The organism is Moorena producens 3L (assembly GCF_000211815.1).
Classification (GTDB): Bacteria; Cyanobacteriota; Cyanobacteriia; order Cyanobacteriales; family Coleofasciculaceae; genus Moorena; species Moorena producens.
In genome coordinates, this window is the sequence record NZ_GL890970.1 from 384,937 (window position 1) to 442,607 (window position 57,671).

The following is a 57,671-nucleotide window of genomic DNA, read 5'->3' on the forward strand; positions in this document are numbered from 1 at the left end:
CGTACAGAAACCACCCTAGACGATGAGTTCATTAGGATTCTTAGGGCACCATTAGGCTGGCTAATTTGGATCGCTGGACTATGGCTAGCCTATCTAGTTGTGGGAAGTCATCTTAGCCCTGAACAGAATCAGAAAATCCCCGAGATTCTGTTTGTGAGCGCTCTGTTCATTGCCACGTATATTATTTACCGTGCTGCTCCACTACTGGGAGAGCTTCTAGCCGGATTGGCGACAAAAACTGAAACTGAACTCGACGATTTGTTAGTCCCCTACTTTCCAAGGCTTTTTCAGATCGCAGCAATCTTGATTGCTGCCAGTAAAGCCAGTGAGATTTTGTTGGGGGCATCTGCTGGTGCACTGATCGGTCTACTCGGTGGCGCAGGTGTAGCCTTAGGTTTGTTATTAAAAGACATTATCTATGACTGGTTTTGTACAGTGGTTATCTATGCTGATGGTCTCTATAGACCCGGTGACTGGGTAGAATTGGACGGAATAAATGGTTTTGTTGAGATACTCAGTATTGGTCTGAGAAGCACAAAGGTTCGTATTATTACTGTGGGTGGTACCAAAAAAATTCCCAATTCTAAAATGATTGGTGGAGTTGTGGTCAATTATTGGTCACAAAATCCTGGCGATACGTTGGAGTTGGGAGCGATAAATTTAACTCTTAAAATAGATGGTATTTCGGCGGATAAAACTACCAGAATTTGTCAGGCTATTAAAGGAAAAATTCCGACTATCGATGGATTGCATAAGCAGAAAATGTTCGTTTTATTATCCAGCATTGAAGAGAATGCTCGGGTGATTATAGTTAGGGTATTTGTGATTGATAAAACCATCTATTTGGCAGCCATAAATGACTTGAACATAGCCATATTAGAAATCCTCCAGAAAGAGGAGATTGATCACCTGCATGTTTATCTGAGAAAGGAACTCCAAGACTACAAACAGCTAAAGGAAAATTTAGTTAGTGAGGTGGCATATAAATTCTAGCAATCCTTTGAACAAGTGATGCAGCGCTGGCTCCCCTGTTCCGAAGCTGCATCACTATTCGAGATCTAGGCATCAGCTCCTGGCAGGACCCTGGAAACTATAGGGACAAGACCTTTGATTCTATAGCAGAAGTCAGAAGTCAGAAGTCCTTTGTCAGAAGTCAAACTCTTGCGCTTCTTGATGCAATAGCGAGTGGGGGAAACCCCCAAGACCGCTTAGGTGCGCTTTCCGTTGGCGAATTAAATTCGCCACGGGTCGCACCTCTGCATCGCTTACAAAGGGTGTGAGACTTTTGTCATGTCCTAACTGCCCTGGCGACTGCTATACAAGCCCATGGCTGTAATCAACGGAACTGGGAAGTTGATTCGTGATTGCAAAACCAATAGCTAGTAATGGGTAAGCATTCAGCCCTCAGCTGTCAGCCGTTGGCCGTTGGCCAAAGCTAACAGCTGAATGCTTACAGTAATGCATCGCTATTTCTGCCGTCTTGTACTAGCTAATACTTTTCGGTAAATTGCCGAGTTGATTGACCGAATACGTCTCCTCCAAACAGATAGTAAACCTTTCAAACTGGCTCCTAGGGTGCTGCCCAAACGGGCAATCGCTCTAAATCATGTTGATTGCATACCTAGCACTATTCGGTAAATTCGCAACTTATAGTAAAATCATTCCACCAAGAGACTTGCCATCGACTTGCCATTTAACTAAGCACAGGTCGATCTCTGTTAGTGTATTTTGGTCGAAACGATGGAAAACCTTAAGAGTACAATCAACAGTACAATCAACCTAATCAAAGAAAGGATCTTTGAATCCGACTTCCAGCTCCCCAACATTCCTGTTGCCACGATAGTGATTGTGGTGCTCATCCTCCTCTTCACCCATATATTGCGAGGGTTGTTTACTTCAATAATCATTCACAGACTCGAGCGTCTGACTAGCGGTACAGAAACCACCCATGACGATGAGTTCATTAGGATTCTTAAGCAACCATTAGGCTGGCTAATTTGGATCGGTGGACTATGGCTAGTACATCTAGTTGTGGCAACCCATCTTAGTGATACACAGAATCAGAAAATCCCGGAGTTTCTGTTTGTGAGCGTTCTGTTCATTGCTACCTATATTCTTTACCGTGCTGCTCCACTACTGGGGGAGCTTCTAGCCGGATTGGCGGCAAACACTGAAACTGAACTCGACGATTTGTTCGTGCCGTACTTCCCAAAGCTTTTTCAGATCGCAGCAATCCTGATTGCTGCCATTAAAGCCAGTGAGATTGTGTTGGGGGCATCTGCCGGTGCACTGATCGGTCTACTCGGTGGCGCAGGTGTCGCCTTAGGTTTGTTATTCAAAGACATTGTCTATGACTGGTGTTGTACGGTGATTATCTACGCTGATGGTCTCTATAAACCCGGTGACGTGATAGTATTGGACGGAGTAAGTGGTAGGGTTAAGATACTCAATATTGGTCTGAGAAGTACAAGGCTTCTTATTACTGAGTGGGGTTATATCAAAAAACTTCCCAATTCTAAAATGATTTCTGGAATTTTTGCAAATTGGTCAGATAAGACTGGCGATACGGTTCAGTGGGGCATAAATTTAAATCTGAAAATTGATGGGATTTCGGCTGAGCAAACTAGGCGAATTTGTCAGGCTATTAAAGAAAACGTTTCCTCTATCGATGGCTTGAACAAGGAGAAAATTTTAGTTGTATTTTCTCGCCTTGAACAGAATGCTCGTGTGATTAAAATTAGGGTATTTGTGATTGAGCCCAAGCTCTACTATGATGTCCAGAGCAACTTGAATCTAGCCGTATTAGAAATCCTGGAAAACGAGGAGATTAATCAGCTCCATGTTTATCTGAGAAAGGAACTTAACTGGTTGCCTGACACCAGTATGAATTAGGAACAATCGTAAGCTATCAGCTATCAGCTATCAGCTATCAGCTATCAGCTATCAGCTATCAGCTATCAGCTATAGCTGAAGGCTATGAGGTACACATTATTTTTTCCCTCTTCCCTCTTCCCTCTTCCCTCTTCCGAAGTCCCTGCTCCCTGCTCCCTGCTCCCTNAAACCCACATATTTGTATCTCATGGGTATAAGAATTGCTATATCANCTATCATCTTACAACTATCAGCTATCAGCTATCTACTTTTGAATAAAAATAAGCTGACGGCTGACGGCTGACCACTGACCACTGACCACTGACGGCTGACCACTGACGGCACCTCAAGCAGCGTGGGCGTAGCGCATATGCTTACGGGAATTCGGAGCACGGAAGACCACAGCTTCATCCTCTAATTCCATTGACATAGGCAGCTGTCAAAGCTTGTTGAGGTGATTCAAAAATCTGCTCCACACAGCCGTATTCAATCAATCGCCCCACTGCTTCTTTAACCCAGAAGACGGCAGTATAGTCAGCAATTCGTCTAGCTTGAGCTAGGTTGTGGGTAACAATCACCAGGGTGTAGCGTCCCCTGAGCCTAGCTATCAAATCTTCGACTACACCGCTGGATATGGGATCGAGGGCACTACAGGGTTCATCTAACAGGAGTACTTCCGGTTGCAACACCAAGGCACGGGCAATGCACAGGCGCTGCTTTTGACCACCAGACAGAGCAAGAGCCGAGGTGTGGAGTCGGTCTTTGACTTCATCCCACAAACCCACATCCCGGAGTGCAGTTTCGATGAGCTGAGCAATGTTAGCCCGGTTTTTAACACCATGTTCCCGCAACGGAAAGGCCAGATTCTTCCAGATTGAGAAGGGGAAGGGACTTGGCTTTTGGAAAATCATTCCAACACGACGGCGAAGTGCAATTAGCTCCATAGCACCACCCTTTGCGATCGCATCCATCCGAGGACTCAGCACATCCAGGGAACCAAAGCGAATTCTACCTGTAACTTTAGCATTAGGAATCAAATCTGTCAAGCGGTTGAGGCAACTTAAAAAACTAGTCTTGCCACAACCAGACGGTCCCACTAGTGCGGTAATCGAACCTGTATAAATTGGCAACGATACATCAGCAAAGGCCGGTTTTGTTCCATAATGTAAACATAGCCGCTCGGTCTGAATCAATGGGTCGTTTATAGACTGGCTTACCGGTAATTTTTCAATTGTGTTTAAAGGGTTAACCATTGTTTTTGGGAATTGTTAATGTTCTAGCAATTCTAAGACTTGTGAGGTACAAATATCTGGGTTTTAGGGAGCAGGGACTGAGGCCTTAGGCCACGCTACGCGAACGGAGCAGGTAAGAGGGAAGTCGGAAGTGGGAAGAGGGCAAAAATAATGTGTACCTCATAGCTACGAGAAACGCTATAATTGTTAATTAGTAATTAGGTAAGCCGTCAGCAATCAGCTTATTTTATTCAAAAAGCTGATTGCTGATTGCTGATTGCTGATTGCTTACAAACAGACTCCACCCTCCGATGCAACCAATACTCAGCCATCCATGCTGCTGTACCATTAATCAGCAACAACAACACTAGCAACACTAAAGCTGAGGCGTAAGCATTAGCATTTCCCCCTGTTACATTCATCGACAAATCAAAAATATGAATCGAGAGCGATCGCCCAGAATCGAGCAAAGACTCTGGCATCCGATCCACATAACCACTAGTAAATATCAGTGCTGCTGTTTCAGCGATCGCTCGCCCTATCCCTAACACTAATCCCACCACTAGTCCCGGTGCTGCGGCTGGTAACAGCAAATTCCAGAGAGTGGTAGTGCGGGATAAACCAAGGGCAGTGGCAGAAAGCCGATAATCATCACTAACGGCGCGAAACCCTTCCTCTGTTGATCGAATTAGGATTGGCAACACCATACAGGCTAATGTCAACCCCCCAGATAAAATCGAAAAGCCTAGCCCTAGGGTTTTGCAGAAAAAGGCATTGCCAAATAGTCCAAACACAATCGACGGTACCCCTGCTAGCACATCTAAGCTACGACGAACCAGACGCCCGAAAATACTCTTAGTATCTGTGAACTCAGCTAGCAGTATTGCTGTGCCTACTCCAATCGGAATAGAAACGGTCATACATACACCCAAAATTAGGACAGTGGAAACCAGAATTGGACCAATCCCTCCTTCCCGTCCAGCATTCTTTGGTGCAGTAGTCAGGAATTCCCAGTTAATTTGTCCGACACCGTGCCAGACGATATCACTCAAAATCCAGAGGAATACAGCAGTTACGAACAGTGCGATCGCCCAAATCATCACTGTTGAAACTTGGAAGTTGTCGGTTGTCGGTTGTCGGTTGTCGGTTGCAGGTTGCAGGTTGTCGGTTGTGGCTTGTGGCTTGGTTTTGGTAGGATTCTTACTCATAGATTCCTTCCTTGCTGATCATTTCTGCAATTGCTACCAGTACCAAAATTATTGCCATCAGCAGCAAGCCACTGACAAAAAGTGCTGAGCGGTGATTGCCCATAGCGTAAGCCATTTCCAAGGCGATATTGGCAGTAAGAGTTCGCATCGGCTCAAATAAGCTTTTGGGAATTTGCACCACATTGCCACACACCATCAGCACCGCCATAGTTTCTCCAATCGCCCGTCCTGTTCCTAAAATCAAGCCAGTAAACAGCCCCGACTTAGCAGCCGGAAACACAACACCTCTGACTGTTGCCCAGCGGGATAGTCCCAGAGCCGCTGCTCCCTTTAGGTATTCTGGAGCGACTTTGGCAAAGCTAGCGTCTGCGGTCAGAGCAATAGTTGGCAAAATCATCAGGGTCAGAATCGCAATTCCAGCTAGAAGACTGGCTCCTGGTGGTTGGAAGCGTCCAATTAGGGGAACTAGCTCCACCAAACCCCAGAATCCGTAAACAACTGAGGGCATCCCTGCCAACAATTCAATTAGCCGTCGATAAAGTCCAGCAATGGATGAAGGCGCGTAATACTGACAAAAGACTGCAGATAGAATGCCCAGGGGTGTGGCTACTACCATCGCCCCAGCCGTGACGAATAGGGTACCCCAAAGCATGGGGGTGAAGTTGTAAAGACTCTCCGCAGGATGCCAGGATGGATCGGTAAAAAAGGGGAGTAATCCCACTTGTCCCAATACTGGCAGGGCTTCCGTGATTAGGAACACAAGAATCAGCACCACGATAGCACCAGCCACCACAGCACAGCCTTGTAGGATCGAGATCAGGAGAGTATCACTCCGAAAAAAATTGAGCATTTAGAATTGGGAATTTAGAATTTAGAATTTAGAATTGGGAATTTAGAATTTAGAATTTAGAATTTAGAATTTAGAATTGGGAATTTAGAATTGGGAATTTAGAATTGGGAATTTAGAATTTAGAATTTAGAATTTAGAATTTAGAATTGGGAATTTAGAATTGGGAATTTAGAATTGGGAATTTAGAATTGGGAATTTAGAATTGGGAATTGGTAAGGAGCAAAGGTATAATTCTTCATTCTTCATTCTTCATTCTTCATTCTTCATTCTTCATTCTTCATTCTTCATTCTTCATTCTTCATTCTTCATTCTTCGAGGGGGACAAAGTTTTGCTCTTTAACAATGTCTTGTACCTTTTGCGATCGCGAAAACTCAATAAATGCTTTATCTAACCCAACCGGAATAGTTTTGCTCACTAACGTCAGGGAACGAGATAGCGGGAATGTGCCGTTTTGAACATTTTCTGTGGTTGCCGCTATTCCAGCAACGGGCAGTAATTTAATCGGAACATCCTGTTTGCTGCTATATTCTGCTGTGCCAATGGAGACATAACCAATCCCATTAGGATTACCCGCTACTGTTTTAATCCCCTGCTCATTATCCCCAATCACCACATCTGCCTTAATCTCACTATTTTTAAGCTGGAAGTACTTGAGAAATAACTCCAAGGTAGAGCGACCCTCAGCTTTGTTAACTACTGTAATTGGTGCCCTTTTGCCTCCCACATCTTGCCAGTTATCTATTTTGCCCTGATAGATATCCACAATCTGTTCATTACTTAGGGATTGCACCGGATTAGTTTTATGGACGATAATGCCAATCCCATCACGAGCGATCGCAAACCCTTGCAGATCTTTCTCGCTCTGCTTGAGGTCACGAGACACCATCCCAATATCAGCGACTCCTTGGCGAGTATCTGCAATACCCCGAGACGACCCTCCTGTCTGCACATCCACCCGTACACCAGGATTTTCTGATTCAAAACGCTTGCCAATTTCCGACGCCAGGGGGGCTACTGTACTAGAACCGGTTAAAACTAACTTACCCTGCAACTGATCCCTTGATTGGGTTGCTACTTCTGGGGATTGGGCACAGGATTGTAGCCAAAAGCAAGCTACTAAACCCATAGACATTGATGCGAGAGTTGTTAAATTTTTCATCAATCATCAGTCAGTCATCTTATCTAGAAACTAGTGAGAGTGCTCAGCTAAGCATTCAGCTGAATGCTTAGCTCAAAACTCAGCACTTACTCAGCACTTTGTTAATCAAAACAGAGGCAACAACATCCCAAATCAATTGCTCTATTACCATTGGCTTGCCGAATGGTTAGCGAACACTGATAAAGCACCGCCTTACCATCTCGCGTCGCCCTAACAAATCCCTCATCCCGCAAAACTCTGAGATGATGGGATAGCAGACTTTGCTCTATTCCCAAAACAGCCTTGAGCTCTCCAACATGTTTTGGTCCTTCCATCAGGATTTCCAGAACAGTGAGACGAGTGTTGTCCGCTAAAACTTTCAGCTTACGGACACAGAAGGCTTGAGATGATGGACTTTTTGAGTTCATGATTCAGCACTGGTCAGCAGTTGAATTATTATTGATATGAAAATCCATTCATATTATAATCAAAAAAAACTCTGATTGGATCAAATCAAAGCACCACCACAACTGGAACCAGACCCTGCTGTACAGCCATAACAATAGGAAGCAGTGCGAATTTCCTCAATGATGTCTAAACTTCCTGCTTCGATAAGTTTACTAACTGTCAACCTTTCTCCAGTGCCAGAGGTTGCTGCTACATTTTCCATCTGATTAAAATCGCAATCGTAGACATTACCCAAATAGTCAATAGACAGTTCATTGCGACACATCAAATGCTCCACCGTAGTGGCATTGAAACTGTTTTCTAGAAACACCATATAGGGAGCATATAGCTTGGTGCGTTTTAAATGAAACTTTGTTCTACCAACAGGAATATTGGTAATTGTAAATAGCTGGTTGAAGTCAAGATCAAACTGTTCTTTTAGGAACACTTGATAATCCTTCTCCAACTTAACCTGATTAGGAGTGAGAGAAAACTTTTCACTCAGTGGCAACGAAGGATTGTAGACCAAATCAAGAATTAATTTGGGGTTTCTCCCATAGCCCAACCGATTCAGCCATTGAATCGCCCGAATCGAACCATCGTAAACCCCCTGGCCGCGCATTTTATCTACATTATCTTCCAGATAACAAGGCAAAGAAGCCACTACTCGTAATTGGTGCTTAGCGAAATAGTCAGGTATATCCTCATATCCCGGTTCAAAATAAATGGTCAAATTTGACCGAACAATCACCTCCTTTCCGGTTTGGTATGCTGCTTCAACTAAGGGCTTAAAGCCATAGTTCATCTCTGGTGCGCCACCAGTCAAGTCAACGGTCTTAATTTGAGGAAACTGATAAATCAGCTTAATAAGCTGGTCACAAATTTCTGGAGAAAGTTCTTCAGTTCGCTTAGGACCAGCTTCCACATGGCAGTGACTACAAGCTAGATTACAACGCTTCCCCAGATTAATTTGTAAAACCGTGATTGGCTGTTTACTTAAGGGAGCTTGCAGTTTTTTGCGGAACGGTGTAACAGCTAAAACGTCTGTTTTAATCATATTTTTATCGCCTTGGGATTGTGAGACTTATTAAGTCTAAAGTCTGTTCGCGTAGCGTCGGCGAACAGACTTTATCCTTGATCTCTAACAACAACCACCACCAATATAGTGCCAAGTTGAATCGGTGATTAAGATTTCTTCTGGATTGACCTTTCCTAATTTCGCGGCTGTTTTATCACAAACAGCGGCTGGCACACCACGGGAGAGGATGTGTCCCGCATTGTCATCAAAAAACTCTTCCGCGCCCATGTAAATTGCTGTTTTGCCAGTAAAAATACATGGTCCATCCTCTGGGATCACAACTTTGAAAGAAACAGAATCCAGACTTTCCAGCAGCAGGGGTTCTTCGAGGTTGTAGTTTTGGCAATCCAGAAGCCGATAGGGACGCTTTGCTCGAATTTCTACTTGACCAAAACCTGACCTGACCAAGTGCTGGACATAGGATTGATAAGTGAGGGCACCAGACAGACACATAGCTCGTAGCCGCTCATCTTCCTGTAGATGGGGTGGAATCGGACGAGTTGCAATGGGGTCACTCATTAACAGTCGTCCACCTGGTTTTAAGACTCGATAGGCTTCTTTGAGTGCCTTCATCAGGTCAGCCGGTTCAAAGATGTTGAATAGGCAATTCTGAGCAACCACATCTACAGAATCATCTGGCATAGGTAGGGCAAAGGCATCCCCTTCCCGAATTTCCACAAAACTCTGGTCAAACCAGGAATTGTCTTGAGCAGCAATCTTCAGGTTACGGGTAGCCGCCTCCCGCATGGCCTGAACTGGCTCAACAGCAATCACACCCCCTGGACGTTGGGAAAAATAAGCAAACTGTAACGCCTCTAAACCACCACCAACACCGACATAGAGGACCGTTGGCTGATTGCTGAGTTCCGTGGGATGTACCGTCGTACCGCAGCCATAATTCATATCCGCCATCATTGGAGGAATTTTCAGTCCTGGCAGTTGTAAGGGGCTACTTTGGACACAACACAAACCAACTTGGGGTGTTTGGGCGACTTCAGAATAAAATTCAGCAGTTGTTTCGAGATAGGTCATCAGAATCCTTTACTTGGCAAAGATGGTAATGCTATTGATAGTAGGGTGGAAATTGAAAACTAATTCTGAACCAGTATAGTTCCTCAGTTGAGCGTTAATGCTACAAAATTCATGTATCCTCTGATACCAAATCCCGGTTCAAAACCCCGTTGATTATTTTGATCATCTAGTCAGCGAAGTGCGGACTTTGTCATCTTCAAGAAGGCTTCGCCTATGTCTAGCCGCGATTTATAGCAGAAGTCAGAAGTCCTTTGTCAGAAGTCAAACTCTTGCGCTTACTTAGGTTTGAGACTTTTGTCATGTCCTAACTGCCCTGTCTTGATGCAAAGCGCGAGTGGGGGAAACCCCCAAGACCGCGCTGCATCGCTGGCGACTGCTATATTATTCGTTTAGGCTATAGGGAAGCTACAATAGGGAATTTGGAATTAACGCGCTGTTGCAGGCTTTTGCTCCAATTTGTCTTCAGGTAAGCAACGGTACAATCCCTTGCCTCACCCTTAGATGCTATTAAACTCATGCCAGATGAATTTTTCGAGTAGTACACCATGAATTTTTACTGAGATTACCACGCGATCGCTCATGCTTAGGGTATAGGATGCTGGGGTAATCAGGTGATCAGGTCATGGGGTGACTCGGGTGACTTAAGCATTCAGCCGTCAGCTATCAGCTATCAGCTAGCAGTTATAGCGCTACGCGCAAGCTTAAAGGAACTTGCGTCAGAAGTCAAAAGTAAGCTATGACTAAGTTTCGGAGTTTAGGAATGTCAAACGTCTGAATGCGTAGTGCTATATCAGCTAATGCGCTACAGATGGTGCTACTGATCGGTGCTTTTGAATAAAACAGGTAAGCATTCGAATAATGCTGAGTTACGGAAAGCACCGATCAGTAGCGTGAGCCAAAGGCTGACGGCTGACGGCTGAATGCTTACACAGAAACTAAGACAGAAACAATTGTGTCCACTCAACACCCCCAATCACCTCTGAGCATAAGAGTATGGTAGAAAGAGCTACCATTACAATCAGGGAGTTGATGAATGTCGAAAAACCAGTATGCAGAACGCCTCAGACAACAAGAGAGAGTTTACCTCAAGCGTGTTGCTGATTACTCTTCACTAAAGTCGATACCAGAAATATGGCCCCTTGCTGCCCAACGGTTTGGGTCAATCATTGCTCTGCAAGACCCTCACGCTGTGGGAGCTCATGGTGCTCCAGCCTCGACCCTAACCTATACCCAGTTGCACGAGCAAATCGAGCAATTTGCGGCTGGATTACAATCCCTAGGTTTCCAGCCAAAACTCGATGAGAAGGGTATTCCTACCCGAATTGCTTTATTTGCTGATAACTCTCCTCGATGGCTAGTTGCCGATCAGGGGATCATGACTGCAGGAGCAGTAAATGTGGTGCGCTCAGGTCAAGCAGAACGGCAGGAATTGCTTTATATTCTCCAAGATAGCGGTAGCACGGCTCTGGTAGTAGAACACCTCAAAACTTTGGAAAAATTAGGCGATCGCTTGGATGGGCTACCGATTGAATTAGTGATTCTCCTTTCTGAAGAACAACCACTATCGACCGGATCATCCCGACAGATTGTTAACTATACTCAACTCATGGAAGCCGGGGCATCTCGGTCTGTTACCAAAGCTAACCACAACCGGGAAACCTTGGCAACTCTGCTGTATACGTCTGGTACCACAGGCAAACCCAAAGGGGTGATGCTGAGCCATGGTAATCTCCTGCATCAGGTCAACACCCTTGGTACAGTAATAGAAATCCAAAAAAGCGATCGCGTTCTTTCTATCCTGCCTACCTGGCACGCCTACGAACGCTCAGCGGAGTATTTTCTATTATCTCAGGGTTCCACCCAGATTTACACCAACCTGCGCCATGTCAAAAAAGACCTTAAAACCTTCAAACCTAACTTTATGGTCGGAGTACCCCGACTGTGGGAATCGATTTATGAGGGGGTGCAAAAGCAGTTTCGTGAGCAACCGGAAGGTAAGCAGAAATTAGTCCAAAACCTGCTAGGGTTCAGTCAACGCTACATTGAGGCACGGCGGCTTGCTCAGGGGTTGACCTTAGATAATTTAAATCCTTCACCCATCCAAAAACTATTGGCCACAGTGCAAGCTTCCTATTTATGGCCGGTTCATCAATTGGCTAATAAACTAGTTTATCAAAAAGTCCGGGAAGCCACTGGGGGAGAAATCAAGCAAGTCATTAGTGGTGGGGGTTCCTTAGCGAGGCACCTGGATAACTTCTTTGAGATTATTGGTGTCGAAGTCCTAGTCGGCTATGGCTTAACCGAAACATCTCCCGTTACTAATGCCCGGCGTTCCTATCGTAACCTGCGTTTTAGTGCTGGACCACCTTTACCGGAAACTCAAATCCGGATTGTTGACCCTGAGACTCATCAGCCTTTACCCCAAGGTCAAACCGGCTTGGTGATGGTAAAAGGACCACAGGTGATGCAGGAATATTATCACAAACCAGAAGCTACCGCTAAGGCAATTGATCGAGACCGGTGGTTTGATACAGGGGATTTAGGTTGGGTGACCCCCCAGAATGATTTAGTCCTCACTGGCAGAGCAAAAGATACTATAGTTCTGACCAATGGAGAAAATATCGAGCCACAACCAATAGAAGATGCTTGTTTGCGCAGTGCTTACATTGACCAGATTATGCTAGTGGGTCAAGACCAAAAGGCATTGGGTGCCTTAATAGTACCAAATCTAGATGCCTTGCAAGGGTGGGCAGCGGCTCAAAATCTTACCCTTGATGTATTCGCTCAAGATGTTGATTTAAATACTAAAGAGGTTCAGACGTTATACCGGACTGAATTAAACCGAGAAGTCCAAAATCGACCAGGTTATCGCCAAGATGACCGCATCAGCACCTTTAGGCTGATTCTAGAGCCGTTTTCCCAGGAAAATGGCATGATGACTCAAACCTTTAAAATCCGACGACCTGTAGTCACAGAACGCTATCGCGCTATCATTGACGGGATGTTTGCGTGAAGTACCCCAACCGGCTTGACCAAAGGTCATGGGATTGCTCGCATTCTCAGGTCAATTCAGGGACGGTCTTATTCGTCTTATCGGCAAAGCCGACGCGGGGCGCGTTCGGGTTTCCCGCGCGCGTCCCCGACGCCTAAACCAGAGGCGCTTTCCTAGGCCGGGGAACCCGGCCTAGGAAAGCGCGCCTGCTGGAATTGGTCGTTGACGAGGCGTCCACAGGCAGACATCCGCCTTCTATCGACGTATAACTTTTACGACAGACTTACCATGGAATTACAGCTCTATGGCTAACCAGCCGGGGCAAGTCTCTTCCGGGAGACTAAACCTTAGAATAAGGCAGCCTTAATCATAAAGTTTTAACCCTTTTACCCATAGCCGACAAACCATAAAGGCTGCCTTATTCTTGCGGTAACTTCTGACCCTGAGCTCTGAAGCGTACTTTGTACACCTTTGATAAGGTAGCCTTTTAGTCAGTCAGGCGGGTCAACGACCAAGTTGATTATATCACGAATCGTCGTAAGTTGAGGCGCGACCCCGTAATTTAATTCTTCAAGCGGAAAGCGCGCCTCCGTAGTCTCGCTATCCATCCCCACCTTCAAAGAAGGTGGGGAATTCCGCGAGTTTCTGTTAAAACGTTAGAAGGTTTAGAGGTGCGGGCCTCAAACCTTGAGACTGAACCTCAATCTTCTTTTGAAGAATTATTGAGCAATATCACCAGTCAAACTCTCAATCCCTCAAAGTTACATAGTGGAACGCATATGGACGACTCTAATAAGAACTTACTCTTGAAACGGCCAATTAATATCAAAGCCATCGTTACCCCTCGATGGAAGGAAGAGGTTCAGCAACAACTACAAAATCAAATCAACCAACTCGACGGCCAACTGCAACAGATTGATCTGCAGGGACAAAAAGCGATCGCTGAGATTAAAAACCAGAGCGTGAATCCTCCTGGTCCTCAGGTATCGCAACAAATTGAAAGCATTCAAACCCAGGTCAATCAAAAGAAAAGTGAACTGCTAGAGCAGAAAAACCAGCAACTTCAGCAACTACAACAAGTCCAAACCCTCGAACTCGACCAGGAAGTTAGTCAAGGTCAGCTAGAAAGCTTCTTCAGGGTGGAAGAAGGAGATAACCTAGTCAAAAAGATGAACGTGGAAATTCTGCTGCGGGATGGGGTTATCGAAGAGATTCGCGGTGATATTTAACGGAAACACAGGACATGAATAAACAGGGATACACGGATATCTGATTATCCGTGTATCCCTGTTTAAAAATCTCTGTATTGTCTTTCACGCCTTTGCCATTGACCCAGCCATTACTGGCAAAATTCCGTTGACCAATCCTGATGACCCCGTCCCTCTCGACAGGTAAACTGTTGACCAACCCACATGATCTGCCACTTTTTGCCAGTTTGGGCTGATTCCTTGGGTGATAACTCAATACGATACCGGATGCCACGTACAGAGTCATCCGGTAAACCCGTTTGAGTGATGGTGACTACCGCTTGATCAGGTTGAGGATAATCTACCTTGACCTGTTGATCAAAGTTTCCTTCAATCAACGATTGGTTTTGACCAAAGGTAGATAATGCGATCGCTTTTGGATCGGCACCAATCAGTTGATCCGGTTTTGCCTTATTGGCTAGGTCAATGGCTTTATAGTCTTCTCGCTTAGTCTGGACATTAGCAGGAGACTGAATTGGTTTGGGTTCAGGGGGTTTGCTAATCAGATTGCAAGCACTCAGGATTAGGATAATACCTGTAAGCGCGGTCAGGGAAAGTTTTTTGTTAAGCATCTCATATCAAGTTGCATTCGATAGAAATCAAGCTAACTTGTCGGCTGTTGACAGTCAACTCTCAACGATCAACATTTAACAGTCAACAGTCAACACTTAACACTTAACACTTAACAAAACACATTATCCCCGGGGGCCCAAGTCCATCTAATTACTGATGGCATTATTTATAGCGCTTGAACACTGACCCAGCACCGATAGCACCCAACATCAACAGACCCAATGTCGAAGTTGGTTCGGGAACTTTCTTAGAAGGCTTAGGGGGATCTGGGAAATCGGTAAACTTGATGCCAGAAACCGCACCACTTCCTGGTAGTTTAATATCCAGCTTGGTCACTGAATACTCAGGAAGATAGCTGAAATCGTAAGTGGATAGGGAGTTGTCTGTGCCAAATTTTAGTGATTGTTTCTCTGTTGTGCCATCCTCCAGAAACGCTTTAACATATCCGTTTTTATTCTTCGGATTCTCATCAATGTCTAGAAGCGTGACGTAATCAACAGAAACGGCTTGATCAAAAACAAAGGAAATGATACCACCGCCAGCCCAGTCATCGGGTGTTTTACTTTTGTCCTCGTTGATAATTAGAACGTTACCCTGTGGCTTCGTACCAAATGAAGGTCCCGTGGCTAAGTCATCGTCTCCACCGGTGCATGTAATCCCAAAATCAGGTCCGCAATTGCTGTTGAATAACCTTAAGGGATGATTAGACCCTTTGTTACTGGTTATATGCACACCGAATTTTGCCCATTGCTCACCAATATTTTTCTTAGTCCCCGCCTTGAGAATGTTACCAGCATCATCCTTTTCAAAATCCAGTAAGTATTCATCAGCTAGAGCGGGATTACCACCTACTGTTCCCAAAGTAACTAAGGCAGCTGTGAGCGTAACTGTTGATAACTTTTTCATGGTTTTTCAACCCCTCAATACTGACTTAATTTTAGCGCTAAAATCTTTTTTTATATCTTTTTTTGAGGATTTTTATTAACCTTTACTATCTACTATTCAGGTAATATAGCAGAATTCAGAATTCAGAATTCAGAATTCAGAATTCTGAATTTAAACTCTTGCCATACTGTAGTTTGAGACTTTTGTCATGTCCTAATTACCCTGGCGACTGCTATAAATAGATTATTATATAGCAATCCTCAATCATTTTTAAAATCACTGGACTTATTAAAAAATAGCTCCAACTCCGGTCCCTTCTGCCTTCTGCCAGCCCCCCTTATTAAGGAGGGGGGATTACTCCTGCATTAAAGCAGCCCATTTATTTCACGAATCAGATCGGATTGCTATAGTTATTTTATGGTTAATTAACCTATAGATTAGGTATAAGTTTCCTCTCTTGGGATAAATTATTCATTTCTTTAACGTTTGAGTCGGTTAATTAAAGATTCAGTGAAATGACCTTCATCCGGCCACCAAAATCGATAGGATTTAAGGTTATACTAAACTAGCTCTTAGACTGACCCTCTCAGCAGTCAACCGATAAGAGCTATTAGCATGTATAGAGTGATTGGTAGCTACCCACTCCCCTAATCCCTAATCCTGAGCAAAAAGAGGATATCCGTATTGTATAAAACCATCGAAGCCCTCTGCCTCATGGTTTCTTTACACAGTACGATGGCTTTGTGGGGCTTATTCAAGCTACAATGCAAGCTGGCATAATGTTTTTGCTAGCTCACTAGAATTGATTTAGAAGACCACCCCATGATTCACGAAGTTTTCATGCCCGCCCTCAGTTCAACCATGACCGAAGGCAAAATAGTTTCCTGGGAAAAATCTCCCGGAGACAAAGTCGAAAAAGGTGAAACCGTGGTGGTGGTTGAGTCGGATAAGGCTGATATGGACGTTGAGTCCTTCTATGAAGGATATCTGGCCACAATCACGGTATCAGCTGGTGACTCTGCTCCGGTGGGAGCCCCGATTGCTCTGATTGCGGAAACGGAAGCGGAAATTGAAGCAGCTAAACAACAAGCTGCCCAATCTACACCAGCTACTGACACAGCAACGCCTCAGCAAGCAACGGCCTCAACCCCAGAACCGGTACAGACCGCTCCCGCTGCCATTGCTGATACTCCCAGCCGCCGTAATGGACGAATTATTGCTTCTCCCCGAGCTCGTAAACTAGCGAAGGAATTAAGGGTTGATCTGAATACCTTAAGAGGAAGTGGTCCCCATGGCAGGATTGTGGCTGAGGATGTGGAAGCAGCAGCAGGTAAAGTCAGTACTCCCCCAGCACCAGCCACCACCCCAGCAGCACCGCCGACACCGGCTGTAATGCCCACTCCCACCCCAGCAACTATGCCAGCTCCTCTGCCAGCACCTCCTGCGGCTGTACCCCTGGGAGAAGTGGTGCCGTTCAATACCCTGCAAAATGCAGTGGTGCGGAATATGATGGTCAGCCTGCAAGTGCCTACCTTCAGGGTTGGTTACACCATCACTACGGATGAGTTGGATAAGTTATACAAAAAAATCAAGCCTAAGGGTGTTACGATGACAGGGCTGCTAGCTAAGGCAGTAGCGGTTACCTTGCAGAAGCATCCCTTGGTCAATGCTAGTTATACCGAACGGGGAATTCAATATCACAGTTCCATTAATGTAGCTGTGGCTGTGGCAATGGCTGATGGTGGCTTGATTACCCCAGTATTGCGCCATGCGGAGCAGCTGGATATTTATTCTCTGTCTCGCACTTGGAAAGATTTAGTAGACCGTGCCAGAACTAAGCAGTTGCAGCCAGAGGAATATAATTCCGGTACTTTCACCCTATCCAATTTAGGCATGTTTGGTGTAGACCGGTTTGATGCGATTTTGCCCCCAGGACAGGGTTCTATTTTGGCCATTGGTGCATCCCGTCCTACTGTAGTAGCTAGCCCTGACGGCATGATGGGAGTAAAGCGTCAGATGCAAGTGAATATTACCTGTGACCACCGGATTATCTATGGTACTGATGCGGCAGCGTTCTTGCAAGACTTGGCGAAGTTGATTGAAACTGATCCGCAATCGTTAACTCTTTAAGTCATTAATCGTAGGGTGGGCAGTGCCTAGCAAAGCCCTTTGCAAGCTTGATTATCTGTCTGGTGCACTGCCCACCTACATGAACTTGGTAACCTAGTCATTAATGGTAAGGTGGGCAGTGCCTAGCAGCCCTTGCAAGCTTGATTATCTGTCTGGTGCACTGCCCACCCTACATGAACTGCTTGATCACTGAGAGGGGGTCGCACGGTTGGTTGTGCGCCCCTCTCNGTAAAATTGTTCACTATTGCGTTTAACAGTGAGATTTTCGCAGTTTCCGATACCTTTTTAGCTACCAAAGTCTACCAAGATCAACTTTAGCCCGCCAATGCCAGCTGATTCGAACGCCAGGGGGTATCTCCGCGCTTCACGAAGAAATATTCCTCGTGCGCCCATAAAAGTGCGTAAACCAGATCCAATGTCACTACAAAACCCTTGGTTTTCGGGAAATTTATTTAATTGAGACAAGGTTGTGGCACTAAGAACATAGTTAAAGTATAGCAAATTACTTGAGTTTTTGGCAAGCTTTGTGATACTTTTGCCTACTGTCCACTAACCCTCCAGCAGTAAACAAACCACCCACAACGATTAGACCAAGCAAAGTAGAGGATTCAGGCACATCTTGTGGGTTCGATAAATGCGGTGGAAGAGAGCCACCGAACGCCAGTTGGTAGTTGCCTGTGTGAGAATACGTGTAATCGTTATTATCGTCAAGGCTGACCAGCCCAGAATCTGTGGCCTCGAAACCATAAAGGTATTGGGTTTTCCCATCGTATTCAACCTTGACAATTTCACTAGCCTGTATACTAGGTGGTAGGAAACCAGCGAAGGCTGGAGGAATTATCTCTGCCAACATATCTCTAGCATTAAAGTGACCTGCTAGCCCAATGGTAATTAGGCCTGTTGTGTCATCTTGGTTGAGGTAGGAAATATTGGGATCGCTAAATCGTTGCAATCCTCCATTGCCGAAAAATTGTCCATACAGAACATTATCTAGACCTGACCCAATCAAAGATACAAGACCGTTTGCAGTTAAGGCATCACTGAACCACTTCTGAGCTAAGGTGATGCCACCAAAATCAGTAGCCCAGTCAGCGAATGTCAGACTGCTCAAGGTGATGTCCTTACCACCGATTTGACCTGTTAGGCTAGTGACATCGTTAGAGAAGAAAAATTGGAAGTTTTCCAGGGTTTCACTGCTGGCAAATAGCTCTACGTTTCCACCAGGGTCACTAGCGTCACCTTGCAAGAGGGTTGACAAACTAGCACCTGGATCTATATAGGTATTCGTACCGTCAGATGCAATCTTGAGGTAGTCACTACCGATTAGGGTCGCTCCTGTGAGGCTTCCAGCAACAGCTGGGGTAGTGGCGATCGCACTGATACCGGCAATAATTGAGGCACCGAGCCACATTTTCATTACTGTGCTTTTCATTGACATGTCTCCCTTCGAGTTTGTTCAGGTTGCTGGCAGCACTTGGTGTCTTTTTTTTAGTATCGGAGTGGGATGTTAGCGATCGCGTTTGTGATACGGTTTAAGTTATGTTAATCTTTGACATAATCCTGAGTTCGTCAGTTCCTAACTTCTGAATAGGGCAATATAGCGCTACGGGCAAGGGCTTTAGGAATCACCCCTAACCCCCCGCGCGTAAGGGTGGCGGCCATGGATGCTAAATTTGACTACAACAGCTTAGGTGCCCTTTCCGGAGAATAAACCTTGAAGAGGGTCGCCTTAATTACAAAAGTTTTAACCAAAGGTGCGCTTTCCGTAGGCGAATTAAATTCGCCACGGGTCGCACCTCTTTTACGTATAGCCAGTAACCCATAATAAAGGTGACCCTCTTAATGCGGTAACTTAGTTCCCGCATCTAATTATTAAATTCCCCACGGGTCCCACCTTTTTCAAGGTGTATTAATCTCAAACACCTTAATGGGTAGTTCTATAAATTTTCAATCTTGTAGCGATTACCCATTACCCATTACCCATTACCCATTACCCAAGACTTGATCAGATTATTCACCTGTTCTGGTATCTCATCATGGGGACAGTGTCCTGCTTGTAGATAATATTCCGTTAACTGAGGATAATATTCCCTAAACTTTGCTCCCCGTTCTCTGCTCTTGATCCAAGGATCCCCTTCTCCCCATAGCATCAATAATGGACAAGTCATCTGTTCCAACAACACATCGACTTTTTCCCCTTGGGGTGACTTGAACACGGAGGCAAATACCTGAGCAGCACCAGGATCACAAGACGGGCGATAAATCTCGTCTACTAACTGTTCCGTTACCGCACTCTGGTCAAGATAAACCTTCTGGAGGGTTTTGCGAATGATTGACGGTCGCCGCAGGTACTGGAATAACAGGAAACTTGCCCAAGGTTGTAGAAAAATTGATTTGGTTACCTGATTGAGAACTTTTTTGACAGGATTGACCTTAGTGGCAGGTTGAGTATCACTAAATGGTCCAGCACTATTGAGCAATACTAAACCTGCGGCGGAGCTAGGACGCTGTGCAGCTACACACAGAGCTGCATAACCCCCCAAGGAGTTTCCAGCTAAGACTACTGGTTGACCAATCACCTCTGTAATAAAATCATGCAACTGGTCTCGCCACAAATTGCCACTGTACTCCCGATCTGGTTTAGCAGAACGTCCAAACCCCAACAAGTCAATCACCCAAACTTCAAAATCCTGACTCAATTGAGCAATGTTTTTGCGCCAGTGGTCTGTAGATGCCCCAAATCCGTGAATTAGCAGTAACGGTGGGTATCCTGATGGCTTTTGTCCAGCCTGTACATAATATATAGATTCCCCCCGCCACTGCCAGTAAGTTCCAGGGATGGGAGTATTAGAAGGGGTAGCACTTACCTGGGTAATCACGGTAAACTATTAAGTAATGTTAACTTTTTGATCATAGCGCTCCCTGTCAGTTGTCTGATGTTAGAATAATGGCAGTATATAATGGAGAGTTTGTGTAAACATATAAAAGAGAGAGGGACAAGCTTTGTCAGTCGAAACCATTGAGAAGCGTTCAACAGTTCGTAAACACGCGCCTCGCTATCGCGTATTGCTCCATAATGATGACTTCAACTCTATGGAGTATGTGGTGAAAACCTTGATGGAAACTGTGGCGAGTCTGACTCAACCTCAAGCAGTCAACATTATGATGGAAGCCCATCAATCCGGGCTGGCATTGGTGATTACCTGTGCTCAAGAGCATGCTGAGTTTTATTGCGAAACCCTGAAGAACCGGGGTCTGACTAGTACAATTGAACCTGACGAATAAGGGGCAATAGGAGAGATTCTTCCCTTTCCAAATCTTGAAATTATAAAACGTTTTACACCCAGGCTGGCTAGATTATCCCTATACCCAGCACCATTCAGGTTGGGGATGTTTATACTAGCTTTGCTGTTGCTTTGGTTACCCATAGCAGCACCAATATACTTAATTGGTAGCGACCCAAACTCAGTGACAATCCTGACTATGGGGCTAATGTTCGGGGTATTTCTGTACTTAGTCCGAGTTTGGGGAAGGAAGGTTTATCGCCAGCCAGGACTGTTAAAAAAATATGGTTTGCGGCTAACAGCGCAAAACGCTCTTGAGTTAATCAGAGGACTAGGCCTAGGTCTGTTAATGACTCTTAGTCTGTTTGGATTACAAGGGTGGCTGGGTTGGCTAGCATTCCAAACTCCTCCACTCCCATGGTCACGGCTGATTGTAGAGGGATTAATCAGTGCTTTGGCCATAGGCTTCGCTGAAGAATTGGTGTTTCGGGGTTGGTTGCTTGATGAGTTGCAACGGGATTATAGTTTTAAGACATCACAGTGGATTGGTGCGATCGCATTTGCGCTGCTGCATTTCCTTAAACCAATTCCAGAAATGATTCGCGGCTTACCGAGATTTCCCAGTTTATTGCTGCTAGGGTTAATCCTGATTTGGGCAAAGCGATCAACTCAAGGACGGCTAGGTTTATCGATTGGTCTCCATGCTGGCTTAGTTTGGGGTTATTATATTATTGATGTTGGGCAATTAGTAGTCTATTCAGGCAAGGTTGCTCCCTGGATTACTGGCATTAATCGCGATCCTACTGCTGGGATAATGGGATTGCTATTTCTAGCTTTAGTTGCTTGGTGGATGAAGCGCAATCATCATAGTAATTAGTAATAATTAGTGATTAGTAATAATTAGTGATTAGTGATTGGTATTTAGAGTCCAAAGTGATAATAGTTTAAAAGTCTAAATAGCAAGAGGTGCGACCCGTGGCGAATTAAATTCGCCAAGGTCAAGCGCACCTAAGCGAATTCTGGGCGGTTCTTGATGACTTCTCTATCATCCATGACTTAAGCTTATAGCAAAAATCCCAAACTTGTGTACCTCTCCTATGATGGAAGCAAAAGAGGAGGATAGGAGATAGTAGGTGAGTTTGGCAAGAATTTGGGCGATCGCAGCTAATGGTTTTCGGGAAGTGATACGCGATCGCGTTTTATATCTGATCGGCTTTTTTGCCCTAGCCCTAGGCATAGCTCTGAGGCTGTTACCTGAGATAGCAGCAACCACAGAAGAGAAAATTTTTCTGGATTTGGGTCTAGCTGGGATGGGTATCCTGGGTGTAATCGTGGCGGTATTTGTTGGTACCGGGTTGATTAACAAGGAAATCGAAAAGCGTACTGTATTAGTGTTAATTCCCAAGCCTCTTAGCCGGGCTGAATTTATCATTGGCAAACACTTAGGGTTATCGGGTGTATTGGCTGTGCTGGTTGTGGCTATGACTGCCATTTATCTGCTGGGCTTACGTGCCTCTAGTATTGAATACCCTGTGGTTAGCATCCTGGTTTCGGTGCTTTACCAATTTCTAGAACTGTCTCTAATCACAGCAGTAGCGCTAATGTTTGGTGTCTTTACTAGTTCACTCCTAGCAACGTTACTTACGTTTGGGATTTATATGATGGGACACTTGAGCCGTGATTTAGTGGAGTTAAGCAAGTTGAGCGAAAACCCTGGCATTGAGCGGATGACCGAAACCCTATACTTGGTTATCCCGGATTTATCACGGCTCAATTTAAAGAATGATGCCGTCTATGGTGTCTTACCCCCGTTCCCAGAACTGTTTTTAAATGGACTTTATGGATTACTTTACATCGTGCTACTGTTAGCGATCGCTATCCTAATCTTCTGGCAACGGGAGTTTTGATTTATAGCGCTATGGGCAAGTCAGAAGTCAGAAGTCAGAAGTCAGAAGTCAGAAGTAAGCGATTACTTACGTTTCGGAGTTTAGGAATGTCCTAATTTTAATGGGTAGTGCTATACCGTGAAGTCTAATTATTACAAATGGGGCATGATAGTAGATGGGGATAATGCTACAAATAGGGAAAATTATTTATCAAAACCATGCTAGAGCAGAAACTCAAGCAATTAAAAACTATATTTGCGGAGATGGAACGGGCTTTGATTGCCTATTCTGGGGGAGTTGATAGCACGCTAGTTGCTAAAATTGCTTACGATGTTTTAAGCGATCGCGTAATAGCGGTCACTGCTGAATCCCCGTCACTATTACCAGAAGAATTAGAAGACGCTCGCATCCAAGCCGCTACCATTGGCATTACTCATGAGGTTGTCCAAACCCATGAGATGGATAATCCTAATTATACCTCTAACCCGGTCAATCGCTGTTATTTTTGCAAAAGTGAACTCCACGACACTCTCAAACCTCTAGCCCTAGAGCGAGGCTATCCTTATGTAGTCGATGGGGTGAATGGGGATGATTTAAGGGACTATCGTCCAGGGATTCAGGCGGCCAAGGAACGAGGTGCGCGATCGCCTTTAGCGGAAGTGGGGGTAACTAAGGCGGAAGTGCGCCAACTCTCGAAACAATTAGGACTGCCGTGGTGGGATAAACCTGCCCAACCTTGTCTGAGTTCTCGCTTTCCCTATGGGGAAATGATTACAGTGGCTAAGTTACAACGGGTAGGACGAGCAGAGATCTATTTACGGAAGTTAGGTTTCTCGAATTTGAGGGTTCGTTCAGAAGGAGATACCGCACGAATTGAGTTACTACCGGAAGAGATTAAGGAATTTGTGGTAACAACAGATTTACCAAAGTTAGTAGCAGAGTTTCAGGAGTTGGGTTTTGTCTATGTGACCCTGGATTTAGAAGGATATCGCAGTGGCAAATTGAATCAAGTTTTGAGTCAGGATGTGATTAGTATGAAAGCTTAATCAGTTTGGATTTGTGTAAGCTATCAGCTATCAGCTATCAGCTATCAGCTATCAGCTATCAGCTATCAGCTATCAGCCATTCGCGTAGCGTGGCCTTAGGCCAAGGCTGACGGCTGACTGCTGACTGCTGAATGGTTACATTGCTCCAGTAGTTGGTCAAAATTACGACAATATACCAATTGTTGGTAGTCTTGCCATGCTTGTTTGTTATTGTAGGGAATTCTGGTCAATGTTGCTTGTTGAATCTTCTCCATTAATGGACGACGAAGAGATTCATAGTTAAGGAAAGCATTGGCGATTGCTTGGATATTATCAAGATTATTTTTATGTACAATATTAGCGATAAGGGTAGCTACAACCAGAGCATCTTCCAATCCTTGATTAGCCCCTTGAGCCATGAAAGGAGGCATCCCATGGGCGGCATCACCCACTAATACAACTCTACCTGAACTCCAGGGAGATAGAGTTTCTACACGGTGAATGTAATACGGACGGGATTGCATTTTGACAGGAGGAGATAACGCCACTAATTGTGTGAGAGCTTTGGGAAAATTAGCGTTTTCCAACTCTCGTAATGCTAAAGCAATTAAGGCACTTCCAGATTTTTCTGTCAACTCCTCCTGGTTTAAAGGAAGATGGATCAAATACCCAAACTGAGCATTGGAACGGCGAAATAGGAGCATCCGTGGGGATTCCATAGAAGGGGAATCCTCTGAGATTTGATCATTAGTGCGATCATTAGTGATACTTATAATCCGTTCCTGCTGAAAAAATTTGTTTTCAAGCTCTGTGCTTAGCTCTGGGGGAATATCTGTGATTTCCATACAGAATAGGGCGGCAAACCCGGAATAGTCAGGTCGTGCTAAACCACTGTAGGGACTATCATTATAAACAATTCGACGAATGCTAGAGTTGATCCCATCTGCAGCAACAACTAGCCTAGCCCGGGTTGATTGTTTTTGAAATTGTTGGGGACTATGTTCTGAATTAAAGGAGACTGTATCCTCATCGTTTTGTCTGTTTGACCAATGAGCATAGGGATTTGCTTCTATGGCTGCATCAGAAACAAAATCTAGCCGAACATATTCGGTGTTTCCTTCATCGACTACATTGATACAACGATGATTCGCTTTAACCTGTTCAACGGGAAGTTGCTGTCTGAGAGTGGTCTGTAAATCATACCAAGAAATTGAGACTCGACCCTCTCCATAATCCTTGAACCAACTCTCATAGCTAAGAGGAATTGAGTGAATTTGCTCTCCCTTCAAATTTTTGTAAACCCATTTTTGATTGGGTTGCACTTTCTGCAAAAACTCCATATCCGTGTTTTTAACGGCTTCGTAAGCAGAAGGCGCTATGTGGTTGAGGGCTTTTAATCCATTGGGCAGAAGATCGATAACCTGACCCACTCGACGAAAGGCACGAGTTTGATCAAGGACTATAAAATTAGAGATACCTCGCTGCTGTAAGCCAATGGCAGTGGCTAATCCCACTGGACCAGCACCAACTACAATAATATCATAAGTGTCGATCATAATTATATTTTTGCGATCGTTTTTGCGATCAGCTTCGCTACTGCTGTTTGGGCAATGCCATTACCCTACCAACTATAGGAATTCTACGACTTGTGAGGTCAAATTTCTGGTTTTTAGGGAGGAGGTAGCAGTGATGCAGCGCGGTCTTGGGGAGGCAGCGCGGTCTTGGGGAGGCAGCGCCTTCACGCGGGGGTTTCCCCCGGAGACGCGCGCCTGATTACGTTGAGCCTCACGCCAAAGGCGAACGCGAACGGAAGAGGGAAAAGGGAAGAGGGAAGAGGTAAAAAATAATGTGTACCTCATGAGTCCTATGAACGCTATATCCGGGCTGAATGCTAGTTAAGCCAATTTTCTAAATCAGTTATGTTATTGAAATCTAAGAAGTCTTCTCCCAAATTTTCCAACTCTTCAATTGTTAAAATTTCTATTTTGCTAATGGTTTTTTTATCAATTTCCCCAAAACGCTTTTTCAGTTGACGTATTATTAAGGCGATCGCCTCATTTTTTCTACCGATTTCTTCAGCATAAGTTATTTTCCCTCTTTCATCTTGTAATGCCATAGCACGGCGATCGGCAATTTCTAATTCTTCTGGCGTCATACCAGCTTGATTAGCAAGATTTAAAGCTGATTCTATCTCTGATACTTCTCCTAAAGAAGGAGGAATGTTATCGAAACTAGAAGCTTCTTTGATGAAATAAATCCATTTATCGGCTAAAGTTTCTAATTCTGAGAGTCTTTTATGGAATTTCGGTAATTCTATAAATATTAACTGCAATTCCTCTTCCAGACATTCAAACTTTTCTGTTTTTTCTTGAAACACAAATTGATTAATAATTTGCTGAGTTTCGTCAAACAAAATAAAATCCGTAATTGTGACAGCTATAACAGGTTTAAGACGAATATAGTCCTCTGCTGTTTTTAACTGATTAACATATCCTTTCACCATATTATAAAGTACCCGTTTGCTAAAACCAGTCATGGATGATACTTGCATTTCAATTAGGACAATCTCTCCATCCGCTAACACTGCTTTTACATCCAAATAAGTGTCTTTTAAAGTCAACACTTGACCGGGATTATAGGGATTAATAATGGTTAAAGATTGAATGATTGGTTCGCCATCATAAATAATGGCATTTAGAAAACTAATTAATATATTTTTACTTTCTTTGGAACCAAATATTTTTTTGAATACATAATCTATTTTAGGGCTGATAAATCTCATAGTTTTGGCGTTCCTTAATTAAGGAATAAATGCGCGATCATCTGGTTTTATTAAAGCCCCTGTTGCTCCTCGAATTCTGAGGGACTTTGAAAGTTTTGTTACCCCCAGAATTGGGGAAACCATAGCCAGAATCAGCAATGCCCTTAGTATCAAGCACTAGCCGGAAAACTACCACCAATAAAATGAACATCACTGAAGGTTTCGATCCATAGACGAGCACCACAACGCAGTGGGTGATCGGGCTGATAGACAATCCGACATGGACCAAGGATTTCGATCTGGTTGCCGTATAGATTGTTGCCGCTTCGTTTTACCGAAATCACTGGCTGACGGTCTTGGGGAGGTTTACCATTGTTGGTGCCAATCCGATTACGGTTGACATTGATCGTGGCTAAAGCGGGAGGACGACTGGTACGCCATTTGCCCTTTGGTCCACGGGTACCTTTGGTGATTTGTGGTAGGTGGTTGAAAAGAGGGATAATCCAGAATTTGCCACTTTTATAGGCACCCCTGACCCGACCCTTCTCCAGGAGTTGGCGCAATCGTCGAGAAGAAATACCTAATAGAGATGCGGCTTCGGTAGTACCAACGCAGTGGTTCATGTTCGGATTCCCTAACTCTTCCTATAAAACTAGTATAGCAAAAATTTATTCCTGGACGCCTTAATGTAAAGTTATGTAAAGTTTTGCCAAACTGACCGGACAACTAGGGTGAAATAATTTTTCATGATTGATATCTAATCAAACCGGATTTAGTATTACAGCAACCTAGCTCTGCCCTGCAAACCGCTATATGACTACCAACCAATTGTTAGAATCAAACCTTGAATCTCTAATCAATACAGCTGCTCAAAATCATCAATTAGGTAAATTAGATGAGGCTGAATCTATCTACAGACAGGTAATACAGATTCAGGGGGATTATCAGGGTGAGGAAAAGTCTTTATTGAAGCCCTATAACGTGATAGCCATTGCTAATTTTGCAAGTATATTTGAGGAAAAAAACAAGCTAGAGGAAGCGGTAGCCTTGTACCAACAAGCCTTAACCCTAAAACCTGACTTTGCTGAAGTTCATAACAATTTGGGCAATATCTTCTGGGCAAAAGGAGAGTTAGACAAAGCGGTACAGTATTACCAAGAAGCGATTAAGGTTAAACCTGACTATGCTGTGGCTCATAATAATTTAGGAAATTTGCTTCATAATCAGGGTAAGTTAGGGGAAGCGGTACATTGCTACCAAGAAGCGATTAGGGTTAAACCTGACTATGCTCAGGCTTATTGTAATCTGGGAAATGTACTGCAGGTACAGGGTAAGTTAGATGCGGCACGAGAGTCCTACCAGGAAGCGATTAAGCTTAAAGCAGATTGTTTTCAGGCTCATAACAATTTGGGGACTCTATTCCAAACACAGGGCAAGTTAGATGCTGCAAGAGAGTCTTACCAAGAAGCAATTAGGCTTAAACCTGACTATGCTGACGCTCATAACAATTTGGGAACAATACTCCAAAAACAGGGCAAGTTAGAGGAAGCGGTACAGTCCTATCAGGAAGCGATTAGGCTGAAACCTGACTTTGCTGAGGTTTATAACAATTTAGGAAATACACTCCACGAACAGTGCAAGCTAGAAGAAGCCCTACAGTCTTACCAGCAAGCATTAAGTATTAACCCTAACTTGGCTGAAGCTAAACTGGCCATGTGCGTGTGTCAGATTCCGATCATTTATTCAAGTGTTGATGAAATCAAGGTAACGCGAAATAATTACCAAGGTAGTCTTAAAAAATTAGCGGATAGCTATACACAGAGCGATACAGAGCTAAGTCCAAGGGAACTGCTAAGTGCCGCTAACGCGGTGGGAGCGTTTCAGCCTTTTTATCTGGCCTATCAAGGGTTAAATAACCGAGAGTTACAGGAAATTTATGGACAAATGATTTGCCAGATCATGTCCCAGTGCTATCCCCGGTGGAGCCAGAAAATTCCTCTACCAAATTTAGCGCCTCATGAAAAAGTTCGGATTGGAGTTATTTCGGAATTCTTTTGGGATCATTCTAATTGGAAAATACCGATTAAGGGCTGGGTAGAAAATCTAGATAGATCGAATTTTGAACTATTTGGTTATCACACAGGGTTAAAACAGGATAAGGAAACAGCAATAGCCGCAAAATCATTTGTAAAATTTGTTCAAGGTTCTTTCACTATCGAAGAATGGTGTGAGGTAATTACAGAAGATAAATTACACATCCTTATTTTTCCGGAATTCGGGATGTCGCCAACTACAGTTAAGTTGGGTTGTTTAAGACTGGCTCCAATTCAAATGACATCTTGGGGACATCCGGATACTAGTGGGATGCCGACGATTGATTATTACTTAAGTAGTGATTTAATGGAAGCAGAAAATGCTCAAGATCATTATAGTGAGAGGTTAGTTAGATTACCGAATCTCTCTATCCATTACACGCCTTTGGAAATTACACCGGAAGCGATCGCTAAAAAGGACATAGGCTTAGATGATGATGAGATTATGTTCTGGTGTTGCCAATCGTTATATAAGTATTTACCTGACTATGATGATGTATTTCCTAGAATTGCTAAGGAGTTAGCTCATCGGTGTAAGTTTGTATTTATTAAATATGTTAAAAGTGACCGGGTTACTGAGATATTTGAGCAGCGTTTAAGGGATGCTTTTAATAAATTTGGCCTCGATTATACAGACTACTGCATATTTTTACCATTCATGAATAACAGGAGGTTTGCTGGAACCTCAGCGATAGCGGATGTATTCCTGGATAGCATTGGTTGGTCTGGATGTAACTCTAGTTTGGAATCTATTGCCCATAATATTCCGATGGTGACATTGCCAGGAGATTTGATGCGTGGTCGGCATACGATGGCAATTCTAAAAATGATGGGTCTGGAAGAGACAATTGCTTCGAGTAAAGAGGATTATGTGAAAATTGCGGTACGCTTGGGTCAAGATGCTCAATATCGTCAATACATATCTGATCAAGTTGCTGAAAATAAGCATAAGTTATATGGTGACTTGAAACCGGTAAGAGCATTGGAAGATTTTCTATTAAATGTAGTCCATAAACCAAGACAATTTGCGATGGAAACTGTTTCTGAAGCACTACAAATTGCTGTTCAACATCGTCAAGCCAATCGCTTAAACCAAGCTGTACAGCTTTACTATAAGATTTTGGAACAACAGCCTAATCATCCGGAAGCTTTATATGGCTTAGGGGTGCTGGCACAGCAAACAGGTCAGTATGATACTGCCGAGAAGCTGTTCAGAGCTACTGTGGAAGCGGAGCCGAATTCTGTTAAGGCTTGGTTCAGTTTAGGTAATTTGTGCCAAGGTCAAGGTCAGTTGTCTGACTCGGTGGAGTGTTACCAACGAGTTTTAACAATACAGCCGAACTTAGTACCGGTTTACAACAACCTTGGGTATGCTCTACAACAACAAGGTAATTGGGACGATGCGATCGCATCTTATCAACAAGCTTTGGAGATTGAGCCTACCTGCACTGAAGCTGATGTGAATTTGGGCAATGCACTCCACGCTCAAGAGAAGCTTGCCCTAGAAAAACAAGCACACTACGCACAATTGAACCATGAGCTAGGGGTTACCCGGCAAAAAGCAGGAGATTTGACTAATGCTGTGGCTTACTATCGCCAAGCGGTGGCGATGCAGTCAGATTTGGTCAGCGCTCATTACAATTTGGGAGTGGTGCTTCAAGACCAAGGTGAGTTTGAAAATGCGATCGCATCTTATCAGAAGGTTCTCGAACTCAATCCTAGTTATGGGGAAGTGTACTTTAATTTAGGCAGGATTTACCAAACCCAGAAGCAGTTAGAGGAGGCAGCATCTGCTTATCGACAAGGGTTAATGCTAGTCAATCCCCGGTATGGGAAAGTAGTCAATCCTGACAACGGTTCTGACAAAGGTTCTGACAAAGGTTCTGATAACGGTTCTACAGTATCTCTTGAGACACTAACACCACCGCAGGTAGAACAACCAGACGTTACGATCGGGGGATATCAGTTTCCAGGGATTCCGAGCGTATCGGTAAGTGAAGACAAGCGACCGTTTTGGACAGTAATTATTCCTTTATATAACCGTACTGACTATCTTCTAGAATGTTTGGCCAGTGTATTGGCTCAATGGCAGGGCGAAGAGGAGATGGAAATTTTGGTTATGGATAATGCCAGCACACCTCCTCTATACGATTTGGTGAATTCGATTGGGGGAGGGGTAGTTCGCTACTACCGCAATCCAGAAAATATCGGTGCCCGACGCAATTTTAATCTTGGTATTGCCCTCAGTCGCGGTCAGTGGATTCATGTGCTTCCTGAAGATGAATATGTTCTTCCAGGTTATTATTCCCGCTTGAAGAAGAGTCTAGAAACATGTAGTGATTCTGTGGGAGCAGCATTTACGGGTTATGAAAATATCAATGAGAAAGGAAAGATAATTTTCTCCCAACAAGTGTATGGAAAAGATACGGGTATCCATCAAGATTGGCTGTGGAAGATTGGCACTTCCAATGTCTTGAATCCCTGTGCAGTTGTGATTCGTCGCTCTACTCATGAACATCTGGGCTGTTACGATCCGGGGAACACGTATACTCCTGACTGGGAAATTTATAAGCGTATTGCTAGTTTTTATGATTGGTGGTACGAAGGCGATATTTTGGCACGTTACCGTGAGCATGATAATAATATGACCAGTGAACTGATATTATCTGGAGCTCAAGCAACGTCTATCCGCCAGGGGATTGAAATTTCCGAGAGCTATCTTCCTGCTGAGCATTGTGCAGCAATTACAGCCAACGCTCGTAACCATTACTTTAATTATTGTCTAAACCATATGGTAATTCCCCTAAAGGCTGGGAATCTTTCTGGTGCGTTTCGTCTGCTCCAAGAGGCACTCAAAATTGATCCGTCTCCTCAAGCTGTGGAGAAACTATTTACTTGGCTTACTCAAGCCGAAGCTGCTCCCCTACGGGATGAGATTGCTTCAAAGTTGCGCTCGATTATGTTGAATCATAATTCAGAGAGTTTTTACTTTGCTTATCCCTAGTTATAGCAGAAGTCAGAAGTCAGAAGTCAGAAGTCAGAAGTCAAACTCTTTCGCTTACTTAGGTTTGAGACTTTTGTCATGTCCTAACTGCCCTGTCTTGATGCAGTCGCTCATGGGGAGGGGCTGTGTGCGGAACCTGCGTCCGCACCTTGTAAGCCCCGTGGAAACCACGCCAGTTGCTCATGGGGGAGACCCCCAAGACCGCACTGGCTCCCCAAGACCGCGCTGCATCGCTGGCGACTGCTATAGATATAGGGTTTTTATCTGGGTTGTGAACACACTTATTGCCAATACCCAAGGGCGAATATGTTCACAACTCTATACAATTACCAATTACCAATTAAAAAGTAAAAATTGAGGATTACAACAGTGACACAACTTTCTGAAGCACTTCAAGTTGCTCTTCAATATCATCGAGCCAATCGCTTGGTCGAAGCTGAGCAAGTTTATCGTCAGATTCTAGCAGGAATACCTAACCAACCAGATGCCTTGTATGGGTTAGGAATGCTAGCACAACAGGTAGGTAAGTACCAAACTGCTGAGGAGTTTTTCAATACAACCCTCCTTGTCAATCCGGAGTCTTTCAAGGCTTGGTTCAGTTTAGGCAATTTGCGTCAAGCTCAAGGTCAATTGTCAGAAGCAGTGGAAGCTTATCAGCGAGCGTTAGCCCTACAGCCGAACTCGGTAGCGCTTTATAACAACTTTGGCTATGCTCTACAACAACAAGGCAAGTGGGAAAATGCGATCGCATGCTATCAAAAAGCTTTGGAGATTCAGCCCAACTGTGCTGAAGCTGATGTGAATTTGGGTAATGCTCTCTACGCTCAAGGGCAGCTTTCCCAAGAAAAACAGGCCTACTACGCTGCCTTAAATCACGATTTGGGCGTTACTCGGAAAATAGGAGGCGATGTGAAGACTGCGGTGGCTTACTACCAGAAAGCGATCGCAATACAGCCAGACTTGGTCAACAGTCATTATACCTTGGGAGTTGCTCTCCAAGAACAAGGCAAATTAGATGATGCGATCGCGTCCTATAACAATGTCCTCAAACTCAATCCCAGTAACACTGTAGTCTACACCACTTTAGTCCAAAATAAATTAGCTAGGATTGACCGAGAGCAAAACAAATTAAACAACAAATTAAATAATCAATTAAACGGAGCAGATTCTAATAAACGATTAAAGATAGCATTTGTATGTCAACCCTTTGTGATGACATCGTTTCCAAATCCGATGGATTCCATCGGGATTTTGACCTATGAATTCGTGCGTCTTTTAGTTCAAGATGGTGATGTTATTGTCTATACACCAGGAGAACGCTTTAATACGGCAAGTCATGACGGAGTAGACTATCGATATATTCCCATAGGCCGGGATAAAAAACTGCTAAACTATCTGGAAAAAATTCCAGGATTCCAGAATCAAAAACGTCCTATATTTGGATCCCAACTCTATTACCTAGCATATATTTTACAGGTAGCCAATGACTTGAAAAAACAGCAATGTGATGTTGTTCACATTCACAACTTATCTCAGTTTATTCCAGTGATACGAGCCTTAAACCCAGGAATAAAAATTGCCCTGCACATGCATTGTGAGTGGTTGACCCAACTCGATCACAAAATTCTAGAAAAGCGGCTTAGTAAGGTAGATTTAGTTATTGGTACTAGTAACTATATCACAGAAGGTATTCGCCAGCGTTTTCCTAAATTTGCCGAGCGCTGTCAGCCGGTTTTTAATGGGGTAAACCTTGATCGCTTCATAAATTTCTATGTCAGCCATAATCAGCAAAATGGCAGAAGCAACAATCCGGCTAAACGATTACTCTATGTGGGTAGAGTATCTCCAGAAAAAGGCTCCCATGTCTTATTAGAAGCGTTTAAAAAAGTGCTCGAGCGCTGCCCTCAAACCAAACTTGATCTCGTTGGTCCTGTAGGTGCATTACCCTACGACTATCTTGTCGGATTAAGTGATGACTCCAAAGTGGCAGAGTTAGCGTCATTCTACGGTGATGAAAGTTGGACAGGTTACGTGAGACGATACCTTTCCGAATTGAATGATCACTTTGGTGCTGATCTAGCCAGCCAAGTATCCTTCACTGGCTCCCTTCCTCAATCTAAGTTAGTCAATTATTATCAGCAAGCAGACATTTTTGTATTTCCCTCAGTATGTCACGAAGCATTTGGGATGCCAATTGTGGAAGCTATGGTTGCAGGTCTTCCGATTATTGCTACCCAAGCTGGTGCTTTTCCCGAGATTGTGGAAGATGGTAAGACAGGTTTGCTGGTTGAACGGAGTAATGCTAATGCTTTGGCAGACGCCATCTTGCAACTTCTTTCTGACCAAGAACTTAGAACATCCATGGGACAAGCTGGACATCAGCGAGCAGTTGAACTATTTTCTTTCGAGAAAGTTGTTGATGATTTACTCAAGCAGTACAAGACTATTCTTTGAGGCGTTACTTAATTGAAGTATGAATGCGCGATCGTTTGGCTTTGCTAAAGCCCCCTAAATCCCCCAAACTCCCAAACTTGGGGGGCTAGGGCGTGTCTTCTTGCCTCGGAGATCCCCCATTATCCCCCTTAAAAAAGGGGGACTTTGAGTATGGCTCCCCCCTTATTAAGGGGGGCTGGGGGGGATCATAATCTTGCGGAAAACTTTGAAAACACGCCCTAGGGGGGCACAATCATACTCAGAATCAGCAACGCCTTATTTTAAAGCAAAAGACAGAAGTGTTGAACATCCTAACAGGGAATAGTGACAAGTGACAAGTTAAAAATGAGCAATAAATTATCCTTACAAACTCTGGTACGCCAGTTTTATCGTTTTCTAGTCCATAGTACTAGAGTTGAGTATGACAGAAATAATCTAAGACGCTCGGCGATTATATTTTCACCCCATCAGGATGATGAAACCCTTGGTTGTGGTGGAACAATTATCCGTAAAAAGCAAGCCGGAGCCGATGTAAAAATTGTTTTTATGACAGATGGATGTCAATCTCATGCTCATCTGATTCCAGAAAATCAGGTAAAATCAATACGTGCTAATGAAGCCTTGGCAGCAGCTCAAAAACTTGGTCTGCAAAAGCATGATGTCAGCTTTTTGGAATTCAAAGATGGAACATTAGATAAAACCAGAAATTTAGCTATCCAAAACGTCGCCAAAATTATTCTTAACTATCTTCCTGAAGAAATTTTTATTCCCTACTACAACGATGGGGTATCTGACCATAATGCTACCAATGAAATTGTCGTAGCTGCACTCAAAACAATTAAATTTGATGTGACAGTTTATGAGTATCCTATATGGTTCTGGAATCACTGGCCTTGGACAAGGGTCGAAGGGAGTAAACCAAACCTGATCTCCTTTTTTAAAAAAAACATCATCTCAGGGTTTCGCTTACTGAATGATTTTAGATTATCTGTCTATATTGGTGATATTTTTGATATCAAACGTACTGCCCTAGACCAACATCAATCTCAAATGAAACAACTAATTCCTCATCCGCGCTGGCTAACCCTGAGGGATGTTTCAGAGGGGGAGTTTTTAGACTGTTTTTTTCAAAACTATGAATTATTTCGTCGATATAGTTTGAATCATAATTTTGAAGAGTATTGATGCAGCGATAAATTAGCCAATTTGGCAACTTCATTCAAGATAATCATGAAATCATAAATAATAAGAGTGTTCAAGATTTTTATCAGTCATATCAGTTATGGATATATGGGTTATCATATATCCATTTTATTTTGTGTTTATCTTAAATAAAGAAGAAGGGAGTAGGGAGTAGGGAGTAGGGAGTAGGGAATTCATAATTTCCATCAATCCTAGTTTCACATCTCATTTAAAAACGCTATATAAATAAGTAACAACATGCAACAATTAAATCCACCAGAAAATTTAGTAAACAAATCCTTTACAGACACATTCTCAGACAACTGTTGTGCAGGTAAAACCATTGGTACTAAAACTCCCAGTGGTGCAGTTCGTAAGGGTATAGATGTCGAAAAGCTGATTGGGATTGATAATGGCGCATTACGTCTCCAGCCTCTGCTAAAACCTGCGTGGGGCAGACAGGGCATTGCGTATGGTCCGTACACCCGTACCAATGGACTCGCCTTTGCAGTGTTTCTGAGCAATGGTCATAATACATCCCAGACCGAAAGGATTGAGCCCCTAACAGAACGACTCCATCGGTGGATGATTGGTCCTGAGACAGATAAACCGGCTAAACGACTTCTGCGTTGGACTTCCAGTCAGGGAAAAAGCAGGATGCTGCGAAAGCTCCTATGGTGGATTCGTAGTACCTCCAGAATTTCCAAATATTTCAAACCGTTTAAATTGCCAAATATTGATGAGAATCTGGCAGTGGGTTGGTTCCCCAGGGAAGTTCCTGTTGACGCGACTGCAGAGGGAAATGCCTTTATTGTTCATGCCACTGGGGCAGAAAATGGAGAGTTGTGGACTCGGTTGGGGGGGTATCTGCTATCAGCATTTAGGGGCTTACAAAATCTCCAGGTTTATTACATCGTGGTTCTGCGGGAAAAGGGAGCCGCCTATTATGCTGCTTCTGTCAATCATGCTCATGGTCTGGCCGCTTACCCTAACATGCGTCCCATTGCTATTGATCCTTTCAATGATGATGCCACAGTATATGCTGGTGTATACCAAAGTATTTTGGGACAGAATGGTTTTGAAGTCGATACGCGAATCTATGGCGCTAATGTAGCCAAAATTTCAGACCTTGCCACCTGGTACGGTACAGCTCAGGCAGCAGATGACCTGATTGGTGATGGTTTGCTAGATGGTGCTGAAGCGGACAAGGGTGGTTTCTGGAGTGTCTCTCAAGGAAGTTATGAGTTAACAGCTAATGGTGCTAGAGCCACTCAACCGGATAGCTTCGCTATGTTGGAGTGTCCCACACCCTCTGGGCTAATCCATTTGCTGGTCGAAACCTCTACTCAGATAACTGGAGTCCGCATTGTGTGGCGTGTTCAGGATAAAAACCAATTCTGGAGTTTCCTAGCAGACGGGGAGAAATGTCAACTTATGATTCAAGACCATGATAGCTGGGAATGTTTAGCTGTGAGCGATCTATGGTATTTACAGCCAAGAGCGATCAACTCTTTACAGATATTGGATGATAGTAAGACTTTCAGCCTGTATCTCAATGGCCAGTTAGTCTTTAACAAGTGCTTTACAGATACCCGCCTGCAAAACGCTACCGGTGTTGGCATTGGTGGGATTAACCCTAATAATAGTCTGTATTTTCGCTCCTTTGAGGCTCACCCACGCACTATCCCTATTCCTTCCGAACTTGACCTAGGCTCCCCTTGGGTAGTAGAGGGTACCGAAATAGCTATCACTGAAGATTTTGCTGGTGCAGCTGGGGACTTGATGGGAAAAACCACCACTAGTGGTAGCAAAGTCTGGCATCGGAATATTGGGCTAGGGGTAATTAAGCTGACTGGGAATAGTACAGCCAAAGTCCAAGCTGATGCTAAGCATCCTAATCCAGGTCGCACTGCCTACACCATTGATTGGGATCAGCCAGAAATAGCGGATTTACAGGTAGACATTACTCCCCCTGGAACTAGACGAGGACAGGGAGAAAAAGGTCGTGGAGGGTTTATCTTTTGGCAGGATGCTGACAACTATATCACTATCAATAACTGGTTAGATGACTGTTACGGTGGTGCTTCCATGTCTTCCTTTTTCTATCTCAATGGCTTTGAAGAATTATTTGATGCTGTCTGGACAAATGTGGGTAAACGCATTTCCTGGGGTGTCTCTCATCGGCTCCGCATGGTTTTTGATGGCATGAATTACATGATATTCATCAATGATGAGCCAGTATTGTATCGTGCCCTGACAGATGTTTATCCAGATGCGGCGCGTCTTAGAATTAATCGAGTTGGGATTGTTGCTAACTGGGAATGGGGCAACGATACAGGAAGTGTATTTCAAAACTTTGTAGCAAAGGTGTAGAGTCATGAATTTAAGCAATCAACAGGTAACCCTTAACCATGGAGTAGGTGCAGGACTAAAATTCCATGGGGATGGTTCTAATCCTGATTTTGCACGTGGTACCTATGAACTTCCACTTCAGAACGCTTTAGCAAGCTGCTTAAACCGTGATCATATCTTCTATGATATCGGTGCCAATATTGGATTTTTTACTATTATTGCTGCGAAGCTAGTTGGGCCATCTGGACAGGTTTATGCTTTTGAGCCAGTCCCAAACAATGCTGACATTATTCGACGGAATGTCGAGCTTAATAGCTTCTCCAATGTTACTGTTTTCCCACAAGCCGTTTCTGAATCAACCGGAACCGGAGAATTGTTGCTGGCCCATCATTCAGGGGGAGCTACTTTAGCTACAGCGGGTACACCTCCAGATCTCAGGGGTGAAATGACAGTTGACCTTGTGTGTATTGATGATTTGGTGTCCCAAAAGACTTTGAAACCCCCAACGGTCGTGAAAATCGATGTGGAAGGAGCAGAAATTAATGTTTTAAGGGGGATGATTGAAACTATTAAAGAGTATCAGCCCATCCTGATTTATGAAGTAGATGATGGTAATCAAGAGTCCTTTAAACTGAAGAATCAAACCATTGAGATTTTTATTGACTCTCTAGGATATAAAATCATGCCCCTGGAACCAGCTTATCCCAATATTCCCTGGTATGTTGGACATGCGATCGCGTTTTCAAAACTTAACTGAAAATGCTATAAGCGCGTTTGTATCTCGGTTGTAAACACACGAATTGCCGAAAAAGGCAATAGGCAATAGGCAATAGGCAATAGGGGAAAGTTGCGTAGGGTGCGTAGGGTGCGTTAGGGGCGGGCTTGCCCTCATGTTCAACCTCGTAGCCAGTGTTGGGGCAGCCCGCCCCGTAACGCACCACCCAAGGGCTAGCGTCATTTTCCGCCTCTTCGCGCTTTGTTGGGACAGCCCGTTTGAAAATTGTAACGGGCAAGATGCCCATTCCACGCCTGATCCCCATTCCACCCACCGGGTCAAACAGCTTTAATGAGATCCACCCCGCCGAAGTCTAGGCAAATTCTAAAATATGCTCAGCAGTAACTTGAGCTTGTTCCAAGTGAGGCACATGACCACAGTCTTTAATCCAGATTAATTGAGATTGTGCGATCGCATGCTTAAACTTACTAGCAGCAGCAGTCCCTAAAATTTCGTCATGGTCACCCCACAAAATTAGAGTTGGCTGGCTAATCTGAGCCAGCTTATCTCCAAAATCACCATAACCACCACTTTTGGTAAACGCAATCAAGGCTTGATTCCAACCAGGCATTTCTAGGTGCAATGCAGCACAAATTCGGGCATCTTCAGAGGCCCAACCTTTATCATAGTAAGCGTTTTTACTTATACTTTGCCTTACCTTGGGATTAGCCAAAAATGCTGTGGCTAGGTAGCCTAAGGGCGGAAATAAGAACTTCCCAATCGGGGGAGCCTTGGTGCAGCCAGCGCTATCTATTAATACTAACTGTTTAACAACCTGGGGGTAAGTGAGGGTAAAATCAATCGCCGCTGCACCCCCCATAGAAGCACCGACTACAATCACTGGTGTTCTAATCAGGGTTTTCCAGAAATAATAGAGATGGGTTGCGATCGCGTAGGGGCTAAATGGTGTCCCTGCCATGCGATCCGTAAACCCAAAACCCAACAAATCCACTGCCCAGGTTTCATTTTCCTGAGCCAGCAGTGGTAGCAAGCGGCGTAATTCTAGCACGGAACTATCGAAGCCATGGAGTAACAAAATTGGTGTGCCACCCTTACCCTGATTAACGTAAGTTGTGGCAATCGCCTGGGGGCTCAGGGGAGTTGAGATAGCTTGACGCTGGATACTTTGAGCAAGAACAATTGAGGTAGACTCAACTAGCTGCTGGGTATTGGAGGGCAGAAAATCAGGAAACATCAGTTGAATTGCTGTAATCAGAGGACAATCCTGATTCTCCCCCTCACAAGCGCAATTATGTTAGTCAGTGCTTGTCTTGCACGGATGAGCACTCCGGAACTATTGCCTCTTGCCTCTTGCCTCTTGCCTATCCCTACCCAAATACTTTTTCAGCAAGCCCTAAGTAACTGATGGGCTGAACTTATTACCCAGTAATGATTTTAGCTTGCATGTCACACCCCCAGAAAGTGTTCACCATTTTGTGGTAAAAAAAAGATAGGTCGATTATTTGCAACAAGACCTACCAATTGAAAATGTTACCTGCATTTTACCAAAACCACTTAAAAAGTCAACTTAGTAAATCAGAATACTTATTCCTTTTAATTCTGCTTAGTCTCGTACAGACAATTAAAAACGTAAATTTAGAAAAATTAGCAAATATTTTATCAATTCCCATAAAATTTGAAAGTCGTAGAAAAAGAATACAACGATTTTTATCATTGCCTAATCTAACGATTGAAAAAATTTGGTTCCCAATTGTAAAAACCTGGTTATCAACATACTTTACAACTGAACAATTAATTTATGTAGCGTGCTTATCGCACAAATTGGAGTCGCATAAATTTGATCATGATTAGTATAGTTTGGGATAAAAGATCCTTTCCCATATATTTTGAATTACTTCCCAAATTAGGGTCTAGCAATTTTAATTAACAGAAAACTGCCCTATCCTCAGTGATGCCACTTTTAAAAAATTATAATATTTGTATATTAGGGGATAGAGAATTTTGCTCGGTAAAGCTAGCAAAGTATCTCCAGTCATTGGATGTATATTTTTGCTTACGTCTTAAAAAAAACGAATTTATTGAAGTTAAAAATGAGATTTGGATTCAATTAAATAATTTAGGTTTAGCACCGGGAGTATCGTTTTTTATGCAAGGAGTTAAAGTAACCAAGACCCATGGTTTTTCAAGTTGTAATGTGGCTTGTAAGTGGCAACGTAAAGTCAAGGGAATAACCCCAAAAGAGGGATGGTTTATTCTCACCAATTTCGACGGTATAGAGTTGGCAATTTCCGCTTATAAAAAAAGATTTGATATAGCGGTGCGACCCCGGTCGGGTTTCCCGACCTAGGGAACGCGCACCAAGAGAAGAAGAGATGTTTAGAGATTTCAAGAAAGGTGGCTATAATCTAGAGGATACTAAAGTTGAGGGTAAACGGCTGATTTCTCTAGTTTTATTAATTGCGATAGCTTATACTTCTTCAACGATTCAAGGTCAGCAAATTAAAGCGATGCAGCGCGGTCTTGGGGAGGCAGCGCGGTCTTGGGGAGGCAGCGCCTTCACGCGGGGGTTTCCCCCATGAGCGACTGCCGTGGTCCCCCCCATGAGCGACTGCCGTGGTCCCCCCCATGAGCGACTGCCGTGGTTTCCCCCACTCGCGCTTTGCATCAAGACAAGGCTCAACTGTCTTACGGTAAATTCAAACCACTCGCGCTTTGCATCAAGACAACGAAAGTATTATCAACGAGGCCTAAGGGCTAGGTTGCTTATAGAGTCGGCGTTGTAACTTATTTCGTCGCCCCCTCAGGAACACTTTACATTTAAAGCGTTTCAGGTTATTTCGTCACCCCTTCAGCCTCTAAATATATTAGGAATATATGAACCAAAAAAAAGCTTTAATTATGCTTTAAAACTTGGTAGCATCAAAAAAGATAATTTAATAAAGTTTTTGGACAAAGAAGCCAAAGAAGCGGAAAAAACTAGACTAACAATAAGAATAGATACAGTCATTGTTCTGGATAATTCCTCAAGTCATAAAATTCATCAGGTAAGAGCTAAACAAAAAGAATGGTTAGAAATGGGATTGTATTTATTTTTTTTGCCAACTTATAGTCCAGAACTTAATCTAATAGAGGGTGAGTGGCGTCAACTTAAAGCGATGCAGCAAGGGAACAGGGGGTTTCCCCCATGAGCGACTGCATCAAGAAACTCATCAAATCTCTGGTCGAATGTTTGAGGATGAATACGATTTAGCTTTAGCAGTTAAAGAAGGTATAAAAAAACGAAGTTACCAAGTAGGTTATCAGCTTCAACAGTGGACAATATCTGGAAATGTAGATAGTAAAAATTATCAAGTTTTTAACCTTTAATTAAGCCCACCTACTTACCAGTAAACCTAAACCTCCCAAACCTCCTGTAATCATGTAGCTAGCATCTGAACGGAAACTTAAAGGCTTTTGACATTATCGTTTTCTCAAAAATTAAGTAATCATATTGGAGCTATATGGAACTTCATACATCACTATAATAACACAATTTGTACTTGACCATTACTATGCAGGACTACCGAATAAAAATAATCATTATTATTATGAAGTCTGCGATCTTCGATCGCAGACTTCACCAGCGATTGCTATCACCTAAATCCTTACAAATCTTTGCCAAAACGCTGTCTAAAATTGGCTATTGATTTTGCTGGAAGTACATAATGTTCACAATGTAGATCGCCTGCTTCAAATTCTAATTCTTGCAAAATTTGGTAATGTAATTCAGACTGTTCTCCATCGCAAATTCCTACAGTAGGCTCCAGTTGCTCGAACTGAGATGATAGTAAAGCAGAAAAAGCACAACCCATGATATTAAAAGGATTTGAATTAAAAACTGCTTCCTTTTGAGCATTATTCATTATTTTTTCTACAGAGGGTAGTAAATGGACTGTGGTTTTTATAGGAAATGGCGATCGCAACATCCCTCCCTCACTAAATAAAATATCTTCCCGTTCCTGAAAACGCTTAATAGCTTGCTCTACTGAAAAACAATGAGGACCAGAATCATCAACAATTAGCGTACCAGGCTTAACCTGCATAATATCTAATACATTTGCGACATTTGTAGCTCCAACAATTAAAGTAGAGTCGTAAATTTCTTGGGGAACTGTTGTTTTTGATAATGCCAACTTTATTTTACCTTTAAAACCAAATTTATGTACTAAATTTTGTTCAATATTCTCCAGGAATTCTAACTTACTGTAAACGTCACAAAGAGTAATTTCTTGAGGATGTGGTAAGCATTTCAACATTAACGGCAGCACATTCATTCCCACAGAACCTAATCCAATAAATCCTACTTTTTCTGTACTTAAATCCCGGCCACCTTGCTCACATATCTTCTTAATAGTCAATACAACAGCAGCACCAGTTGTTCTATGTCCAGTCGTAATTTTTGGCAAATCCTCACGGTTAGCAACTGCCTTAGTAATTGCCAATCCATAATCAGTAGCAGAAGGAATTAAACCAGTTAAAGAAACAAATTTAGCACCAATTATTCCAGCCATTTCTAATGCTTCAATAATTACCTGTACTGCATCATCTTGATTGCTATATAAATCCGAAACAAATCGAGGCAAAGCTATTATTGCAATTCGACCCCAATTAGTCTGTTTAATCATCGTCCAAAAAGGAAGATTTTCAAAGATATTTTCAATCATATAATCTCGACTCCAGTCAAACATTTCTGGATCATATTCTCCCCAATAACATAAAGCTGCAGCATCGACAGGAGGAATTTTACCCACAGTAAATAAAGATAACAAAGAGCGAGATTCAAATTGTACATACTCGGAATTTTTAGTTTGTACAACTTCCTTATTTAATGTTTCCTGAACTTCATTATTAATTGATTGAGAAATTGGCTCTTGAGAGACATTTTTATTTTGTATTAGTTCTGTCATAATATTACTTAACTCAGCAATTATTGGGTGTAATAATAAAGTTTTTACTGAGAGACTAATGTTGAAATTTGTGGATATCTTAGAAACTAATTTGACTGCGGTTAGAGAATGACCCCCCAAATCAAAGAAGTTATCATATATTCCCACCTGTTCTATACCCAACACTTCTTTCCAAATCTCTGCTAATACCTTCTGTGTCTGTGTCTGTGGAGCTACATACTCCGTTGACACACTACTGGCCACATCCGGTACAGGCAAAGCCTTACGGTCTACCTTACCGTTAGGAGTCAGAGGCAGTTGTGACAACACCATCAACCCCGATGGCACCATATATTCTGGCAACCGCGACTGTAGATACTCTCTCAACTGCGGTATCAGTTGCTTTCTCAACTGGGAACTCAAAGGATTATTCCCATAATTATCCCAGTTAACTGCTACCACTGATTTTTGAGTTAGGGGTGTTAACACTATCCCTTCTTTGGCTAAGGAACTGCGCACAAATACCCCATCCATCAATTCTGGACTACCTTGTGCTGACCAACACAACTCTAAGCTATACCCTAGCTCCGAACTCAGTTGATGTAGCCTCTCTGGGTCGATGCCATTGACTAGGTTCTCCTGTAAAGACTGCCTCAACTGCTGTACATTCTGTTTTGATTCTGGCTGTGATAGCAACTCTACCAACTCTACATCATTAGCTACTCTGCCATTGACTAAACCACTAAAGCAAATTGATTCTGGCCCTTTGGATCGCAGATAAGTTTCTATCTGTTGAACACTCAGATCCGCTCCACTTTCTACAGTCGGTGTTATTACTGTTCCTGGTTGTGCCTCTATATGCAACAGTACGCTATACCTATATTTATTAAGTTCATTGTGTTCTGTTCCCCTCTGTAAACGGATTTGTACATGAGTTATTTCTGGATGTTTTTCTTTCAGAGCTATAAACAACTCTGGTGAGACTAACAACTCGGTCTCCTGCTCCATTTTTATGTCTATTTTTGACTTGAGTTGTTGTCTCGACAGTGAGGGAGTTGCTTGATACAGTTGCACCGAAGAGTGAAAGGCTTTCATTAATGGCAAACTCCGGACATCTCCCAGGATAATTATTCCTCCTGGTTTGACTATCCGAATTGCCTCAGATATTATTTGTAACAAATACTCTACATTCGGAAAATATTGAATTACCGAGTTTAATAGCACTACATCGAAGTTTTGAGCTGCTATGTCACCTATCTCATCTGCTCTTTTTTGTGCTAGATTGACATGAGCATATTTCTCTGGTTCGGCTAGTATTTGTTGTTGGATATAATCTAGTGAAATACTAGATATATCAATGCCATAATAGGCTTGGGTTTGGGGGGCAATTTGAAATAGTAGCAATCCTGTACCACAACCTATTTCACATAGTTTTTCCGGTTTATGTGCTAATACTTGAGCTACAATATCCCCTGTCCAAATTCGCATTTGCCTTTCTGGTAAGGATTGGTTGTCGTAACTGCTGCGCCAACCTGAGATATTGAATAATGGGTCAGTTACTTCACTCTTATGTTCATCAATTTGTTGGTTAAATAGGTTTTGCCAACTGTTGATGTGAGTATCTAATAGTTGTAAGTTAGAAGTGCTAACTGTTTCAGTTTCTGCAAATAACCTTTGATAAAAAGGAGTTTGCTTAAACTGTTGTTTCCAGTGATAAGAAATGTGTTCAAAATCAATATATTCTCCTTGTTGCCTGATAATACGTCCTTGGATAGCATAATCTGGATTCAAATTATTTTCGCAAAGCTTTCGGCTACAAACAGCTTCTATCACATCTCCTTCACTCACCTCAATACCAGGCTCAAACACTGGGAAATACACTGGTAACCAACAATGCTCATGTTTCAGAATATCTATATACTCTCCCTCAATAGTTTGTAAATTTAACCAGACCAGAAAACCATCTAATCTGCCGGATTTTTCTATCCTTAAATGAATTTGATGACTCAATTCTGTATCTACAGATTTAGTAAAGTCTAAATCCTCAAATATTCCTCGATTGGAAAGTAAATTTGCTTGAGGAAATCCTTTAATACAAACCCGCAAATCAAAAGGATACCCAACCTGTTCAAATATTTTCTGGGTATAATAACCAGAAACCTTTGTAAATCTGGGTTGATTGAGTAAAGGCTCTGGAAGAGTTACTGCTGCAATCTTAGTCACACTTCTTTCAGGAATCATTGCACCATCTGGCTTCAAAAACCTTCTGGCATTATTAATAATTACTGCTGCTCCTTCAGAACCACCTATTGCTCCCACAATTTCCGAAACACATACATCTGCTAACTCTGGTAGGTTAACCGTCATCGCATCTCCATGTATGATTTCAATTTGTGCCGATAATCCAAACTTATCGACGCTAGCTTTAGCTAACTGACTGGTTTCTTGGTCTCTCTCAATAGCATAGATTTTCTTAGCTCCTGCTTTGGCACAAAATCTCGCCAAAATAGCATCCTTACCTGTACCAATTTCTACTACTACTCGCTCTTTAACAAGTTGATTAATTGCCACTTGATAACTTTGGTTTCGACGATGGTCATTAGTCATCGCATAGTACAATAACTCATCATAAACATAGTATTCTGCTATTGATGGCCAAAGTTCTATGCCTTTCATCTTCTGGATATTTTGTTCCAATTCTGGTTCGGGAACAAAATATGCTACCAATCGCTTGTTCCCTGGAGTATCTTCCTTGTCGATTACTACAGCTTGTTGGACTTGGGGATTCCTCCTGAGAACTGATTCAATTTCTCCAGGTTCAATTCGGAAACCTCGTATCTTCACCTGATTATCTATGCGACCAAGAAACTCAATATTGCCATCCGGTAAGTAACGAGCTAAATCTCCTGTTTTGTAAAGCTTCTCCTCGGTTAAATTCCTCAAAGGATAGGAAATAAATTTTTCCTGTGTTAATTGAGGTTGGTTAAGATAGCCACGAGCTAAACCAACGCTGCCTATATAAATTTCACCAGGTACTCCTATGGGGACTGGTTGTAAATTCCTGTCTAGGATGTAGATTTGAGTATTGCCTATCGGCCTACCTATGGGTGGCACAGAACACTCTGGTGAGCATTCAGCCATGGTGGCACATACTGTTGATTCTGTTGGTCCGTAAGCGTTCACAAATTGTCGCCCCTTTGCCCAGTGCGATATTAGCTCTGGTGGGCAAGCTTCTCCTGCTACTACTATGGTCTTTAAATCAGGTAATTCCTCTTTGGGCATCACTGCTAGAGCTGAGGGGGGTATGGTGATATGGGTGATTTTGTTGTTCCGCAACCACTGACTCATACCCACTCCAGGCATTAAGGTATCTCGGCTGCCCATATATAAACTGGCTCCTGAACCTAAAGCCATGACTATTTCCGAGATGGAGGCATCGAAACTTAATGATGCGAACTGAACGACTCTGCTGTTGGAGTTTACTTGAAACTCTTGGATTTGAGCTGTAGCCAGATTACACAGTCCCTTGTGTTCTACCAAGACTCCTTTTGGTTTACCTGTGGAACCTGATGTATAAATTATGTACGCTAAATTTTGGGGACTGACTTCACTCTTGACCTTTTCTGGTGTTTCAGTGGCTATTTTTTCCCAATCTCTATCTAGAAAAACCACTTGAGCTTGATGTTGGGGCAATTGAGCTAATATTTGTTCTTGAGTTAGTAACACTGACACTCCAGAGTCAGCGAACATATATTCTAGGCGTTCTTGGGGATAGTTCGGGTCTAATGGCACATAAGCTCCTCCGGCTTTGAGTATGGCTAATAAACCTACTACCATTTCTACTGAACGATCTACACATATTCCCACTAAGGTTTCTGGAACTACTCCCAACTTTTGCAAATAATGTGCTAGTTGATTGGCTTTACTATTTAATTCCGAATATGTCAGCTTTTGTTGTTCAAATACTACTGCTACTGCATCTGGGGTTTTCTCTACCCGATCCTCAAATAACTGATGGATACATTTGTCATCTGGATAATTTGTTTTGGTATTGTTCCACTCCACCAGTATTTGGTCTAGCTCTGGCTGTGTCATTAATGGCAACTGGCTAATCGGTCGTTCGGTCGTCTCTACTGCTGCTGATAGTAAGTTTTCATAATGTGACAGCATACGAGTAATTGTTTCAGCCTCAAACAAGTCTGTGTTATAGGCACAAAATCCTTTGATTTCTTCTCCTACTGGCCACAGATGTAACTCTAAGTCCATCCGCACTGTCATCTCAGCTCCTGCCCCTTCATACCAACCTACTTCTAAGTTAGGTAAGCTAAAGGATGGTTTTAAGATTTCCTCCTGCTGCACCGCAAACACTACCTGAAACAAGGGATTTTGCGATAGTGCCCGTTCTGGTTGCAACTCTTCTACCAACTTCTCAAAGGGTATGTCTTGGTGACTATAAGCTTCTAGGGCTGTTTGTTTGACTCGGTTTAATACTTCTGTGAAACTAGGGTCTCCTCCCAGGTCTGTGTACATGACTAGGGAGTTGACAAAGAAACCTATCAACCCTTCTATTTCTCGGCGGTTGCGGTTGGCTATCGGTGTTCCTACTGCTATACTCTGTTGACCACTGTAACGAGACAGCAATACTTTGAATACTGCTAACAGGGTTATAAATAGGGTGGTTCCCTGCTTTTGGGTGAGTTGTTTAACTTTTGATGTTAGTGCTGCTGGTATGTTTATGGGTATACCTGCTCCATTAAAAGTTTGAACTGGGGGTCGGGGATGGTCTGTGGGTAGTTGTAGTTGGGGTAGGTCAAGGAGCTTTTGCTTCCAGTAGTTGAGTTGGCTAGAGAGGGTTTCACCTTGTAAGTAGTTCTTTTGCCAAACTGCAAAGTCGGCATATTGTATTGGTAGTGGGGGTAATGGAGATGATTGGTCTGCCAGTGTGGCAGTGTAAATAGCCGAGAGTTCTTTGGGTAATACTGTCAGTGACCAGCCATCACTAGCGATGTGATGTAATGTAATTTGCAGTATGTGTTCTGTTGTTCCTAGTTGAAACAACTGAGCCCGTATGGGGGGGTCTACTTCTAGATTGAATGAAAGTTCATTTTCTTGTTGGAGTAGTTGTTGGAGTTTGGTGGTAGCTTCTGATGGTGTTAACCCAGTGAGGTCAATTATGGGTAGTTCTAATTCAAAGGGGGGTTGAATTATTTGTACTGGTGTGCCGTTGATTTCACTGAAAGTGGTTCTCAGGGTTTCATGGCGAGCGATGATTTGGTTGATACTTGTTTGTAGGGCTACATAGTCTAGTTTTCCTACTAGATGTAGGGTTAATGGCATATTGTAGGCGTTGCTACTCAAGGCCATTTTTTCTATAAACCATAGCCTTTGTTGTGCATAGGATAACGGGATTACCTGCTCCCTAGAAATTGATTGAATGGAACTAGCTACAGATTTCTGAGTTATTTGTACTTCTCGAAGAAACTCTAAAATTTCTGTCTTGCGCTCCACTAGATTCCGTTTTAGCTCTGCTGTCATTACTCCCTTGGGAGCATAACATTCTAGTTGCTCTTGCTCTATCCAAAGTTTAACACCCAGATTTTGCAGGTAAGAAATAAAATTAACTGTTTTCATAACACAAATCTCTCATATTCTTCTGTTTCTGAAATTAACGTAGTCTTATCTTGGGGTAGCTGACGCAGCACTTCAATATTTTTAGCTATGCCAGCAATAGTTGGTGACTCAAATAAACGCTGTAAAGTCAGTTCATTCCCAAAAGCCTGACGGCAGCGAGACACAACCTGAGTTGCCATCAGGGAATGGCCGCCCAAATCAAAGAAGTTATCGTGTATTCCCACCTGTTCTATACCCAACACTTCTGCCCAAATCTCTGCTAATACCTTCTGTGTCTGTGTCTGTGGAGCTACATACTCCGTTGACACACTACTGGCCACATCCGGTACAGGCAAAGCCTTACGGTCTACCTTACCGTTAGGAGTCAGAGGCAGTTGTGACAACACCATCAACCCCGATGGTACCATATACTCTGGCAATTTCGACTCCAGATACTCTCTCAACTGCGGTATCAGTTCCTTTCTCAACTGGGAACTCAACGGATTATTCCCATAATTGACCCAGTTACTTGCTACCACCGATTTTTGAGTTAGGGGTGTTAACACTATCCCTTCTTTGGCTAAGGAACTGCGCACAAATACCCCATCCATCAATTCTGGACTTCCCTGAGCAGACCAACACAACTCTAAGCTATACCCTAAAGATGCACTTAGTTCATATAACCTCTCTGGGTCGATGCTCTTGGTTTCCTTTGACTCTAAAAACTGCCTCAACTGCTGTACATTCTGTTTTGATTCTGGCTGTGATAGCAACTCTACCAACTCTACATCATTAGCTACTCTGCCATTGACTAAACCACTAAAGCAAATTGATTCTGGCCCTTTGGATCGCAGATAAGTTTCTATCTGTTGAACACTCAGATCCGCTCCACTTTCTACAGTCGGTGTTATTACTGTTCCTGGTTGTGCCTCTATATGCAACAGTACGCTATACCTATATTTATTCAGTTCATTGTGTTCTGTTCCCCTCTGTAAACGGATTTGTACATGAGTTATTTCTGGATGTTTTTCTTTCAGAGCTATAAACAACTCTGGTGAGACTAACAACTCGGTCTCCTGCTCCATTTTTCTGTCTATTTTTGACTTGAGTTGTTGTCTCGACAGTGAGGGAGTTGCTTGATACAGTTGCACCGAAGAGTGAAATGCTTTCATTAATGGCCTACTCCGGATATCCCCTAAGAAAATCATCCCTCCTGGTTTGACTACCCTGATACTTTCTTCTATTACTTGCAACAGATACTCCACACTCGGGAAATACTGGACTATTGAACTCAGTAGCACTACATCGAAACTGTTATCTGCTAGATCAGCCATATCTTCAGCTCGTTTCTGTGCTAAGGAGACATGACCATATTTGTCTGGTTGCTGTTCTATTTGTTGTTTGATGTATTCTAATGAGACCTTGGAGATGTCTGTGCCTAAATATTTTTGTGTTTGCGGTGCGATTTGAAATAGCAGCATTCCTGTGCCACAACCTATTTCCCACACACTCTCTGGTTTCTGGGCTAATACTTGGCTAACAATATCCCCTGCCCAGATGCGCATTTGCTCTACTGGTATGGGCTGGTTATCATAACTGCTGCGCCAACCTGAGAGGTTAAATAAGGGGTCGATAATTTCACTCTCCCCATTCTCTATTTGTTGATTGAATACTTCTTGCCAATTACTGAGTTGATTATTTGATAGTTCTGGGTTAAAATTCGTGGCAGTTTCAGTTTCAGCTACTAGGTATGCGACTAAACGTTTGTCTCCTGGCTTATCCTCTCTGGCAATTACCACTGCTTCTTTGACTTTGGGATGTTCATTTAAAATCCCTTGAATTTCTCCAGTTTCTATGCGGTAGCCTCGGATTTTTACTTGGTGGTCTATTCTACCTAAAAATTCTATATTGCCATCAGGTAGGTAACGTACCAAGTCTCCTGTTTTGTATAATCTTTTCCCTTGCCAAAAGATGAACTTTTCGCTAGTTAATTCTGCTTGTTTTAGGTAACTGCGTGCTAGCCCTTCTCCTGCTATGTGTAGCTCTCCTGCTACTCCTATGGGTACAGGTTGTAAATGGACATTAAGAATATATACCTGGGTGTTTGCTATTGGTCTGCCTATGGTTGGTGATTTGGTTGCTCCTTTTTCCATTAACCCATATGTTGAGTAGGTTGTGTCTTCACTAGGACCATAAAGATTGTATACCGCTTTAATTGTTTGTTGTTCATACAGTTGTTGAACCAGTTGATTATCTAGGGGCTCTCCTGCCAGATTCACTGTTTTTACTCCAGTGGGAATACTTTGATTTCTGACTAATTCTCTTGCTGCTGATGGTACTGTGTTGATTAGGCTTACTTCTCCTGCTGCTGGTAGTTCGGGGAGATATAAAGCATTTTCAGCTAATATGACTTTTCCTCCCCAACTTAAGGGTACAAACAATTCAAATACTGATAGATCAAAGCAGATAGAAGTGGAGGCTAATACTCCTGATAATTCTTCTTGGCTATACACTTCTCGTGCCCAATACAATAGGGACACTGGACTACCGTGTTCAATTGCTACTCCTTTAGGTCGGCCTGTAGAACCAGAGGTATACAATACATAAGCTAGGTTCTGGGGATTAACATTACTGACTACATTAGCTTGTATTTCTGCCCTATTAGCTTGGTTGATATCTATTAGAGGTGTTTTGGTTTCTGGTAGGTTCAACTGGGAGTTGAAGTCAGTTAACACTAAGTGTAACTCCCCGTCTTCTAATATTTGAGATAAGCGTGAAGTTGGATAATTCGGGTCTAATGGCACATAAGCTCCTCCAGCTTTAAGTATGGCTAATAAACCTACTACCATCTCTACTGAACGCTCTACACATATTCCCACTAGGGTTTCTGGAGATACTCCCAATTTTTGCAAATAATGGGCTAGTTGATTAGCTTTGCTATTTAATTGAGAATAGGTCAGCTTTTGCTCTTCAAATACTACCGCTATTGCATCTGGGTTGTTTTCGACCTGTTCCTCAAATAACTGATGGATACATTTGTCTGTGGGGTAATCTGTTTTGGTATTGTTCCACTCCACCAGTATTTGGTATAACTCTGGCTCTGTCATTAATGGCAACTGGCTCACAGGTCGCTCTGGAGTCTCTACTGCTGCTGATAGTAAGTTTTCATAATGTGACATCATGCGACTAATTGTTTCCGCTGAGAACAAGTCTCGGTTATAGGCACAAAATCCTTTGATTTCTTCTCCTACTGGCCACAGATGTAACTCTAAGTCAAACCTCACTGTCATCTCAGCTCCTCCCCCTTCATAAAAACCTACTTCCAAGTTAGGTAAGGTAAAGGATGGTTTTAACATTTCCTCTTGCTGAACGGCAAACATTACCTGAAATAAGGGGTTTTGCGATAGTGCCCGCTCTGGTCGCAACTCTTCTACCAATTTCTCAAAGGGTATGTCTTGGTGACCATAAGCTTCTAGAGCTGTTTGTTTAACTCGGTTTAATACTTCTGTGAAACTAGGGTCTCCTCCCAGGTCTGTGTACATGACTAGGGAGTTCACAAAGAAACCTATCAATCCTTCTATTTCACTGCGGTTGCGGTTGGCTATGGGTGAACCTACTGCTATACTTCCTTGACCACTGTAACGAGACAGCAATACTTTGAATACTGCTAACAGGGTCATAAATAGGGTGGTTCCCTGCTTTTGGGTGAGTTGTTTAACTTTTGATGTTAGTGCTGCTGGTATGTTTATGGGTATACCTGCTCCATTAAAAGTTTCAACTGCGGGTCGGGGATGGTCTTTTGGTAGTTGTAGTTGAGGTAAGTCTTGGAGCTTTTGCTTCCAATAGTTGAGTTGGGTTTCGAGGGTTTGACCTTGTAAGTAGTTCTTTTGCCAAACTGCAAAGTCCGCATATTGTATGGGTAGCTCTGGTAATGGGGATGGTTTCTCGAACAGTGTGGCAGTGTAAATAGCTGAGAGTTCTTTGGGTAATACTGTCAGTGACCAGCCATCGGAAGCTATGTGATGTAATGTGATTTGCAGTATGTGTTCTGTTGTTCCTAGTTGATACAACTGAGCGCGTATGGGGGGGTCTACTTCCAGATTGAATCTTTGTTCATTTTCTTGTTGGAGTAGTTGTTGTAGTTTGGTAGTAGAATCATAAGGTGTTAACCCACTTAGGTCAATTATGGGTAGTTCTAATTCAAAGGGGGGTTGAATTATTTGTACTGGTGTGCCGTTGATTTCACTGAAGGTGGTTCTGAGGGTTTCATGGCGAGCGATGATTTGGTTGAGACTTTTTTGTAGAGCTACATAGTCCAATTGACCTAATAGATGTAGGGTTAATGGCATATTGTAGGCGTTGCTACTCAAGGCCATTTTTTCTAGGAACCATAGCCTTTGTTGTGCATAAGATAATGGTGGCGGGTTGCCATTTCGCTCAATAGGTTTTATTTGAGACTGCTGTGAGTATACAGATTGTTTGGCACTGTACAAAAAGCTGAGGATTTCTTCTTTACGTTCCCGCAGTTGAGCTAGCAATGTAGGTGTAAGTTTTCCTTCAGGAGCACTATAGTGTAGTTGATCTCCTTCAAGCCAAAGTTGGATGTCTTGGTTGCGAAGCTCAAATAAAAACTCTTCTATCATTTGCATTTGTTTCATATCTAGAGAACTCCTTGATTACGTTTGTTAACTGTGTTATCTTGGACAATTGGATGTGTTTTTGCTGCCCAAATACAGGCATCTATATATTTACTTATACTTTCCACTGTAGAAGATTCAAATATTTTCCTTAAAGGAAACTCTATATCAAAGGCTTGTCCTATTCGAGACACAACTTGAGTTGCTAGCAAAGAATGGCCACCCAAATCAAAGAAGTTATCATGTATTCCCACCTTTTCTATTCCTAATACTTCTGCCCAAATTCCTGCTAATACCTTTTGTGTCTCCGTCTCAGGAGCTACATATATTGACATACTACTGACCACATCCGGTACAGGTAATGCCTTACGGTCTACTTTGCCATTGGGCGTCAGTGGTAGTTCTGGCAACAGTAAAAACCTACTGGGTATCATGTATTTCGGCAACTGCTCTTTCACATACTGTTTTACTTTCTCTATTTGTTCTGTATCTGATACTTCTGGAGTTTCACTTTCTAGTACTAGATAAGCCACTAGACCTTTATTACCAAAGTTATCTTCTCTTGCTACTACCACTGTTTCTTGGACTTGAGGGTATGAATTAAGAACTGCTTCTATTTCTCCTGTTTCGATGCGATATCCTCGCACTTTTACCTGATGGTCAATTCGACTTATAAATTTTATATCCCCATTTGGTAAGTAGCGAACTAAGTCCCCTGTTTTATATAGCTTGCAATTGTTATCAAAGGGATTAGGTATAAATTTTTCTACAGTCAATTCTGAATTGTTGAGATAACCTCTGGCTAGACCAGCACCACCGATGTGTAGTTCTCCTGCTACACCTATGGGGACTGGTTGAGTATTCTTATCTAGGATGTAAATTTCTGTATTCGTGATGGGACGGCCAATAGTAGGTTCAGTCTTCGCTCCCTTTTCTAATAAAGTATATGTGGAATATGTTGTATCTTCTGATGGACCGTACAAATTGTATACACCTTGAACACTTTCTTGCTGGTATAATTTTTGTACCAGTTGGTTTGTAAATACTTCACCAGCTAAGTTAATTATTTTTACATTTGAAGGTATTGCCTTGATTATTAAAAGTTCAGTTACTGCTGAAGGAACTGTATTAATTAAAGTTACTTCATCTGCCTGTTTAACATTAGGTAAATCTAAGGCATTATTAGCCAAAATTACTTGACCACCACAACTTAATGTCACAAATATTTCAAAAATAGATAAGTCAAAACAAATCGAGGTAGAAGCTAATACACCAGCAAGTTGCTCAATTGTAAATATCTTTTTAGCCCAATTGCATAAAGCGACTGGACTATGATGTTCAATAGCAACTCCTTTTGGTTTACCTGTAGAGCCGGAAGTATAGATGACATAAGCTAAATTTTCTGGGTTGGCCTCATTTAGCAGATTTTGGTTACTGAGGGATGCGATCGCATCCCAATCTCGATCCAAACAAACCACCTGAGTTTGATGTTCTGGCAAGGATACCACTAACGACTGCTGGGTAAGCAATACTAATACTCCTGCATCAAAAAGCATATAAGCTAACCGTTCCGATGGATAATTTGGGTCTAATGGCACATAAGCTCCACCTGCCTTAAGAATCCCCAACAATCCCACTATCATCTCCAGCGATCGCTCTACACAAATACCCACTAATACTTCTGGTTTAACCCCCAGAGTTTGCAAGTAGTGAGCTAATTGGTTAGCTCGACTATTTAACTCAGAGTAGGTAAGTTGCTTATCCTCAAAGACTACCGCTACTGCATCTGGTGTTTTCTCTACTTGTTCCTCAAATAATTGATGGATACATTTGTCTTTAGGGTAATCTGTTTTCGTGTTGTTCCACTCTACCAGTATCTGATGTAGCTCTGATGATTTCATTAGTGGCAACTGCAATACTTTCTGTTCGGGATTTGCCACCACTGCTTCTAACAAAGTCTGAAAATGTCCCATCATCCGAGCTATTGTGTCTGGCTCAAAGATATCGGTGCTGTAAACACAATAAGCTTCTATACCAGATGAAACTTCCCAACAGTGAACTTCCAAATCGAATCTAGTGAAATCAAAATCAAATTCCATTTCACTTACCCTTAAACCTGGTAGATTCCAAGCCTCCATTTTGTTGTTCTGGAGAGCAAACATCACCTGTACTAAAGCGTTGTGACTCAGGTTTCGTTCAGTTTGCAATTCTCCCAGTAGCTTTTCAAAGGGTAAATCTTGGTGAGTATAAGCGTCTAACGTAGTTTTTTGTACTCGCTCTAATAATTTTCTGAAGGTTGGGTTATCCGACAAATCAGCCCGCAAAACAAGGGTATTAACAAACATACCAATTAATGGTTCAATTTCCCTTCGATTGCGATTTGCTATGGGAGAACCAACTACTAGATCGGACTGACCACTGTAGCGTGATAGTAAAACAAAAAATGCAGCCAACAAAGTCATAAATAACGTACTTCCTGACTCTTGGCTTAACTGTTTCAGTTTTTGGGTTAAATAGGAGTCAAGCTTAAAATATTCCATCCCACCTTTAAAAGTAGGTTCAGTAGGACGAGGGTAGTTGGTAGGAATATCCAGAATAGGGGAAATTCCAGACAACTGTTTTTTCCAGTAATTCAGTTGTTTCTCAAGGACTTCTCCTGTCAACCATTCTCGTTGCCAGCTAGCAAAGTCCGCGTATTGGATGGGCAACTCTGGTAAAACCGATGACTTTCCCTGAGCAAAAGCCTCATACAAAGTTGATAACTCTCTAACTAAAATTCCCAAGGACCAACCATCAGAGATAATATGATGCATTTTGATCAGCAACACATGATGTTCTGACTCTAGTTGCAACAAAGTAACTTGTACCACTGGACCATTAGCTAAGTCAAAAGTTGCCATAGCTTCCTGTCTGACTAATTCTTTAACCTTTTCTGACTGCTGGTAAGTCGAGTCACCACTTTGCAAATCTACCACAGTCAGTGGCAGTTCCATTACAGGTGCAACTATCTGTACGGGTTGTCCATTTATTTCGGGGAAACTAGTTCTTAAAGTTTCATGGCGTTGGATGATTTCTTTCAGGCTTTGCTCCAAAGCTACAACATTTAAAGGCCCCTTCAGGTTTAAGGCAATTGGCTGATTATAGGAAGAGTTATCAGGAAATAGCTGGTTGACAAACCATAACCTTTCCTGAGCAAAAGATAAGAGCAACTTACCATCCCTAGGAATTTGTTTAATAGTCGTTGCTAATGGTTCTTGAGTTGTGTGAGCTTTCCGCATAAACTCTAGGATTTCTGTTTTGCGCTCAACCATATCTTGTCTCAGATCTGGTGTGATTACTCCCTTCGGAGCCTGACAACCTAATTGCCCTTTATCTATCCAAAGTTTGACCCCTAGATTTTGCAGGTATGATACAAATTCAAATGTTTTCATAATAAAAATGCCTCATGTTCTTTTGTTTCAGAAATTAATGAAGTCTCATTTTGAGAAACTTGACGCAGCACTTCAAGGTTCTGGGCAATGTCAGCAATAGTAGGGAACTCAAATAAATCCTGCAAAGTCACTTCCTTCTCAAAAGCTTGTTGTATCCTAGATACAACTTGAGTAGCTAGCAAAGAATGACCACCCAATTCAAAGAAGTTATCGTGTATCCCCACCTTTTCTATGCCCAACACTTCTGCCCAAATCTCTGCTAATACCTTCTGTGTCTCCGTTTCAGCAGCTACATACTCCGTTGACACACTACTAGCCACATCCGGTACAGGCAATGCCTTACGGTCTACCTTACCGTTAGGAGTCAGAGGCAGTTGCGATAACACCATCAACCCCGATGGCACCATATACTCTGGCAACCTCGACTCCAAATACTCTCTCAACTGCGGTATCAGTTCCTTTTTCAACTGGGAACTCAACGGATTATTCCCATAATTATTCCAGTTACCTGCTACCACCGATTTTTGAGTTAGGGGTGTTAACACTATCCCTTCTTTGGCTAACTCTCTGCGCACAAATACCCCATCCATCAATTCCGGACCTCCCTGAGCAGACCAACACAACTCTA

38 protein-coding genes and 2 pseudogenes (2 of these 40 only partly in view) are annotated in these 57,671 nt (G+C 42.9%); 18 read left to right on the plus strand and 22 right to left on the minus strand.

The features are described 5' to 3' along the window. On the plus strand, positions 1-993 hold the 3' portion of the coding sequence (locus LYNGBM3L_RS30280) for a mechanosensitive ion channel domain-containing protein (protein ID WP_008190391.1). The gene continues 192 nt to the left of window position 1, outside the view; 993 of the gene's 1,185 nt are visible here — the last part of the coding sequence; its start codon lies off the left edge, out of view; it ends in the stop codon at positions 991-993. Between the two features lie 747 nt (positions 994-1,740). Next, positions 1,741-2,892, plus strand: coding sequence for a mechanosensitive ion channel family protein (locus tag LYNGBM3L_RS30285; protein WP_008190393.1), 1,152 nt, complete (start codon positions 1,741-1,743; stop codon positions 2,890-2,892). 240 nt (positions 2,893-3,132) lie between these two features. Here LYNGBM3L_RS30285 and LYNGBM3L_RS44645 read toward each other — a convergent pair whose 3' ends face one another. From LYNGBM3L_RS44645 to arsM, 8 genes are all read right to left on the minus strand, one after another. Continuing rightward, the gene (locus LYNGBM3L_RS44645) at positions 3,133-3,282 is read right to left on the minus strand and encodes a hypothetical protein (protein WP_154659969.1); all 150 of its coding nucleotides are present in this window, start codon (positions 3,280-3,282) and stop codon (positions 3,133-3,135) included. Then, positions 3,279-4,124 (minus strand): phosphate ABC transporter ATP-binding protein, encoded by an 846-nt coding sequence (locus LYNGBM3L_RS30290; RefSeq protein WP_008190397.1) that lies wholly within the window; start codon positions 4,122-4,124, stop codon positions 3,279-3,281. Before LYNGBM3L_RS30290 ends, LYNGBM3L_RS44645 begins: the two co-directional genes overlap by 4 nt. Positions 4,125-4,354: 230 nt before the next feature. Beyond that, entirely contained in the window at positions 4,355-5,203 is an 849-nt protein-coding gene (pstA, locus tag LYNGBM3L_RS30295; RefSeq protein WP_438941763.1) for a phosphate ABC transporter permease PstA, read from the minus strand. A gap of 100 nt (positions 5,204-5,303) precedes the next feature. Then, positions 5,304-6,161 (minus strand): phosphate ABC transporter permease subunit PstC, encoded by an 858-nt coding sequence (pstC, locus tag LYNGBM3L_RS30300; RefSeq protein WP_008190400.1) that lies wholly within the window; start codon positions 6,159-6,161, stop codon positions 5,304-5,306. A gap of 305 nt (positions 6,162-6,466) precedes the next feature. Continuing rightward, complete coding sequence (locus LYNGBM3L_RS30305) at positions 6,467-7,321, minus strand: phosphate ABC transporter substrate-binding protein (RefSeq protein ID WP_131826900.1); 855 nt, start codon at positions 7,319-7,321, stop codon at positions 6,467-6,469. Positions 7,322-7,422: 101 nt separating this feature from the next. Beyond that, positions 7,423-7,728, minus strand: a complete 306-nt coding sequence (locus LYNGBM3L_RS30310) for an ArsR/SmtB family transcription factor (protein WP_008190403.1) — start codon at positions 7,726-7,728, stop codon at positions 7,423-7,425. Positions 7,729-7,808: 80 nt separating this feature from the next. Beyond that, the gene (arsS, locus tag LYNGBM3L_RS30315) at positions 7,809-8,804 is read right to left on the minus strand and encodes an arsenosugar biosynthesis radical SAM (seleno)protein ArsS (protein WP_008190405.1); all 996 of its coding nucleotides are present in this window, start codon (positions 8,802-8,804) and stop codon (positions 7,809-7,811) included. An 84-nt stretch (positions 8,805-8,888) separates the two neighbouring features. Continuing rightward, the gene (arsM, locus tag LYNGBM3L_RS30320) at positions 8,889-9,857 is read right to left on the minus strand and encodes an arsenosugar biosynthesis arsenite methyltransferase ArsM (RefSeq protein WP_008190406.1); all 969 of its coding nucleotides are present in this window, start codon (positions 9,855-9,857) and stop codon (positions 8,889-8,891) included. A gap of 1,033 nt (positions 9,858-10,890) precedes the next feature. Here arsM and LYNGBM3L_RS30325 point away from each other — a divergent pair. Further along, on the plus strand, positions 10,891-12,870 hold the full coding sequence (locus LYNGBM3L_RS30325; RefSeq protein WP_008190408.1) for an AMP-dependent synthetase/ligase: 1,980 nt from the start codon (positions 10,891-10,893) through the stop codon (positions 12,868-12,870). Between the two features lie 758 nt (positions 12,871-13,628). After that, entirely contained in the window at positions 13,629-14,078 is a 450-nt protein-coding gene (locus tag LYNGBM3L_RS30330) for a YlqD family protein (RefSeq protein ID WP_044495479.1), read from the plus strand. Positions 14,079-14,188: 110 nt separating this feature from the next. On the opposite strand, the gene LYNGBM3L_RS30335 is transcribed toward LYNGBM3L_RS30330, so the two are convergent. Then, positions 14,189-14,668, minus strand: coding sequence for a hypothetical protein (locus tag LYNGBM3L_RS30335; protein ID WP_008190412.1), 480 nt, complete (start codon positions 14,666-14,668; stop codon positions 14,189-14,191). Between the two features lie 163 nt (positions 14,669-14,831). Next, positions 14,832-15,575 (minus strand): PEP-CTERM sorting domain-containing protein, encoded by a 744-nt coding sequence (locus LYNGBM3L_RS30340; protein WP_008190414.1) that lies wholly within the window; start codon positions 15,573-15,575, stop codon positions 14,832-14,834. A gap of 801 nt (positions 15,576-16,376) precedes the next feature. On the opposite strand from LYNGBM3L_RS30340, the gene LYNGBM3L_RS30345 reads away from it, so the two are divergent. Further along, positions 16,377-17,684, plus strand: coding sequence for a dihydrolipoamide acetyltransferase family protein (locus LYNGBM3L_RS30345; RefSeq protein WP_044495353.1), 1,308 nt, complete (start codon positions 16,377-16,379; stop codon positions 17,682-17,684). Positions 17,685-18,186: 502 nt separating this feature from the next. Here the strand turns inward: LYNGBM3L_RS30345 and LYNGBM3L_RS30350 are convergent. Both LYNGBM3L_RS30350 and LYNGBM3L_RS30355 read right to left on the minus strand, forming a co-directional pair. Next, a complete protein-coding gene (locus LYNGBM3L_RS30350; RefSeq protein ID WP_044495355.1) occupies positions 18,187-19,116 on the minus strand; it encodes an NF038130 family PEP-CTERM protein in 930 nt (309 codons plus the stop codon). Positions 19,117-19,660: 544 nt separating this feature from the next. Further along, entirely contained in the window at positions 19,661-20,563 is a 903-nt protein-coding gene (locus tag LYNGBM3L_RS30355) for an alpha/beta fold hydrolase (RefSeq protein ID WP_008190418.1), read from the minus strand. Between the two features lie 124 nt (positions 20,564-20,687). Here LYNGBM3L_RS30355 and clpS point away from each other — a divergent pair, with 124 nt between their 5' ends. From clpS to larE, 4 genes are all read left to right on the plus strand, one after another. Then, positions 20,688-20,969, plus strand: a complete 282-nt coding sequence (gene clpS / locus LYNGBM3L_RS30360; protein WP_044495357.1) for an ATP-dependent Clp protease adapter ClpS — start codon at positions 20,688-20,690, stop codon at positions 20,967-20,969. 105 nt (positions 20,970-21,074) lie between these two features. Beyond that, the gene (locus LYNGBM3L_RS30365) at positions 21,075-21,845 is read left to right on the plus strand and encodes a CPBP family intramembrane glutamic endopeptidase (RefSeq protein ID WP_008190423.1); all 771 of its coding nucleotides are present in this window, start codon (positions 21,075-21,077) and stop codon (positions 21,843-21,845) included. Positions 21,846-22,101: 256 nt separating this feature from the next. After that, positions 22,102-22,875 (plus strand): ABC transporter permease, encoded by a 774-nt coding sequence (locus LYNGBM3L_RS30370; protein ID WP_008190425.1) that lies wholly within the window; start codon positions 22,102-22,104, stop codon positions 22,873-22,875. Positions 22,876-23,072: 197 nt separating this feature from the next. Beyond that, entirely contained in the window at positions 23,073-23,900 is an 828-nt protein-coding gene (gene larE, locus LYNGBM3L_RS30375; RefSeq protein ID WP_008190427.1) for an ATP-dependent sacrificial sulfur transferase LarE, read from the plus strand. A 95-nt stretch (positions 23,901-23,995) separates the two neighbouring features. Here the strand turns inward: larE and LYNGBM3L_RS49580 are convergent, their stop codons facing one another. The 4 genes from LYNGBM3L_RS49580 to LYNGBM3L_RS30390 all read right to left on the minus strand — a co-directional run bounded on the left by LYNGBM3L_RS49580 (position 23,996) and on the right by LYNGBM3L_RS30390 (position 27,263). After that, positions 23,996-25,435, minus strand: coding sequence for an FAD-dependent oxidoreductase (locus LYNGBM3L_RS49580; RefSeq protein WP_008190429.1), 1,440 nt, complete (start codon positions 25,433-25,435; stop codon positions 23,996-23,998). A 72-nt stretch (positions 25,436-25,507) separates the two neighbouring features. Then, the gene (locus LYNGBM3L_RS42190) at positions 25,508-25,738 is read right to left on the minus strand and encodes a hypothetical protein (protein ID WP_131826899.1); all 231 of its coding nucleotides are present in this window, start codon (positions 25,736-25,738) and stop codon (positions 25,508-25,510) included. A 32-nt stretch (positions 25,739-25,770) separates the two neighbouring features. Continuing rightward, positions 25,771-26,661, minus strand: a complete 891-nt coding sequence (locus LYNGBM3L_RS30385; RefSeq protein ID WP_008190431.1) for an Rpn family recombination-promoting nuclease/putative transposase — start codon at positions 26,659-26,661, stop codon at positions 25,771-25,773. Positions 26,662-26,810: 149 nt separating this feature from the next. Further along, a complete protein-coding gene (locus LYNGBM3L_RS30390; protein ID WP_008190433.1) occupies positions 26,811-27,263 on the minus strand; it encodes a MerR family transcriptional regulator in 453 nt (150 codons plus the stop codon). A 190-nt stretch (positions 27,264-27,453) separates the two neighbouring features. Between LYNGBM3L_RS30390 and LYNGBM3L_RS30395 the strand changes: the two genes are divergently transcribed. From LYNGBM3L_RS30395 to LYNGBM3L_RS30420, 5 genes are all read left to right on the plus strand, one after another. Further along, the gene (locus LYNGBM3L_RS30395; RefSeq protein WP_008190435.1) at positions 27,454-31,737 is read left to right on the plus strand and encodes a tetratricopeptide repeat protein; all 4,284 of its coding nucleotides are present in this window, start codon (positions 27,454-27,456) and stop codon (positions 31,735-31,737) included. Between the two features lie 369 nt (positions 31,738-32,106). Continuing rightward, the gene (locus LYNGBM3L_RS39095) at positions 32,107-34,191 is read left to right on the plus strand and encodes a glycosyltransferase (protein ID WP_008190437.1); all 2,085 of its coding nucleotides are present in this window, start codon (positions 32,107-32,109) and stop codon (positions 34,189-34,191) included. 324 nt (positions 34,192-34,515) lie between these two features. Next, positions 34,516-35,355 (plus strand): PIG-L deacetylase family protein, encoded by an 840-nt coding sequence (locus LYNGBM3L_RS30410; RefSeq protein WP_008190439.1) that lies wholly within the window; start codon positions 34,516-34,518, stop codon positions 35,353-35,355. Between the two features lie 255 nt (positions 35,356-35,610). Continuing rightward, a complete protein-coding gene (locus LYNGBM3L_RS30415) occupies positions 35,611-37,725 on the plus strand; it encodes a hypothetical protein (RefSeq protein ID WP_008190441.1) in 2,115 nt (704 codons plus the stop codon). 4 nt (positions 37,726-37,729) lie between these two features. Then, positions 37,730-38,461, plus strand: coding sequence for an FkbM family methyltransferase (locus LYNGBM3L_RS30420; RefSeq protein WP_008190442.1), 732 nt, complete (start codon positions 37,730-37,732; stop codon positions 38,459-38,461). Here the strand turns inward: LYNGBM3L_RS30420 and LYNGBM3L_RS48045 are convergent. Together LYNGBM3L_RS48045 and LYNGBM3L_RS30430 are read right to left on the minus strand one after the other, a co-directional pair. Next, on the minus strand, positions 38,454-38,744 hold the full coding sequence (locus tag LYNGBM3L_RS48045; protein WP_008190444.1) for a hypothetical protein: 291 nt from the start codon (positions 38,742-38,744) through the stop codon (positions 38,454-38,456). The genes LYNGBM3L_RS30420 and LYNGBM3L_RS48045 overlap by 8 nt on opposite strands. A gap of 48 nt (positions 38,745-38,792) precedes the next feature. Beyond that, positions 38,793-39,674, minus strand: coding sequence for an alpha/beta fold hydrolase (locus LYNGBM3L_RS30430; RefSeq protein ID WP_008190446.1), 882 nt, complete (start codon positions 39,672-39,674; stop codon positions 38,793-38,795). Positions 39,675-39,967: 293 nt separating this feature from the next. Between LYNGBM3L_RS30430 and LYNGBM3L_RS48050 the strand changes: the two are divergent. The 4 genes and pseudogenes from LYNGBM3L_RS48050 to LYNGBM3L_RS42200 form a co-directional block, all read left to right on the plus strand. Beyond that, positions 39,968-40,944, plus strand: a pseudogene (locus LYNGBM3L_RS48050) (IS4 family transposase); the annotation flags it as partial. A 366-nt stretch (positions 40,945-41,310) separates the two neighbouring features. Beyond that, complete coding sequence (locus tag LYNGBM3L_RS50020) at positions 41,311-41,628, plus strand: transposase (RefSeq protein WP_229419080.1); 318 nt, start codon at positions 41,311-41,313, stop codon at positions 41,626-41,628. Continuing rightward, positions 41,573-41,806, plus strand: coding sequence for a hypothetical protein (locus LYNGBM3L_RS48055; RefSeq protein WP_131826897.1), 234 nt, complete (start codon positions 41,573-41,575; stop codon positions 41,804-41,806). The genes LYNGBM3L_RS50020 and LYNGBM3L_RS48055 overlap by 56 nt, the downstream gene beginning before the upstream one ends. Positions 41,807-41,896: 90 nt before the next feature. Next, positions 41,897-41,983, plus strand: a pseudogene (locus LYNGBM3L_RS42200) (IS1 family transposase); the annotation flags it as partial. A gap of 101 nt (positions 41,984-42,084) precedes the next feature. On the opposite strand, the gene LYNGBM3L_RS48060 reads toward LYNGBM3L_RS42200, so the two are convergent. The 4 genes in view from LYNGBM3L_RS48060 to LYNGBM3L_RS30460 are tightly spaced (at most 2 nt apart) and all read right to left on the minus strand, a layout consistent with a single transcriptional unit that may run on beyond the window. Beyond that, the gene (locus LYNGBM3L_RS48060; protein WP_008190456.1) at positions 42,085-48,996 is read right to left on the minus strand and encodes a non-ribosomal peptide synthetase; all 6,912 of its coding nucleotides are present in this window, start codon (positions 48,994-48,996) and stop codon (positions 42,085-42,087) included. Continuing rightward, on the minus strand, positions 48,993-53,633 hold the full coding sequence (locus LYNGBM3L_RS30450) for a non-ribosomal peptide synthetase (protein ID WP_008190458.1): 4,641 nt from the start codon (positions 53,631-53,633) through the stop codon (positions 48,993-48,995). The genes LYNGBM3L_RS48060 and LYNGBM3L_RS30450 overlap by 4 nt, the downstream gene beginning before the upstream one ends. 2 nt (positions 53,634-53,635) lie before the next feature. Then, positions 53,636-57,043 (minus strand): non-ribosomal peptide synthetase, encoded by a 3,408-nt coding sequence (locus LYNGBM3L_RS30455; protein WP_008190460.1) that lies wholly within the window; start codon positions 57,041-57,043, stop codon positions 53,636-53,638. Next, positions 57,040-57,671, minus strand: partial view of a non-ribosomal peptide synthetase gene (locus tag LYNGBM3L_RS30460; RefSeq protein WP_008190462.1) — the end only. It continues 4,006 nt past the right edge of the window; the window shows 632 of its 4,638 coding nt (coding positions 4,007-4,638); its start codon lies off the right edge, out of view; its stop codon occupies positions 57,040-57,042. Before LYNGBM3L_RS30460 ends, LYNGBM3L_RS30455 begins: the two co-directional genes overlap by 4 nt.

What these genes read in the sequence shown, in the direction of transcription:
- LYNGBM3L_RS30410 (WP_008190439.1), top strand. Translation starts at nt 34,516, where the DNA reads ATGAGCAATAAATTATCCTTACAAACTCTGGTACGCCAGTTTTATCGT.
- LYNGBM3L_RS30350 (WP_044495355.1), bottom strand. Translation starts at nt 19,116, where the DNA reads ATGAAAAGCACAGTAATGAAAATGTGGCTCGGTGCCTCAATTATTGCC.
- LYNGBM3L_RS48045 (WP_008190444.1), bottom strand. Translation starts at nt 38,744, where the DNA reads ATGGGGATCAGGCGTGGAATGGGCATCTTGCCCGTTACAATTTTCAAA.
- LYNGBM3L_RS30330 (WP_044495479.1), top strand. Translation starts at nt 13,629, where the DNA reads ATGGACGACTCTAATAAGAACTTACTCTTGAAACGGCCAATTAATATC.
- LYNGBM3L_RS49580 (WP_008190429.1), bottom strand. Translation starts at nt 25,435, where the DNA reads ATGATCGACACTTATGATATTATTGTAGTTGGTGCTGGTCCAGTGGGA.
- LYNGBM3L_RS30455 (WP_008190460.1), bottom strand. Translation starts at nt 57,043, where the DNA reads ATGAAAACATTTGAATTTGTATCATACCTGCAAAATCTAGGGGTCAAA.
- LYNGBM3L_RS30345 (WP_044495353.1), top strand. Translation starts at nt 16,377, where the DNA reads ATGATTCACGAAGTTTTCATGCCCGCCCTCAGTTCAACCATGACCGAA.
- LYNGBM3L_RS30305 (WP_131826900.1), bottom strand. Translation starts at nt 7,321, where the DNA reads ATGAAAAATTTAACAACTCTCGCATCAATGTCTATGGGTTTAGTAGCT.
- LYNGBM3L_RS30335 (WP_008190412.1), bottom strand. Translation starts at nt 14,668, where the DNA reads ATGCTTAACAAAAAACTTTCCCTGACCGCGCTTACAGGTATTATCCTA.
- LYNGBM3L_RS30420 (WP_008190442.1), top strand. Translation starts at nt 37,730, where the DNA reads ATGAATTTAAGCAATCAACAGGTAACCCTTAACCATGGAGTAGGTGCA.
- LYNGBM3L_RS30340 (WP_008190414.1), bottom strand. Translation starts at nt 15,575, where the DNA reads ATGAAAAAGTTATCAACAGTTACGCTCACAGCTGCCTTAGTTACTTTG.
- LYNGBM3L_RS30285 (WP_008190393.1), top strand. Translation starts at nt 1,741, where the DNA reads ATGGAAAACCTTAAGAGTACAATCAACAGTACAATCAACCTAATCAAA.
- pstA (WP_438941763.1), bottom strand. Translation starts at nt 5,203, where the DNA reads ATGATTTGGGCGATCGCACTGTTCGTAACTGCTGTATTCCTCTGGATT.
- larE (WP_008190427.1), top strand. Translation starts at nt 23,073, where the DNA reads ATGCTAGAGCAGAAACTCAAGCAATTAAAAACTATATTTGCGGAGATG.
- LYNGBM3L_RS30450 (WP_008190458.1), bottom strand. Translation starts at nt 53,633, where the DNA reads ATGAAACAAATGCAAATGATAGAAGAGTTTTTATTTGAGCTTCGCAAC.
- LYNGBM3L_RS30310 (WP_008190403.1), bottom strand. Translation starts at nt 7,728, where the DNA reads ATGAACTCAAAAAGTCCATCATCTCAAGCCTTCTGTGTCCGTAAGCTG.
- LYNGBM3L_RS30390 (WP_008190433.1), bottom strand. Translation starts at nt 27,263, where the DNA reads ATGAACCACTGCGTTGGTACTACCGAAGCCGCATCTCTATTAGGTATT.
- LYNGBM3L_RS48060 (WP_008190456.1), bottom strand. Translation starts at nt 48,996, where the DNA reads ATGAAAACAGTTAATTTTATTTCTTACCTGCAAAATCTGGGTGTTAAA.
- LYNGBM3L_RS42190 (WP_131826899.1), bottom strand. Translation starts at nt 25,738, where the DNA reads ATGAGGTACACATTATTTTTTACCTCTTCCCTCTTCCCTTTTCCCTCT.
- LYNGBM3L_RS30365 (WP_008190423.1), top strand. Translation starts at nt 21,075, where the DNA reads ATGTTTATACTAGCTTTGCTGTTGCTTTGGTTACCCATAGCAGCACCA.
- LYNGBM3L_RS30415 (WP_008190441.1), top strand. Translation starts at nt 35,611, where the DNA reads ATGCAACAATTAAATCCACCAGAAAATTTAGTAAACAAATCCTTTACA.
- arsM (WP_008190406.1), bottom strand. Translation starts at nt 9,857, where the DNA reads ATGACCTATCTCGAAACAACTGCTGAATTTTATTCTGAAGTCGCCCAA.
- LYNGBM3L_RS30385 (WP_008190431.1), bottom strand. Translation starts at nt 26,661, where the DNA reads ATGAGATTTATCAGCCCTAAAATAGATTATGTATTCAAAAAAATATTT.
- arsS (WP_008190405.1), bottom strand. Translation starts at nt 8,804, where the DNA reads ATGATTAAAACAGACGTTTTAGCTGTTACACCGTTCCGCAAAAAACTG.
- LYNGBM3L_RS30325 (WP_008190408.1), top strand. Translation starts at nt 10,891, where the DNA reads ATGTCGAAAAACCAGTATGCAGAACGCCTCAGACAACAAGAGAGAGTT.
- LYNGBM3L_RS30290 (WP_008190397.1), bottom strand. Translation starts at nt 4,124, where the DNA reads ATGGTTAACCCTTTAAACACAATTGAAAAATTACCGGTAAGCCAGTCT.
- pstC (WP_008190400.1), bottom strand. Translation starts at nt 6,161, where the DNA reads ATGCTCAATTTTTTTCGGAGTGATACTCTCCTGATCTCGATCCTACAA.
- LYNGBM3L_RS44645 (WP_154659969.1), bottom strand. Translation starts at nt 3,282, where the DNA reads ATGAAGCTGTGGTCTTCCGTGCTCCGAATTCCCGTAAGCATATGCGCT.
- LYNGBM3L_RS30395 (WP_008190435.1), top strand. Translation starts at nt 27,454, where the DNA reads ATGACTACCAACCAATTGTTAGAATCAAACCTTGAATCTCTAATCAAT.
- LYNGBM3L_RS30430 (WP_008190446.1), bottom strand. Translation starts at nt 39,674, where the DNA reads ATGTTTCCTGATTTTCTGCCCTCCAATACCCAGCAGCTAGTTGAGTCT.